This window comes from Sphaerisporangium album, from assembly GCF_003323745.1.
In the GTDB taxonomy this organism is placed as follows: Bacteria; Actinomycetota; Actinomycetes; order Streptosporangiales; family Streptosporangiaceae; genus Sphaerisporangium; species Sphaerisporangium album.
The window spans coordinates 328,767-384,454 of sequence record NZ_QOIL01000002.1; the positions used below are offsets into that span (position 1 = coordinate 328,767).

The window sequence follows — 55,688 nt, forward strand, 5'->3', positions numbered from 1 at the left end:
CGCGGATCACCTTGCCGCCGCCGAACACGACCTCGTCGCCCGCGCCCTCCGGGCTCCTGCTCAGGTCGTCGGTGACCTCGATCAGGATGTCGGTGTCGGCGAGACGGATCCTGTCGCCGGTGGTCGGGCCGTAGAGCGCGGCGTAGCGCGAGCGCTCGATCGAGGGACCGCTCATGCCGGCTCCCGGGCGTCCGCGCCGCGCTCGTCGAGCGCGCCCGCGTATTCGAGCCGCAGGCCGGGGACGACCCGCAGCCCGGCGATCGGGACGAGCCGGACGTCCCGCTCGACCCCGGGCTCGAAGCGCACGGCGGTGCCCGCGGGGACGTCCAGGCGCAGGCCCCACGCCGCGTCCCTGTCGAAGTCCAGCCCCGGGTTGGCGGCGGCGAAGTGGTAGTGCGACCCCACCTGGATGGGCCGGTCGGCGGTGTTGACGACGCGCAGGGTGACCCGCTCGCGCCCCGGATTGAGAGGAATGGGCGCCTCGCCGTGGAGGATCTCGCCTGGCGTCACGTGGACCCCCGTCAACTGATCGGCCGGTGGACGGTCACGAGCTTGGTGCCGTCGGGGAAGGTCGCCTCGATCTGCACGGATTCGAGCATCTCGGGGATGCCCTCCATGACGTCCTCCCGGCGCAGCACCTTGCGTCCCGCGTCCATGAGCTCGGCGACGGTCTGGCCGTCCCTGGCGCCCTCCAGCAGGAAGGACGCGATGACCGCGGTGGCCTCGGGATGGTTGAGGCGCAGCCCCCGCGCCTGGCGTTCTCGGGCGACACCCGCCGCGACATGGATGAGCAGACGTTCCTGTTCGTGTGGGGTGAGCCGCATGGCCGGACACTAGGCAACGGTCGTTTCCGTGGTGTGACGGCGCCATTTCCGGATCGTGTCGGACGCGGTGAGGCGGCGATATCGCGTTCCAAACCCGCCACGGCCCGAATGGCGGGGGGCGGCGGCCGGGCGGAGCGGCCCGGGCAAAGGTCGAAGGCCGCCCCTAAGAACACCTTATATGGACCTGCGGCAAGGGCCGGACGTGTTGTTGCGGTGAAGAGCCGGTAAAGCGCAATTAACGAACGCGACCACGCCGGGAAACCTCGCTCGATCACCTTGGCGGCAGACAGGTCGGTGCGGGGGCCGTATCGGCAAGGAGGAATAATTGCGCAATTCGGCGTGGCGTATCGGGGCCGCGGTCGCGCTCCTCGCGACCGGGCTCGCCGCCTGCGGTGGCCAGTCGTCCACGAGCTCCTCCGGCGGCACCGCCGCGGGGGGAGACTCCGGCATCAAGGTCGGAATCCTGCACTCGCTGAGCGGCACGATGGCGATCAGCGAGGTCACGGTCCGGGACGCCGAGCTGCTCGCGATCGAGGAGATCAACGCGGCCGGCGGCGTGCTCGGCAAGAAGCTCGTCCCCGTCGTCGAGGACGGCGCGTCCGACTGGCCCACCTTCGCCGAGAAGGCGACCAAGCTCATCGCCCAGGACAAGGTGGCGACCGTGTTCGGCGGGTGGACCTCCGCCAGCCGCAAGGCCATGCTGCCGGTCTTCGAGAAGCGTAAGGCCCTGCTGTGGTACCCGGTGCAGTACGAGGGGCTCGAAAGCTCGCCGTACATCTTCTACACCGGCGCGACCACCAACCAGCAGATCGTCCCCGGGCTCGACTATCTCAAGGAAAAGGGAAAGAAGAAGATCTTCCTGGTCGGCAGCGACTACGTTTTCCCGCGCACGGCCAACAAAATCATCAAGGCGTACGCGGCGGCGAACGGAATGCAGGTGCTCGGCGAGGAATACACCCCGCTCGGCCACACCGAATACAGCACGCTCGTGAACAAGGTCGTCCAGGCGAAACCCGACGCGGTCTTCAACACGCTGAACGGCGACAGCAACGTCGCCTTCTTCAAGCAGCTCAAGAGCGCCGGGGTCACGGCCGAGGCCATGCCCGTGATGTCCGTCAGCGTCGCCGAGGAAGAGGTCAAGGGCATCGGCGTCGACAACATCGCCGGCCACCTGGTGGCGTGGAACTACTACCAGACCACCGAGAACCCGGCCAACACGAAGTTCGTCGAGGCGTTCAAGGCCAAGTACGGGGCCGACCGCGTCACCTCCGACCCGATGGAGGCCGGCTACAACGCCGTCTACCTCTGGGCCGAGGCCGCGAAGAAGGCCGGCTCGACCGACGTCGAGGCCGTCAAGAAGGCCGCCGGGGGCATCTCGCTGGACCGCCCCGAGGGCAAGGTGACCATCGACGGCGAGAACCAGCACATGTACAAGACGGCCAGGATCGGCGTCATCGAACCGGACGGTCAGATCAAGGAGGTCTGGAACTCCGGCTCGCCGATCAAGCCCGACCCCTACCTCAAGACCTACCCCTGGGCCGGCGGACTCGCCTGACGGCCCCCGCGAACGTGGCCGGGTCGAGGGGGAGTCTCCGCCCGGCCACGCCAAGGGTCCTGGAACGCGGGCCGCGACCCGACCGCGGGGATCACCGCGGCGCGCGCGACGCGGCGCGGCCCGCGTTCCGGACCCCGACCACCCGCCGTACGTCACGACCGGCGGCGCCCCCGGCACCGGCGACCGCCCCCCGAACCAGCACAGATCGCGCGGATGCGAGAGGCCGAGATGCCGAGATACCGAGGAACACGAGACGGGGTGAGGACCGGATGGAGGCCATAGTCAACCAGCTGCCCATCGGGCTCTCGATCGGGGCGGTGCTACTGCTCATCGCGCTCGGCCTGACCTTCACGTTCGGCCAGATGGGCGTGATCAACATGGCGCACGGCGAGTTCATCATGGCCGGCGCCTACACCGCCTACCTGCTCCAGGACTGGGCGGGCCGCCAGGCGGTGATCGTCGCGCTGCCCGTCGCGTTCGGCGTGGCGGGACTGATGGGGCTGGTCCTGGAGCGGGCCGCGATCCGGCACTTCTACGGCCGCCCGCTCGACACGCTGCTGCTCACCTGGGGCGTCAGCCTGGTGCTCCAGCAGGCGGCCCGAGACCTGTTCGGCGCGCCGAACGTCCAGGTGCAGGCCCCGTCCTGGCTCCAGGGCGGCATCGGCATCCTGCCCTACAACCGGCTGTTCATCATGGCCCTCGCGATCGGCAGCGTCGTGGCCGTCTGGGCGTACATGTCCCGCACCTCGCAGGGCCGCCGCATGCGGGCCGTCATGCAGAACCGGCAGCTCGCCGCCGTCATGGGCATCAACACCGGACGGGTGGACCAGCGCACCTTCTTCATCGGCTCCGGCCTCGCCGGCATCGCCGGGGTGGCGCTCACCCTGATCGGCCCGGTCGGACCGGCGCTCGGCACCTACTACATCGTCGACGCCTTCCTCGTGGTCGTCGCCGGCGGCCTCGGGCAGCTGCGCGGCGCGGTCATCGCCGCCGTCGCGCTCGGGCTGCTCAACTCCTACGCCGAGTTCTGGACGAACGCCAGCCTGGCCAAGGTCATCGTCTTCGTGGCGATCATCGCGTTCCTCCAGGTCAGGCCGCAGGGCCTGTTCGTCCTCAGGTCGAGGGCGCTGACATGACGGCCACCGTGCGGGGCGAGCGCGACACGGTCGGCCTGGCGCCGCCGGGCCCCGGCAGGCCCTGGCACGCCCGCCTGCTCGGCCCGGCCGCCTTCACCGCGATCGCCGTCCTCGCCCTGGTGGTGGCGCCGCTCGCGCTGGAGCCCTTCCGCCTGGGGCTGCTGGCCAAGTACCTCTGCTACGCCATCGTGGCGCTCGGCATCGGCCTGGCGTGGGGCCAGGGCGGCATGCTCACCCTCGGCCAGGGCGTGTTCTTCGGGCTCGGCGGCTACGCGATGGGCATGTACCTCAAGCTGCACGACGCCGGGGGACACCTGCCCGACTTCATGGTGTGGAGCGGCGTCGAGAAGCTGCCGCCGCTGTGGGTGCCGTTCGGGAACCCCGTCTTCGCCATCGCCTTCGCCGTGGCGGGGCCGGTCCTGCTCGCCCTGCTGCTCGGCACGCTGGTCTTCCGGCAGCGCGTGCGCGGCGCCTACTTCGCGATCCTCACCCAGGCGCTGGCCGCCGCCACCGTGATCCTGCTGGTGGGACAGCAGGGGCTCACCGGCGGCACCAACGGCCTGACCAACTTCTTCGACCTGTTCGGACAGGACCTGGCCGCCGACGAGACCCAGCGCGGGCTGTACCTCGTCGTGGCGGCCGTGCTCGGGCTGCTCTACCTGGTGGCCCGGCAGCTCGTGCGCAGCCGGTTCGGCCGCCTGCTCGTCGCGATCAGGGACGGCGAGGACCGCGTGCGGTTCCTCGGCTACGACCCCGCGACCGTCAAGACCGTCACCTTCGCCGTGTCGGCGGGCATGGCCGGCCTCGCGGGGGCGCTGTTCGTGCCCGTCGTCGGCATCATCTCCCCGGCGCTGCTGGGCGTGGTCCCCTCGCTGGAGCTGGTGGTCGCCGTCGCGGTCGGCGGCCGGTTCTCGCTGGCCGGGGCCGTCCTCGGCGCCGTGGTCATGGGGTACGCCAAGACGTCCTTCAGCGAGCAGTTCGCCGACGGCTGGCTGTACCTGCAAGGGGCGCTGTTCATCCTCGTCATGACGCTCGCGCCCAAGGGCCTGCTTGGCCTGGCCGCCCGCGCCCGCGACCTGCTGCCGTCGAGGAGGCGCGCGTGAACGGAGCACTGCTGGAGGTGCGGGGCCTGCGGGTCGAGTTCGACGGGTTCCGCGCCATCGACGGCGTCGACCTCACCGTCGAGCAGGGGGAGCTGCGCTTCCTCATCGGCCCGAACGGCGCGGGCAAGACCACGCTGATCGACGTCATCACCGGCCTCACCCGCCCGGCCGCGGGCTCGGTGCGGTTCGAGGGGTGGGACCTGGTCGGGCGTAGGGAGCACGAGATCGTCCGCATGGGCGTCGGGCGCACGTTCCAGACGTCGGTCGTGTTCGAGCAGCTCACCGTCACCGAGAACCTCGACCTGGCCGCGTCGTTCCGCAGGCCGCTGTGGGCCCTGGCCCGGCGGCGGCGCGGGGTGTCGGAGGCCGTCGACGCGGCGATGCGCACCACCGGGCTCACCGAGCTGGCCGGCCGTCCCGCCGGGGTGCTCTCCCACGGCCAGCGGCAGTGGCTGGAGATCGGCATGCTCATCGCCCAGCGTCCCCGGCTGCTGCTCCTGGACGAGCCGGTGGCCGGCATGTCGGGGGAGGAACGGGTCCGCACCGGCGAGCTGCTCACCGAGATCGCCAAGGACCACACGGTGATCGTGATCGAGCACGACATGGACTTCCTGCGGCGCTACGCGTCCCAGGTGACGGTCCTGCACGAGGGCAAGGTCCTCGTGGAGGGCTCGGTGGAGCAGGTGAGAGCGGATCCGCGCGTCCAGGAGGTCTACCTTGGCCGCCGCGCGGAACCCGGGACGGACGCCGGCGCCGGCCCCGGTCCGGCCGGTGGCCCGGCGGAGGCCCCGGACGCCGGCCCGGTCGTCGGCACGTCCGTCGGAGAGGGAATGTGATGCTGTCGGTCAGAAGTCTGGAAGCCGGCTACGGCAGGGCGCGCGTGCTGTTCGGCGTGTCGTTCGACGTCGAGCCGGGTCGGCTCGTCTGCGTCATGGGACGCAACGGCGTGGGAAAGACCACGCTGCTCAACACCGTCATGGGCGTGCTGCCGGCCACGGCGGGCACGGTCACGTTCGAGGGAAGGGACGTGACGCGGCTGCGCCCGCACGAGCGGGTGCGGCTCGGCCTGGGGTACGTCCCCCAGGGACACGAGACGTTCCCGCAGCTCAGCGTGATGGGCAACCTGCTCGTCACGCTGGAGGCGTCCCCGCACAAGGATCCCGGCGCGCTGGACGAGGCACTGGAGGTCTTCCCCCGGCTGAAACCGCTGCTGAAAAGGCGCGCGGGCTTCCTGTCCGGCGGCCAGCAGCAGCAGCTCGCCATGGCCCGAGCCCTGGTCACCCGGCCCAAGCTGCTCATTCTGGACGAGCCGACCGAGGGCATCCAGCCGTCCATCGTCCAGGAGATCGAGGAGGCCATCGAGCGGCTGCACGCCTCCGGGCTCGCGGTGCTGCTCGTCGAGCAGTACCTCGACCTCGCGCTGCGCCTGGCCGACCGGTTCTTCATCCTGGACGCCGGGCACGTCGTGCGCGCGGGCGGCGCCGAGGAGCTTCGCGGCGAGGAGGTGCACCGCCTGCTGGCCGTCTGACCGGGCTCATTCCCGGCGGCGCACCGTCTCCACTCCGGTGATCGGCAGCAGCGAGTAGTGGTAGTCGAACGCCGGGCGCTCGGAGCGGATCGGCGGGATGTAGGTGAAGTTGTGCCGCGGCGGCGGGCAGGACGTGGCCCACTCCAGCGAGTTGCCGAAGCCCCACGGGTCGTCCACCTCCACCTTGGGGGCGTATCGCCACGTCTTCCATATGTTGAACAGGAACGGCAGCGTCGAGGCGCCGAGCAGGAACGCCCCCGCCGAGGAGATCATGTTGCCGGTCGTGAAGCCGTCCGTCGGCCCGTAGTCGGCGTACCGTCGGGGCATGCCCTGTGTACCCAGCCAGTGCTGCACCAGGAACGTGGCGTGGAAGCCGACGAAGAGCGTCCAGAAGTGCCACTTGCCGAGCCTGTCGTCCAGCATCTTCCCGGTGAGCTTCGGCCACCAGAAGTAGAAACCGGCGAACATCGCGAACACCACGGTGCCGAAGACCACGTAGTGGAAGTGCGCGACGACGAAGTACGTGTCGCTGACCTGGAAGTCCAGTGGGGGCGAGGCCAGGATCACTCCGGTGAGCCCGCCCAGCAGGAACGTGACGAGGAACCCTACGGCGAAGAGCATCGGGGAGGGGAAGACGAGATGCCCCCGCCACATCGTGCCGACCCAGTTGAAGAACTTCACCCCTGTGGGAACGGCGATGAGGAACGACATGAACGAGAAGAACGGCAGCAGCACGTGACCGGTCACGAACATGTGGTGCGCCCACACCGTCATCGACAGGCCCGTGATCGCGATGGTCGCGCCGACCAGCCCGATGTAGCCGAACAGCGGCTTGCGGCTGAAGACCGGGAGCACCTCGGTGATGATGCCGAAGAACGGCAGCGCGATGATGTACACCTCGGGGTGCCCGAAGAACCAGAACAGGTGCTGCCACAGCAGCGCGCCGCCGTTCCGGGCCTCGAAGACCTGCGCGCCGAGCTTCCTGTCGATCTCCAGTACCAGCAGCGCGGCGGCCAGCACCGGGAACGCCATCAGCACGAGCACGCTGGTGAACAGGACGTTCCACGTGAAGATCGGCATCCGGAACATCGTCAAGCCGGGGGCGCGCATGCAGATGATCGTCGTGATGAAGTTCACCGAGCCGAGGATCGTCCCGAGCCCCGACAGCACCAGACCCATGATCCACAGGTCCGGCCCGAGCCCTGGCGTGTAGGTGCCGCTCGACAGCGGGGCGTAGGCGGTCCACCCGAAGTCCGCCGCCCCGCCGGCCGTGACGAACCCGGACACCACCATCAGCCCGCCGGCCAGGAACAGCCAGTAGCTCAACATGTTGAGCCGAGGGAACGCGACGTCCGGCGCGCCGATCTGCAACGGCATGATGGCATTGGCGAACCCGGCGAACAGCGGGGTGGCGAACAGCAGCAGCATCAGCGCGCCATGGTTGGTGAACAACTCGTTGTACTTCTTCTGCGACACGAACTGCAGGCCGGGCTCCAGCAACTCGGCGCGGATCATCATCGCCATGATGCCGGCGATCAGGAAGAAGCCGAACGAGGTGACCAGGTAGAGGTTGCCGACCACCTTGTGGTCGGTCGTGCTCGCCCACCTGAGGAGGAGCCGGCCCTTCTTGGCCAGCTTGGTCGTCGGGGCCGGGGGCTCCTGGGTGTAGATCACGGGCCGTCCCCAACCGTACGGCCGGCCGGCCATCGGGTGGCGCCGGCCGTACGGCCCGCCCGCCACGGTACAGCGCGGGATGTCGCGCCGTTTTCACCGGTTTCAGTGGGGCCGGTACCCGTTTCAGTGGGGCCGGTGCCCGGCCGGGCCGCGTGGGTCGTCCGCACGCCGCACCCCCCGCCGTCGTCCGCTCGCCGAGCCGCTGCTCGTCGTACCTTCGATTACAGCGGGCCGACCGGACGAAACGACGAAACGCCCGGCAAAGACACAAAAGGGGACGGCCAGGCTTTCTTTCCGAAAACCTGGCCGTCGCCGCCGTGTGAGAGCCGCCGCCGCTTGAGAGCCGCCGTGTGAGGGCCGCCGCGGCGCGGCACTACTGCTGGTAGTCCTCGACCTCGTTGACCGGACGCGGGCTGGCGAAGTCCGGATCCTCGCCGAACTCCCGGCGGGCCTTGCGCTGCCGCAGAAGGTCCCAGCACTGGTCGAGCGCGTCTTCCAGCTCCTTGATGCGCGCCCTCTCGTCCTGTGCGCCGACCTCGCCCGTGCCGGCCGCCCGGTCGCGCAGGTCGTGCTCCTCCGCGATGAGGTCCTTGATCTTCGCGAGGATCTCGCCGTCCTGCATGTCCTACCTCCTCGATGTTCATTGGGAGCTTACGGCGTGGAGGGTGGCAGGATGGGGCGAGGGCCGCGTTCCCCCTCTTCCACCTGCGGCGTTCACGGACGGTGATCCGGAGTTCGTGATCTCGCCGGGGGCCGCCGGGCGGGCGTAGGGGTGGCTGGGGGCGCCACCCCAGGTTCGGGCGGCCCGGTCACGGCGGGATCCTGGCGTCTGGTACGGTCTGGTCTATGCTGCGCGGGCTGCTTCTTAGCCGCCGCGGCGAGGGCCTGTAAGAGGCCGGCTCCCTCGCCGCGGTGCGAGTCATGCGCGTCGGCCGTCCGAGGACGAACTCCGGGTGGCGACCCCAATCCCCGTGATCTTCAGCGATCCGCGGGTGATCACATGTCAGGTTCATCGCCTTGACGCGCGCCGCCCCCGGTCCCGACACCGATCAGGAGCACGCCATGTATCCCCGGCAACAGCCCAGCCCCATGCCCTTCCAGCGCTACCAACCCTTCGCCCCCGTACGCCTGGACGACCGCACCTGGCCCGGCAAGGTCATCGACCGCGCCCCGCAGTGGTGCGCGGTCGATCTGCGCGACGGCAACCAGGCGCTGATCGACCCGATGGACTCCCACCGCAAGCTCCAGATGTTCGAGCTGCTGGTCCGCATGGGCTTCAAGGAGATCGAGGTCGGCTTCCCCGCCGCCTCCCAGACCGACTTCGACTTCGTCCGGCAGATCATCGACGAGGGCCGCGTCCCCGACGACGTCGTCATCCAGGTGCTGACCCAGGCCCGCCCGGAGCTGATCGAGCGCACCTTCGAGTCGCTGCGCGGCGCCAGGCAGGCCATCGTGCACCTGTACAACTCGACCTCGACCCTGCAGCGCCGCGTCGTCTTCGGGCAGGACAAGGACGGCATCACCGCGATCGCGGTCGAGGGCGCCAAGCTGTGCAAGAAGCTCGCCGGCCAGATGACCGGCACCGAGATCTACTTCCAGTACTCCCCGGAGTCGTTCACCGGCACCGAGCTGCAGTACGCCGTCGAGGTCTGTGACGCCGTCACCGACGTGTGGCAGCCCACCCCGGACCGCAAGGTCATCATCAACCTGCCGGCCACGGTCGAGATGGCCACCCCCAACGTCTACGCCGACCAGATCGAGTGGATGAGCCGCAACCTGGCCCGCCGCGAGTCGATCGTCCTGTCCCTGCACCCCCACAACGACCGCGGCACCGCCGTCGCCGCCGCCGAGCTCGGCTACCAGGCCGGCGCCGACCGCATCGAGGGCTGCCTGTTCGGCAACGGCGAGCGCACCGGCAACGTCTGCCTGGTCACGCTGGGCATGAACCTCTTCTCCCAGGGCATCGACCCGCAGGTCGACTTCGGCGACATCGACGAGATCCGCCGCGTCGTCGAGTACTGCAACCAGCTCCCCGTGCACCCCCGCCACCCCTACGGCGGCGAGCTGGTCTACACCGCCTTCTCCGGCTCCCACCAGGACGCCATCAAGAAGGGCCTGGAGGCCCTGGAGCGCGACGCCGTGGCGGCGGGCGTCCCCGTCGACGCCTACCCGTGGGCCGTGCCGTACCTGCCCATCGACCCCAAGGACGTCGGGCGCACCTACGAGGCCGTCATCCGCGTCAACAGCCAGTCCGGCAAGGGCGGCGTCGCCTACATCATGAAGGCCGAGTACGGCTTCGACCTGCCGCGACGGCTGCAGATCGAGTTCTCCGGCGTCATCCAGGCCCGCACCGACGCCCAGGGCGGCGAGGTCACCCCCGCCGAGATGTGGGAGGTCTTCAACGACGAGTTCCTCCCCAACCCGGTCAAGCCGTGGGGCCGCTTCGCGCTCCTCGCCCACCGCAACGTCTCGCAGGTCGACGAGAAGGACGCGATCAGCGCCGACATCCGCGTCGACGGCGAGATCCGCGAGGTCGAGGGCGTCGGCAACGGCCCCATCTCGGCCTTCGTGGACGCCCTCGGCAGCGTCGGCGTCGAGGTCCGCGTCCTGGACTACACCGAGCACGCCATGAGCGCCGGCACCGACGCCCGCGCCGCCGCGTACGTCGAGTGCCAGGTGGGCGACCGCGTCCTGTGGGGCATCGGCGTGGACGGCAACACCGTCACCGCGTCCCTGAAGGCCATCCTCTCCGCCGTGAACCGCGCCTCCCGCGCCTGACCCGGCTTCTGGCCACCGGCGGTCGTCGGACCGCCGGTGACCACGTCAGCGCATGGCGACCAGGGCGAGGACGAACATGAGCACGATGCCGCCGGCCGTGCAGACCAGGAGCGCGATCAGGCAGCCGGCGAAGGTCGATCCGGCGCCGGAGGCGCTCCTGCCGTACGGCCGGGGCGGGTGCGCCGGCATGCCCGGCGGGCGGTACGGCGCCGCGTGGCCGGACGGGGGCCCGTACGGGCCGGGCATCGGCGCGACGGTGCCGTGCGCCGGGCCGCCGTGGGGCGGCATGCCGTCGGGCGTGAGATAGGACGGCCAGGTGGCCGACGGCGGGTACCCCATGCCGACCGCCCCGGTGGCCGGAGGGCGGAAGGCACCCGTGGCACCGGGCGGCGGCCCACCCGGATACGGGAACGCACCGCCCGCGCGCGGAGGCGTACCCGGAGGCGGGACGCCGACGTCTCTCAGCCGGGCGGCCGGCTCGCCCGGGCGCACGCCCCTGTGCGGTGGCGGGCCTGTGCGCGACGCGGGACCGCCCGGCATCGCCCCGCCCCCCAGTGGTCCAGGCCCCGGCATGGGCGGGACGGGCCTTGTCGGAGGTCCGGGGTGCGGTGCCTGGCCGTTGCCGGGGACCGGGCCGGGGAGGCCGGGAGCGGGGTCCGGAAGGCCGGTGGCGGGGTTCGGGAGCACGCGGCCCTCGTCGCACACCATGCACCGCGCCCGTTGCGCGTCGTTGAAGGTGTCGCAGGCCGCGCACTGCCATGTAGCACCCGCCATGGCACCCCCTACCCGATATGTCCCGAGCCGGTTCGGCGCGTCCGCCCCCCCGGCGTGACCGTCCTGACCGCCCGCTCCGGCGCGGCTCGGGACGCGCTTCGCCTGGCCGTCCCTCACGCTACGTCGTCCGTGACGGGCGCGGGGAGCGGCTCTCAGAGGCTGTGGACGATTGTGTTGATAATTTCATCCATTTCGACGTCCTGGAGCCCTTCGCCCGCCTTGGAGGGGAACTGCATGGTCAGGCTCCACTCGTCAGTGATGCTGGTCCACGGTTCGACGTCCGGGGCGAACAGCACGAGGCGCTTGGCGGAGTGCTCCATGACGGCCGTCGCGCTGCTCGCGTACCCCCACTCCTCGAACAACTCGTCCATGGTGCGCGGCAGGTGCATGGGGTAGGTGTGCGCGGCCATCGCCTCGGGCATGCCGATCGGGTGCGCGGGGGCGTCGGTGAACAGCACGATGACGTGACGCCGCCGGTCCAGGCCCTTCTCCCAGGGCGCGTTGATGGCCAGCGCCAGCGCCTCCAGCCCCGACTCGGGGAAGTCGCCGCCGCCGGTCGCCTCCAGGCGGCGCATGAACCGCTCGAACTCGCCCGCCTGGCCGGGGAACAGGAAGAAGTCGCTCTCCTCGATGGCGTCCTCGGCCCGGTCGGCGAAGTCGCGGAACCCGATGACCTTCAGCCTGAGCTGGCTGATCGCCTTGCCCGCCCGCGTCATGACCGCTTCGAGGCGTTCGTGGAACGACAGGGCGCTCTCTTTCACGGTGTCCAGCACCGGGCTCATGCTCTCGGTCACGTCGATGCACAGCACGATGTCGACCGCGTACCGCAGGTTCCCGGTGTGCTGCTGGCCGGTTGTCATTGCCGGTTCGTCCCTTCCGATGTGGTCGCGGGCCCGCCACGGGGACGGGCCAGGGGTCAGCGACGGCCGTCGCCGAGGTTGATGCGCACGCGCGACCCCGGCCGCGGCGCCGGGGGAGGCACGGCGTCCGTACGCCCCTCGGGGGGACGCGCGTGCAGGACGCACGCCTCCGGATCGCCCAGCGTAGCCAGGAACGCGGCGATCGGCGGCCGGGCGGCGGGATCGAGGGACGTCATCGCCTCCAGCAGCCCCCGCACGCGCGGCGCGAGCCGTTCGTCCACGCGCAGGCGCTCGCCCGCCATCACCGCGTCGGCGGGCGAGTCGTACCGGTCGTCGAAGCCGGGGATCGTGCCGGTCAGGTAGCGGTGCGCCATCAGTCCGAGGGCGAACACGTCCACCGACGTGGTCAGGTGCCCGGGCCGCGCGTCCGGGTCGCCCTGGACGTACCGCCGCCATTCGGGCGCCCCGTACACCGAGTCGCCAGTGATCATCTCGGGTCCCGGGGGATGGCCGGAAACATACGAGTCGTCGAAGTCGATGAGCTTGGCCGTATGGAACGCGTGTGGGCCCTTCTGCTGGATCAGCACGTTCGACGGCTTCAGGTCGCCGTGGACGACCCCGATGCCGTGCAGCAGGCCGACGCTCAGGCCGAGCGTCTTCAGCAGCACCGACTTGTCACGCGGGGGAAGCGCGTGCGGCGCGTTCAGAGGGGAGGGGGTGATGCGCTCGGTCACCTTGTAGTACGTCGTGCCCTCGTGGAAGAAGTCCACCGCCAGGACGAGGTTGCCCGCCCCGGTCACGTCGTGCGCAAGGCGGCTCATGATGTCCCGCTGCCGCCGCTCGAACTCGGCGCACTCGCGCAGCCGCGCCGCCTTGCTCGCCGCCGACGCGGTCGACCCCTCCTTGGGGCGCTTCGGCTCCAGGAAGCGCTTGATGAAGTAGTGACGCCCCCCTCGCACCGCGAAGGCCCACACGCACTTACCGCCGCCGTCGTTGGTCGGCTCGGACACGATGTGGTAGCCCCTGATCACCGCGCCGAGCTTCATCGTCCCTCCTCCAGCGACGGCATGAGCAGTTCGTAACCCTCCCGGTAGTCCCGCCAGGCCCGCTCGCGCCACCGTCGGCGCGCGGCGGGGTCGTCGTCCTCCGCCCCGGCGGCGTACCGTCCCTCCAGCTCGCGCAGACGGTCGCCGAAGCGTTCCCGCAGCTCGCCGAGGCCGGAGAACCCGAAGGCGGCCAGGCACAGCGACGCGTCGTCGCCCGTGTACCCCGACACGCGCGCGGCAAGCCGCGCGGCCCAGTCGCCTTCGTCCTCGGACTCCATGAGCGTGCCGAGCAGGTGACGCTCGAAGTCGGACGGCGTGTCGACGTACCCGAAGCAGCCGTCAGTGGCGCAGACGAGCACGCAGGGCCCGTCCAGCGAGACGGCGTGGGACTCGACGGTGAAGTCCCGGTCCGCGCACAGCATGTTCGTCAGCGGCGGGTCCTGCACGAGCTGTTCCAGCGCGTCGGTCTCCACGGTGTGGTCCCGGGTGAGCGCCTGAAGTCCTCCGCCGGGCGTCAGCGCGTACGCCCGCGAGTCGCCCGCCCACAGCGCCTCGCACTCCACCCGCCCGTCCTCGACCCGGTAGCGGACGGCGGCCATGGTGGAGGGCAGCATCCGGCGCATCGACCCGAGGATCCTGCTGGGCACGCGCGGACGCGCGCGCGCGAGCTCGGCGGCCAGGCTGCTGCGCAGCGACTCGACCTCGAACGGCTTGCGGTCCTCAAGGCGCTCCAGGAACCACCCCTCGACGCACCGCCGCGCCGTCCGCGACCCGACCCAGGCGCCGGTACGCGGAACGCCCGTCCGTGAGACGGCCACGATCGACGCCCCCGCGCCGCCCGCGCCGTCGAAGACCCCGACGACGCCCTCCCGCGTCGGCCCGTGGTGCACCAGCAACGGCTCGGCATCCTCCCCGAGGCCCACTCGCCGCTCACTCCACATCCCGAGCGCCATCCACCCCCGCCCCATGTGATGCCACACGACCGCCCCACCCGGCACCGCCGTCCGCGGCACCTCCGCACGCGGGGCGTCGCGTGCCACGTCCATGTCCCGGTCCTTGTCCGCGTCCTTGTCCGCGTCCGGGTCCTTGTCCGCGTCCTGGACGTTCTTCGCGTCCGGGGTGGTGTCCGTGTCTCGGGCGTTCTTCGCGTCCGGGGCGGTGTGCGCGTCGAGGGCATTCTCCGCGTCCGGGGCCCTGTCCGCGTTCTCGGCCGCGGCGTCGCTCATAGCCCTCCTCCGTTCCGCGGTAACGCATCCCGTGGGGCCCGCGCCAGGCCCGCCCCGCGAGGGCCGTCCGCGAACCCGGAAACGCGTCACGCGAGCCGGTTGCCCGCATTTCTCCCCGTGAGCGCATCGTATGGGGTGACGGCAACGGAGCGGCGGCATGTGGCCATATCGCCATATCGGAGCCGCGCGACCACCGCCGGAAGGCGCGCCGCCTACCGAGGGGCGGGGGTGAGGCCGAGCAGGTGAGCCTGCGCCAGCGCGTTGTAGTCGAAGGTCGCGGCCCGGTCTTCGATGACGTTCTTGTACATGCCGAACAGCTCAAAGCTGATCGTCCCGTAGACGGACGTCCACGCCATCAGCGCCTGAAGGATCACATCATGCGAAAGCGGGGCGAACAGCGTCTCGCGCAGCCGCTCCGCGTCCTGCGCGAAGGAGGGCGGGACGGGCGGGAGGCCGGCGGTGCGCGGGGTGAGCTTCCCGGCCCCCTCGGCGTCCCGCAAGATGGCCGCCATCACGAACGCGTCACGGGCGGCGGGCGCGACCGTGTCCTGCGGGGCGACGTAGCCCGGCACGGGCGAGCCGTGGATCAGCGCGTACTCGTGCGGATTCGCCAGCGCCCACGCCCGGATCGCCCGGCAGATCGCCATCCACCGATCGAGGTACCGGTCTCGTGGACAGGCCGCGTCGGCAGCCTCGGCGGCCTCGCCCACGGCGTTGAACGCCTCGATGATCAGCGCGGTGAGCAGCTCGTCGCGGCTCGGGAAGTAGCGGTAGATCGCCGAGGACACCATGCCCAGCTCGCGCGCGACGGCCCGCAGCGACAACCCCGTGGCCCCGTCGACGGCGAGCTGCCGCCGCGCCACGTCCTTGATCTCGCCGATGAGCTCGGCCCGAACCCGCTCCCGCGCAGTACGACTGGCGTTCATCTTCCCGACCATACCAGAGCACCGACCCCAACAAAGAGCACTGCTCTAACAGCCGATCCGCCGCACTTTGAGCCCGCCGACGAACGCCCGCCACTCAGCCGCCGGAAAAACCAGAACAGGCTGCGCGACCTGCTTACTGTCACGAACCCCGCGTCGCCCACCGCCCAGCTCCGCCACTTCAACGCAGTTGCCGCCATCGGGACCCGACCAACTGGACTTGCGCCACTCGGCCGTTTCCCGATCACAGGTCAGCTTTTCCATCGCCGTACGGCCTCCTTGATCAGCTCCAAGGATTCGCGTTGAGGGAGTGCCTCAGAGCGAATCCCGTCATATCTGAATCTTAGGGTTCTGATGTCTTCCGCTCGCTCCGTCACGCGGCCGAGAATTCCCGCCGACTCCACGTACGCCGTATCGGCGACGCCGTCCGCCTGCGCGATGACGAACCCGCCCGCGAGTCCGGTGGTGGAAAAGGCTTTGTAGGGCAGGACCTGGATCGTGACGCTTGAGGACTTGGCGGCCTCCAGTAGGTGATCGAGCTGCGCCGCCATCACGGCGACGGTGCCGACCGGACGGTGGAGAACGGCTTCGTCGAGCACGAACCAGAGAAGAGGAGGCTTGGGGCGTCTGAGAATCGACTGGCGTTCCATTCGGGCCACCACTTGTTCTTCGACCTGCTCTGTGGTGACTCCCACGTCGCCGCTCAGTATCGCCCTGGCGTAGTCCTCCGTCTGGAGCAGGCCAGGAATCATCAACGGCTCCCACGTGCTGAGTGCCTCTGCGGTGGCTTCGACGTCTAGCCAAGGGCGGAACCAGAGGGGAGCGGACGAGCGGTTGACCATCGGCCAGAGGCGCATCAAGGCGCCGCCCGCCTCGAGTGCTTCGTCGCAGTGGCGGGCGAACGCTTCCGACGGTGAGCGCTTGGCTGTTTCGATCATGCTTATCGTGCCGACCGAGTAAGGCACCGCTCGTGCCAGCCGCAGCTGGGACCAGCGTCGCTCCTTCCGGAGTTTGCGCAGCTCAAAGCCGAATAGGGCCGTCGGGGACTCGGAGGGGTAGAGCTCGCTTTCCTTTGGCATGCCAGGCTCCAGGGGTTCTTCCTCAGCTTTTCACCGGGGGGTTTCAGCTGAAGCGTTGATGACTCGTTGAAGTCGATCAGCAACAGAATGTAGCCGAAGTTCGAGATGGTTGGAAGGCGGTCGAGAACTAATCCTGGGAGCGGGTGAAAAGTTGAAGCGGGCAAGCGCGCAGTCGAGGGTCCTTGGAACGACGGGTCTGGCCGGCGTCCGAGAGTCCGTCTCACACGCACGAACCGAGGTACGCCGATGGCTAGGCGAGTCGCATCCTGCGGTTGACGATGCGGTGCTGGCCACGTCCGAACTCGTGACCAACGCGATCATCCACTCCGGGTGCGGGGCGGACGGCTACATCGGGCTGACGGTCATCGAGCAGGACGGAGCCATCCGTATAGAAGTGAACGATCCGGGTTCGACTGTATCGGCGCCTGAGGTCCGCAAAGACCCCGACGCCGAGAGCGGGCGCGGCCTACTGATCGTCCGTGAACTTTCCCACGACTGGGGCAGTTGCGACGATGGCCCCGGACTGGGCCGGACGGTCTGGTGTGCCATCCGCTTCACCCCGTCCAGCGCCTCGGGCTCGCTGTCGCCGTGACGAGGCGCGTCTCAGGCTTGCTTGTCGGTGCCTCTCCCGGCGGTGCGCCCCTTGAGGTTCGGCGGGTGCTTCCGCAGATAGTAGGGGGCAAAACGAGGGATTTTCCCTATTTCCACTGGGTGCGGGGGGATATCCGTGAGAAGCTGTTCCGCCTCTACTATCACCGGAGCACCCCGAAGCTCCGGTCGGAACCTTCCCCTATGCTCCGGCCGGCCCGCCCCCGATGAGACTAACCCCCAGCCTCATCGGGGGCCCTCCGTCTCGCCGAGGCTCAGACGGGTTGTCATAGGGAGCTCCGTGTCTTGAACAAGGCTGAGCGAAGCCTCGGCTGCCGCAACGAATGGCACTAGTGGCTTTGCCCGGCACCCGGCGATCTTCGACCTCACTGACCTTCGTGCGAGAGCGAGAGCGAGATCGACCACACATCGCCGTATCCTGGGCGCTCTCCCGTGCGATCGGCCTCTTCGTCCGCGACTACGACTATCTCGGTCCCCGTCTGGTCGACCTGGAGGACCCGAAAGCCCGCGTGCGGATCTTCCCAATCGATGTGGGTGGTGTAGCCCTGGGCGGCCAGTGCGGGGGCCAGGCTCTCGTAGCGCACAAATGGGGCGAACGAGCCGTACTTCTCGCGCAGGGCGGCGGGCACCGTGTCGTCCCCCTGGCAGGCGAGCCGATGGACCTGGATACTGATCACCCGGCACGTCCATCCGTGGTCGTGCTCGAAGCCGAACTCCACCAGTCCGTAGTCCCGCCGCAGGGTGCCCCGGCCGGGGTCGTCCAGGAAATCCGGGCCGAGGATGCGTTCCACGTCCTCGACCCGCGAACCGATCCCCAGGCCCAGCACGGTGCCGGTCGTGAGCGCCGTCGCATAGAACGCCGACTCGGTCACTTCATCTTCTCCAGTCTTGATCAGAAAGTGCATTTCGGCGGCGCGATTCTTGTTCATGCCCATCTGGCCGCTGTTCATCACCGTCGAGGAACTCGGTAAGGTATCCCGCACCGTCCCAGGCAGACACGATCACGGTTTCGATCCGTGCGCGCAAGCCGTCATCGACAGCCTCCACGGCGAAAACGACCTCGAACTCATCGGTCCGCGACCAGTCGAAGAACCAGATAGAGACCGCTGGCGACCCCGACCAAGAAACGATGTCACTACTCACCAACAAAGCCACACCCGGGCGAGGGAGGCGGCCCACACGTGTGCCTTTCCAGTGACCGGTACTGGTCGGTGCGGCAGGTCAGCACGACGGCGGCCTTGCTGCGGCCGTCTTGGTAGGCGTTCAGCGCGCGCAGCGGCCGCCCGGCCCGGGAGTCATAGCCCAGCGCGTCTTGGGGATCCATCTCGTCCACCCCGTCGATGACCGGGATCACCAGACGCGCCTGCACCAGAGCCTGCGCGGTGATGTCCGTGCACCCTCACCAGGTGGCGCATCAGTCAGACCTCCACCGCACCGGCGGTGGGCAGCTCGGTGTCCAGCGTGGCCGCGGAGATGCGTACCGGCACCGTCTGGACCTCGGCATGGTCGTGGGCGCGGCGTCGGGCGCCGTCTTGGATGGTGTCCCGGGCGCGGTCCTCGAGCAGGCCGAGGATCAGCTCGACCGCCAGCACGGTCTTACCGGCGCCGGGAGCTCCGGTGATGACCAGGCGACGCGGAGACAATTGCTGGTAGTAGTCGACCACCTGGCCGAGCTGGCCTTGGCGCGCGCCCCGGCCACCCCGCGTCCCGACCCGGCCGGGTGCCCGGGTCGGCTGGAGGGTGAAGGACACATCGATGACGGTATCGTCATCGCCGAGCAGCCGGCCCCGACGCCCGCTGGATAACCGGCCAGAACATCCACGCAACGGGCGGCCTAGCCTGATCCCCGCCTCAGTACCGTGAGCCTTTTCATCCTGCTTGGGCTTCTCGGTTGTGAAGGACATGGATGGCTTTGGCGAGATGGCCGGCCCGGCTGGGGCTGCAGCGTAGTTTCCGGAGGATTCGCCAGGTCTTGAGCTGGGCATTCGCTCGTTCGCCAGGTCCTCTCAGCGCGGCGTGGGATCGGTTCGCGATCTTCCGGGACTCCGGCTTGCCCTTGCCTTTGTAGGGGGTCGGCACATGGTCACCGGCGCCTTGGTAGCCCTTATCGGCCAAGACGGTGAGCCCCGCCTTGGCCGAAGCTCGCACGATGCCCTGCAGGCGGGCTGCGGTGAGGTCGTGAGCGGATCCGGGCGTCGGTCCCGATACCCATAAGATCGTGCCGTCCGGGCTGGAGATGAGCTGCAGGTTCATCCCGTGGATCTTGTGTTTCCCCGAGTAGTACGGCCGGTCGGCCTTGACGCGGTCGATCGCGATGAGGGTGCCGTCCAGCACCACGTACGGCTCGGTGTTCTTGGCCTTCTTCAGAGCCTGGCCGAGCTTGGGGGATCGCGCGGACGGGAGTTTCACGGTCTCCTCGATGTAGCGCCACGCAGTCGTGGTCGACACCGCGAACCCGGCCGCGATCTCGGCGAAGGTGTCGCCTTTGCGCAGGTGGACCAGCACGAGCAGGGCTTGGCGGCCTGGGTTGAGGAGTCGCCATGTCGATCCGATGCTCTTGCGGTGCCGGCGGATCACCCCGGCGACGTAGTTCAGCGCGACAAAGCGACCGCAGCACGGTAGAAAAGCTTCTGAAGCCCTTGGTGGGGATGGTTGTTCTTGGTCTTTCAACTCATCTACCAGGGGCTTCGCTACGTCCGGAGCCAGACGCTCAACCTGCGATCATGCTGTGACCAGCCAGCTCTCAGACCGGGATGAAAAAGGCTCCGTGGAACCGTCAGGGGCTTTCGACCAGCACTTTCTGCCTGACCAGGGGCCCATAGCTATGACCGAAAGTATCGACCCGCCTCCTCAACTCCTTCAAGAACATCATCTCGAAACTCTCGTCCACGATCTCGGAGCCCATCGCGAGAATCCGCTCGAAGGCCTGCATCAGTTTCCGCAGGATCGGCAGGTCTCCGGCCTCCAGGGCGGGAAGGAAAAGAGCCTCCCAAATATGGAGAAAGTACATGTAAGGGTTGTCCTGCGGCACAGGAACGGGCGACCCGCCTGGCTCAACCCCTTCGAGCGCGTTGATGGCGGCGCGTGCCTCCGGGACCTCCTCCCACAGGATGTCCCGGACACCCAGTGAGTAGTCATAGGCGGGATCCGGCTTCCACTTCCTTGCGAGATCGACCAGTGAGGGAGCCCGCCTACGTTTCCAGATCATGAACTGATCTTACACCACCTGCGGATTATGGTCTCCCAAAGGCTCGCCACACTCGTCCTGGAAAGCACATCTCCAGAAGTCGATCCACGGTCCGAGTTCACCCAGGAAGCTGAACAACTTGCCCATGCCGCCCAGCACTCGTAGAAAACCGCTGGCGCGGGAGCCGCCGCTCGACACATGACGCGGCTTGCTGAACTTGTTCTTGGCCTCAAACTTCTCTCCAGTGATATCCCTGACCGCGTACCCGTTCTTCCCGATCGCGTTCCTTAACGCGTCGAACAGCTGGTTCCATCTTCCCGGGCTGGCCTTCAGGTACGCTATCACTTTTCCAGTGACATCCGGGGTGTTCAGCGCGTCCCAGATCTCCTTGAACTCTTGTCTCGCTATTTCGCGGTCGGCGGCGGACAGAGTTATCTTGCCATCGGCATCTTCCTGCAACAAATTGGCCAGGCCCGCCAGGGAATCCGCCGCCTTGTTCACATGGTACTTACCTCCAACGGGGTCGCCGGTGGCCAGTTCCTCCTTGAGAGCGTCCGCCACCTTTCCGTCGCCGACGACCGCCCTCTTGGGATTATCCGTCTCGTAGATGCCGTCAAGTAGACCCTTCAGCCGGGGGTTGCTCACCTTCGGCGGGGCCTTGGGTTTGTTCGCAAGCCAGTTCTTCCCGTCGTAATGATGCGTCGCCCTGAACCTTCTACACTCACTCGGACTCATCTGCTGGCAGGGGTCCGGAGCCAGCCCGGTGGGGTCGGAAAGCCCAATGGGATTGTCGGCGGCATAACTGTACGCGTTGGCCGCCTGCGGGTCGGTGTCGTTCAGCAGTGGATCCGTGGAGATGAATCGCCCGATCGACGGGTCGTAATACCTTGCCGACAGTTGGACGAGCCCGGTCGAGGCGTCCTCGGTCTTCCCGAGAAAGCCGCGATCCGTGAAGGCAAGGTCGTCGGCTCCCCTTCGCCCACCGAAGGGAAGGTAACGTTCCCGGGCCGCATGACCGGTGACGTCGTTGACCGCCAATTGCTCCGATCCATGCAGGCCGGACGCGAGCCACGTGACGCCGCCTTCACCGACCCGGATGGCGACGACGGCGCCGTCCGGAGCCGAGTAGTAGCGCTTGCCGAGAAGCTGGCCTTCCGCCAACTCGAGCTCCATGGAGCCGAGGTACAACGTCGTCCTGCCGTTCGGCTCATGGCGGATGAGGCGTTCGCCGTCGGCGTCGTACACCATCGTGGTGTCCTTGCCGTCGACGCTGGCCTTGGTCAGCTCGCCGAGTTCGTTCCAGTCAAAGGTGGCGGCCTTGCCCGCTACCGTGCGCGCGGTGAGCCGACCGACGTTGTCGTAGGCATAGGTGTCGATGCCGGCAGGCCGGTCGATGGAGGTGACCGCGCTCGGCCGGACAGACGCGGCGCCGGGGGCCGGATAGTGATAGGTGGCGGTCTGGTCCTTGTCGATCAGAGTCGTGATGTTGCCGACGGCGTCATAGCCGTACTGCTGCTTGTACGGGTCGACGCCCAGCCCGTCAGCGCCGGACACGCCGGATGCGCAGGTGGAAGCCGTGGTGGTCCAGGCCGACGCGAGCCTGCGCAGCCCGTCGTACGTGAAACATTCCGACTGGCCGGGCGTGCCGCCCGGGATCGCGGACGCCGCGTCCAGGATCCGGGTGATCTGACCGGAGGCGTCGTAGGAGTACCGATCGTCCTGCTCAAGGCGCGGGGTGGCCGTGTCGGCCTTGGACGTGGTCGTGATCTGCGAGAGCCACCCCGTGGTGCGCCATGACGGTGTCCGCGGTCGTCCGCCGCCTCACGGGCCGGGGCGGTACGGCTGCCGCCGCAGCGGCCGGGCGGTGCCCCGTCCTGCGGGGGGCGGAGATGGGTCAGGACGGCGTGGCGGGACGGGCCAGGACGTGTGGCGGCGGGAAGGCGCGGTGGAGTGGTCAGGAGGTCGTGGGGGAGGGGATGGTGGTGGAGAGGAAGTCCAGTAGGACGTGGTTGACCTCGGCCGGGTGGGTTAGGGCCGGGGTGTGGGCGGCGCCGGGGATGACGGTGACCGGGGTGGCAGCGGGCAGGCGGGCCGCGAGCAGGTCCATGCGGTCTCTCGGGAGGGAGCGGTCCTCGGAGCCCCAGATCAGCAGGGCGGGGCAGGTGATCTCCGCCAGGCGGCCGCTGACGTCGTCGCGTTCGAGCAGGCACTCGGCGGCGGCTCCGAGCGGCAGCGGGCCCTGCTTCCACCGCTCGCGCCACTCGGCGGCGCGCGGGTCGTCGCCGATGATCTGCTGGGAGAGCGGGCCGGTCAGGTCGTCGATCGGGCCGTGCTCGGCGAGGGCGGCGAACATCTGGCCGTAGCCGATCTTGTCCCCGGGGTCGCACGGGGTGGCCTCGGTGTCGCTCAGGACGAGCGCGTCCACCCGCTCGGGCGCCAGCAGCGCGACGCGCAGGGCGGTGAACCCGCCCTGGGAGATGCCGCCGACCGTGGCGCTCGCCAGCCCGAGGTGGTCCATCAGCGCGAGGACGTCGCGCGCCTGGTCCCAGTACGTGTAGGGCTCGACGTCGTCGGGGGTGCCGCCGTGGCCCCGGGCGTCCCAGCGGATCACCCTCCAGTGGGGGAGCAGCGCCTCGGCCTGGGCGTCGAAGACGGAGTGGTCGGTGAAGAAGCCGTGGCCGAGGATGACGGGACGCCCGTCGCCGCCTGCGTCGGCGTAGTTGAGGTGCCGGCCGTTAACGAACGCGGTGGCCAAGATGACTCCTTGTGAAGGTGGTGATCCAACGCCTCCCGCGGCGCAGATGGTCGGCGTGGGGTGGGACTTCGGCGGTACTGGGATGCCAACCTTCGGGTGTACGGGCGCGCGTGGAGGACCGCCGCACACCAGGTCAGTAGATGGAGGTAGAAGTCAGGGACGATGGGCGAATCAGCAGCGACCGGGCGGCTCAGGAGAAGTGACTCAGGAGGAGCCGGGTGCCCCACGAGAGGTGACTCAGTAGAAGTAGGGGTACGGCTCCCAGTTCGGCGGGCGCTTCTGCAGGAACGCGTCCCTGCCCTCGACCGCCTCGTCCGTCATGTACGCCAGGCGCGTGGCCTCGCCGGCGAACACCTGCTGGCCCATCAGCCCGTCGTCGACCAGGTTGAAGGCGTACTTGAGCATCCGCTGCGCCTGCGGGGACTTGCCGATGATCTTCCAGCCCCATTCGAGGGCGGTCGCCTCCAGTTCGGCGTGCGGCACGACGCGGTTGACCGCGCCCATCGCGTGCATCTCGGCCGCCGTGAAGTCCTCGCCGAGGAAGAAGATCTCTCGCGCGAACTTCTGGCCGACCATGCGGGCGAGGTAGGCGGAGCCGTAGCCGGCGTCGAACGAGCCGACGTCGGCGTCCGTCTGCTTGAAGCGGGCGTGCTCGGCCGAGGCCAGCGTCAGATCGCACACGACGTGCAGCGAGTGCCCGCCGCCCGCGGCCCACCCGGGCACCACGGCGATCACGACCTTCGGCATGGTGCGGATCAGCCGCTGCACCTCCAGGATGTGCAGCCGACCGGCCCGCGCCGGGTCGATGGTGTCGGAGGTCTCACCGCTCGCGTACTGGTAGCCGGACCGCCCGCGGATGCGCTGGTCGCCGCCGGAGCAGAACGCCCAGCCGCCGTCCTTGGGGGAGGGGCCGTTGCCGGTGATGAGCACGCACCCCACGTCGGAGCTCATCCGCGCGTGGTCGAGCGCCCGGTACAGCTCGTCGACGGTGTGCGGCCTGAAGGCGTTGCGGACCTCCGGCCGGTCGAAGGCGATGCGCGCGACGCGCTTGCCGGAGCGGGTCTCGGTCGACCGGTGGTAGGTGATATCAGTGAAGTCGAAGCCCTTCACCTCGCCCCAGGCGGTGGAGTCGAACAGCTCGGAAACGTTGACGTCTGACACATTGGCAGAATAGTCATTTCTGATCTGGCCGACCAAATCGCGTCTTCAACGCTATCGGCGGGACGCCGTGACTTAATCCGTGTCCTCGTGACGCGACCCGATGTAGAGCTGTATGCCGCACGTCGGGTCGGGGTGACGGTAGACGTTCGCGAGAAGCGTCAGCTCCCGGCCGGTGTCGAGGTCGCGCACGCGCATGTACGGTGTGTGCCTGCCCATGAGGATCTCCTGCCGCCGCCACATCGTGACGAAATCCGGATACTCGGACAGTTCCTCCAGCAGGTTCAGGAACGACGGGTCCTCGGCGCGCTGCACCATGTGGGTGCGTAACCAGGCGACGGTCAGCCGGGCCTCGACCTCCCACTCGATCATGATTTTTCGGGACTCGGGGATCGCGAAGAACCAGATCAGGACATTGCCGACCTCGTCCAGCCGCCGGTAGAGGCGGTTGTACTCGCCGTTGCCGTGCAGCACCCACCACGCGTCGTCGACCCAGCCCGCGAGGTTCGGGTACAGCGCGTCGATGTGCTTGCGCTCCTCGGGGGTGACCTCGGGGCGGGGCGGCGGCGGGGACGGCGGGGAGTGGGACGGCTTGGCCTGGGCGTAGGCGACCAGGTCGTGCATGTGCTTGCGGACGACGCCGTTGACCTCCAGCGCGGTGGCCAGCTGGTCCACCACTTCGGGGGAGGGGCGGATATTGCGTTCCTGTTCCAGTTTGGTCAGGTAGCTCTGGCTGATGCCCGTGGCGACGGCCAGCTTTTCGCGGCTGAGCGGCTTTCGGGCGGCCGGTGGCCCGGGCGAGAACCCGGGGGCGGTGGTGGACGACCTCAGGTGCCGGACGTATTCGCCAAAAGAAGGGGGGTGAACTGTGCTCATGCCGACATATCGTATATATGGATGCTTGCGGGTGCGAAACGTGATAAACGCCGCCATGGCGGCGTCCGGCCGCGACGCCGTCCGTTCCGCTTACGCGACACGCCCGGCTTCCGATGGCATTGGATTATCCCAAGCCGAACGGTATTCGATAACGCGGAGTAATCGCGCTTGTCGTGAGACCCCGCCGACCTTATGAGTCGTCCATCACGGTGCGCAGTCACTTCCCATGTCAGGGGTAGCCCTGCCAAGGGTAGCACCGAGCTTCCTACTTGTCGGGGCAATCAACGACTGGTGAAGATGCGAGTATTGCCGGAGATTTGTGAGCCCGCCGCGTTCGGACTCCTGAACGCCGCTGCCCGGCGGGCGCATGGCGCCTCGGCGTGAGACTCGTTTGCGGCGTCTCGCGGGCTTCGGTTCGCGAACGCCAATTCACCGACCTTCAACCCTGGCTTTATTCCAGCCAAGGGACATCCGTAACCGCAGAGCGCGAGGGAGGGCCGTCACAGGTGACCGATACGGACCATGCGGGGCCGCCATGATCGACCGGTACCTGACCGCCTCCCGATTCCTGCCGTCGTCACGGCAGGAGGAGCTCGACGCCGTGAAGGCGAACGCCGACCGGCCGTCCATCGCGAGGATCCATAACTGTCTGCTCGGCGGAAAGGACAATTACTCCGGCGACAGGGACGCCGCCGAGCGGATCCTGAAGGCGCTTCCCGGCGCCGGCAGGCTGATGAAGGACAATCGGGCCTTCGTCCTGCGCGCCGCCCGCTTCTGCGCGTCCGCGGTGGACCAGATCGTCGACCTGGCCCCGGGCATGCCGGGGGAGCAGAACGTGGACGAGGTGGCCCGCGAGGTCAACCCGGCCATCACGGTGGTGGGCGTCGACGACGACCCGGTGGTGCTGGCCCACAGCCGGGCGCGGCGGCCGGGCGCGGACTTCCTCTGGGGGGACGTACGCGCGCCCGAGCGGGTGATCCACGACCTGGAGCCGTTCGTCGACTTCGACCGGCCGGTCGCGCTGATGGCGACGACACTGCTGCAGTTCGTCACCGGGGACCCGCGGCCCATCCTGCGCGCCTTCCGCGAACGGATGGCCCCCGGCAGCCTTCTGGTCATCTCCCACGGCACCGGGGACGGGGTGACTCCCGATGCCTTGGAGGAGTTCCTGGCGGTATACGCGGAGGTGTCCTCTCCGGCCGTGTTGCGCACGGTCGCGGAGATATCGGCCCTGTTCGAGGGGCTGAAGCTTCTGTACCCGGGGGTCGTGGACGTCCAGGAATGGTGGCCGGACGGCATCGCCGAGCCGGTGCCCGGCGGTCGCATGCTCGGCGGGGTGGGCAGAGTGCCCAGCATGTGAGGCCGGCGGGCCCGTGCTCCGTACGGGCCCGCCGGCGTGGGGGACTCGGGTCCGCCGGCTCCTGGCGCGGGGGCCGGGAGCCGGCGGCGTCGAGCGACGAGCCGCGTCGTGAGCGCTTCTGTGACGGCGGGCCCGGGCGCGCCCCGCGCATCCTCGCCGGTGTCGGCGGCCCGGTGCCGTGCGGGCGGCAGCACACCCCGAGCGCACATCATGGCGGAACGGGCACGGCTCGTCCGGTGAGATCATGCTCGGCGGGAACGCCCGGCGCGCGCGGTGAACTATGCGGGCGGCGGCGGCGTCCAAAACAGAGCACGCACCAATGGACGGAGATCCCTGTGAAACTTCGCGCACCGGCCACCGCGCTCCTCGCGGGCGTGGTGACCTGGGCCCTGACCTTCCCTGCCGCCGCCGCCACGAACGGCGTCACCACGCGGGTCGCCGACGCGTCCACGAGGGGAACCGTCCTCGCGCGCCCGCTCACCGGCGCGGCGGTCTACTACGAATACAACCGCGGCGTGCGCATCGACCGCTACCAGCCCGGCAAGGGCTTCGCCCGCATCGGCGCCCCGTCGGACAACTTGCAGTTCTCCGCCTCCCCGGACGGCAAGAAGGTGGCGTGGATCACCACGCGCGGCGAGCTGAAGGTGGGCTGGGGCAGCAAGGTGACCACGGTCGCCAAGGGCCTCCCCGCCGGGATCCCCTGCCTCACTCCGACGTGGTCGCCCGACTCGCGGCAGGTCGCCTACGTGGGCGGGAGCAGGACGGACCTGTCACCCGTGGGCGTCGTCAACCTCGACGGCACCGGCAGGCGCGCGGCGGGCAGGACCGTCGGCGTCTGCCACCTCGCCTGGTCGGGCGACGGGCGCTACCTCGCGGGCTACGCGGGCACGGCCGACGCCGTCTACAAGCTGGACGTCAAGACCGGCAAGTCGGTCAAGGCCAAGGGCGTCACCTTCCCGACCCACGTGCAGAGCCTGTCGCCCGACGGGCGCAACGTGATCGTGAACATGGTCCGCAAGGGCGAGCCCACGGGGGACGGCGGCTGGCCAAGCCTGTTCACGCCGACCATCGTGGACACGGTGACGGGCAAGAAGGTGCCGATCCCGGTCAAGGGGCGGCTCGTGGGCGCGTTCTACCTCGCCGACGGGCGTCTGGTCGTCCGCGTCGCCGGGGCCGCGTACAACAGCCTGGTCGTGCTGGACGGCACCGGCCGCAGGCTCCAGACCATCGCCGAGCCCGCCAAGGCCAGGCAGCTCGGCCTGCTGCAGATCATCCCCTGACCCGGGCGCACCGGCCTCGCCGGCGCGGCCGTGAGGAGCCGCGCCGGGGCGGTGCCGTACGGCGGCGGACGTTCGCGAGTCCTCGGGGCCGTGCCGGACGGCCGCCAGGTGGCGTGGGCCCGGGTCGCGTGGGGACGCGGCCCGGCTGACCTCCTCGCCACGGGCGAGCATCACGACGCCGCACGCCATCGCCGTGATGGCGGTCAGGGGAAGGACGAGCGCCCCGAAACGGACCCCCTCGCCGAGTACGGTCAGCCCGATCGAGATCGCGGCCATCGGGTTGGCCATGGTCTGGACCGCCAGGGGCAGCGCCAGGCCGAAGCCCCGATAGGACGCCTGGGACAGCGCCATCCCCGCCAGCGCGAAGCAGCCGACCAGCCCGCCCACCAGCGGAATCGTCCAGCCACTGACCGCGAACACCGCGGGGACCAGCGCGGACGCGGTGCCGAAGGTGATGCCCGCGCCGGCGGCCAGGGACAGCGATCGGACGCCGGGGGCGCGCGCGGCGGCGACGGCGAGAAGCGCGGCGGTCGCGGCCCCGCTTCCCATGCCGATCAGCACCACCTGGTCGGCTCCGATGGCGGGAGGGCCGTCGGCCGGGAGCATCAGCGACACCAGCCCGGCCAGCGCGACCACGATGACAGCGGCCCCGGCCCATTCGGAACGGGAGGTCGCCTCCCGCCGCATCGGCAGCGCGAAGACCAGCGTCAGCGCGCCCAGCGGCTGGACGATCGTCACCGGGCCGAACCTCAGCGCGGCGACGTGCAGGGCCGCTCCGGCGAGGTTCAGCCCCACCGCCCCCGACCACCCGAGCGGGCCCGCCGTGGGCGCGAGGGCGATGCGCCGCTGCGCGACCGCCCCGAGCGCGTAGCACACCGACGATGCCGCGCACAGAGCCAGGGCGAGCACCGTGTCGTTCATGGTTCAAGATTCACCGATGTCACCCGCCGTGACGTCCCCCCTGGGGATGGTCCTCGCCTACCACGGGTGCAGCAGGGGTCCGGCCCCGCTACCGCCCCCGCCTCGTTGACCTGGCCGGAACGGGCGAGGGCCCCGGCCGTAGTCTCTCGGGCATGAGAACGACGCGGGTGGCGATGATCGGGCTTGGGGACATCGCGCGGAAGGCGTATCTACCGGTGCTGGCGGCGACGCCGGGGCTGGACGTGCTGCTCTGCACGCGGGACCGCGAGACGCTGGACCGGCTGGGGGACGCCTACCGGATCGCGGCGCGGTGCGCCTCGGTGGCGGAGGTCGTCGCGGCCGGGGTGGAGGCGGCGTTCGTGCACGCGGCCACCGAGGCGCACGTCCAGATCGTGGAGTCGCTGCTGCGCGCCGGGGTGCACGTGTACGTCGACAAGCCGCTCGCCGACAACCTGCCCGAGGCCGAGAGGCTCGTCCGGCTGGCGGGGGAGTGCGGGCGGTCGCTGATGGTGGGGTTCAACCGCAGGTACGCGCCGGGGTACGCCGCGCTGCGCGCGCTGCCGCGCGACCTGGTCGTCATGCAGAAGAACCGCGCCGGCCTGCCGGACACGCCCCGGCGGGTCGTCTTCGACGACTTCATTCACGTGGTGGACACACTGCTGTTTCTCGCGCCGGGCGATATTTCGGATGTGACGGTGGACGTCCGTGTCCGGGAGGGGGACGGGCTGCTGGAGCACGTGGTGCTGCGCCTCTCCGGGCACCGGCCCCCGGCCGAGCCTTCCGGAGCGGGGTCCTTGGGGGCGGCGGCATCGGCCCCGGGGCCCTTGGGAGCGGCGGCTTCGGGCGCGGGGACTTCCGGAGCGTGGGCCTCCGGAGGCGGGGCGGGGGCGTTCACGGCGATCGGGATCATGAGCAGGGTCAGCGGCGGCACCGAGGAGACCTGCGAGGTGATCGGGGGCGGCGTCAAGCGCCGGGTCGTCAACCTCGGCGACGTGGTGGACCACGCGGAGGGCGAGACGGTCACCCGGCGCGGCGACTGGGTGCCGGTCGCGCGGCAGCGGGGCATCGAGCAACTCTGCGACGCGTTCCTCGCGTCCGTGCGCGGCGGGCGCGTCATCTCGGCGGAGGACGCCCTGCCGACCCACGCCCTGTGCGAGCGGATCGTCGCCGCGGCCGGCTGAGGCGCGGTGAGACGTACGCGTGCCCCTGGGCGGGCTGGCCGAACGGCGAAGGAGGTCGCACGGACCGGGGACGCGCGGGCGGGGAAGGACGTCGCACGGACCGGGACGCGCGGGAGTGGATGAGCGGCGCGTCCCCGGCCGGGTCTTGGCGGCGCGGGGACGCTCCCGTGCCGGCCGGGTCCACGGGACTCAGGGATCCGCGTGGACTCAGGGATCCGGCCGGGTGAGGAGCGTCCCCGGGCCGCGTCCTTCGGTGGGGGGCCGGGGGTGGTGCGAAGGTTTACGAGGGGATCGGCGCGAGGACCGGCGAGGGTCAGCGGGAGGACAGGTACTCGCCGCCCAAGGCGCGGAGGCGTGAGTGGGCCGACTCGTACACCTCCGGGGTGCTGAGGTAGGCCTTGGGGAGCTTTGCGACCATCGTGTAGTTCGTGTCGCACACGTTGCCGACCGGCGCCTCGCCGCCCTGGCTGACGAGCTGGTAGGCGTCCAGCAGGTCGAGCCCGGTGAGCGACGAGGTCCAGGTGACCAGGTCGTGCTGGCTGATCCGGTAGGCGTCCTCCAGGGGCCGCGCGGAGCCGGTGGACATCAGGTGCGCGTCGTCCTCCAGCCGGGGCCACGGCGTCCCGACGCCCTTGATCAGCTCGACGGCGACGACCGTGTTCATGGCCGCCTCGACCGCCGTGCCGCAGACTTCGCCGTGGCCCTGGCGGCAGTGCCCGTCTCCGATGGAGAACAGGCCTCCCGCGACGTTGACGCCCAGGTAGACGGTCACTCCGGCACGCAGTTCCGGGGTGTCCATGTTGCCGCCGTGGGCGTCGGGGGTGATGGTCATCCGCGCCTCGGAGGCGGCCGGCGCGACGCCGACGGTGCCGTGCATGGGGTCGAGGGGCATCTCGACGCTGAAGTCGCCGCGCCTGGCCTGGTAGCGCACGACCCGCCTCTCCCGGTCGACCTCGTACATCCACACGACCTCGTCCAGCGGCGCGTGGAGCATCGCGGTGGTGTGGGTGGCGGTCAGCGCTCCGAAGTGCGGGAACGTGGTGGAGACCGCCCAGTCGCGCGCGGGTTCGATCGAGACGAAGTGCAGCGCGAGCGTGTCGCCGGGCTCGGCGCCCTCGACGTGGAACGGGCCGGTGACCGGGTTGAGGAACGGGAACTCGCACACCGCGGAGGGCAGGTCGTCCACGCCACGCACGCGCCCGCCGAAGCAGTCCTCGGTGAACAGCTCCACGATGGTCCCGGGCTTGATCGTCCCGACGGCGGGCCGTCCGCCGAAGGTGTACGACAGCTCGTCGGCACCGGGCTGGTAGGAGACGACGTTCACTCGGAGACCTCCGTGTTGATGGCGGACAGCGTGGGGCGGCGGCCCAGGGCGTAGGAGCCGACGAGGATGATCGCGCCGATGGCCAGCCAGACGATGCCGAGCACCTGGGCGGCGATCTTGGCGTTGACGACGACGTAGAGCAGGATCAGGAAGCCGGCGGCCGGGGCGATGAGGTGGCTCCACCAGTTGCGGCTGCGGCCCCGCACCACGTAGTGGACGACGACCGAGACGTGCAGGGCGAGGAAGGCCGTCATCGCGCCGAAGTTGACGAGGGCGCTGAGCAGCGTGATCCCGTCCTCCCTGGTGCTCATGTAGACGCCGAGCACCAGGGACACCGCGGCGACGAGGAAGGTCGCGTTGACGGGCACCTTGTGCCGGGGGTGCACCTTGCCGAGGAAGCGCGGGAGCTGCTTGTCGCGGGCCATGGCGAACAGCAGGCGCGAGGTGGCGGCCTGCGCGACCAGGGAGTTGGCGAAGCCCCAGGCCACGGCGGTGGCGACGGCCGTCAGGACGCTCAGCCAGTGGCCGCCCGCGTACTCGGCGGTGTCGTAGAAGGAACTGCCCGCGGGGTCGCCGTTCGCCAGCAGCTCCGCGCGGTTCGGGACCAGCAGCGCGGCCACCCACGTCTGCACGATGAACAGCGCGCCCGCCACCACCAGGGCGAAGACCATCGACCGGCCGAGCCTGCGCGTGCTCTCGCGGCTCTCCTCGGCGAGCATCGAGATGCCGTCGAAGCCGAGGAACGACAGCACGGCCACCGACACCGCGCCGAACACCAGCGGCCAGGAGAACGTCGAGGAGTCGAACAGCGGCGTGAACGCGCCGCCGTGCCCCTTCCCCTGCGCGAGGGCGACGAGCCCGATGACGATGAAGACGGCGAGGACGATCAGCTCGGCGACGAGCATGATGCGGTTCATCCGCGCGGTCATCTCGATGCCGAAGTAGTTGACCGCCGTGTTGAGCACGATGAAGCCGATGACCCAGGCCCAGATGGGGATGGCCGGGACGAACGACGCCATGGCGGCGCCGGCGACGAGGTACAGCAGCGCCGGGACGAGCACGTAGTCGAGCAGGATGACCCAGCCCGCCAAGAAGCCCACCGGCGCGGCGATCCCCCGGCCCGCGTAGGTGTAGACCGAGCCGGCCATCGGGAAGGCGCGCGCCATCTGCGCGTACGAGAGCGCGGTGAACGCCATCGCCACCATGCCGATGGCGTAGGCGAGCGCGACCATGCCGCCCGACCCCTGGAAGACGGTCCCGAAGATGCCGAAGGGGGCGATCGGCACCATGAAGATGAGGCCGTAGATGAGCAGGTCGGCGAAGCTCAGCGAGCGCTGGAGTTCCTGCTTGTAGCCGAAGCGCTCGACACCGGTGCCGTCGGCAGGGGGTGACGACGCGGACGAGGTCGGCGTCTCGTAGGGGGAGGACATGGACGGCTCCTTCGAACACGGGCAGAGCCGTACCATAGGACGAAACCCTTGAAAGCGAAAAGGTTTCGCGAGAAACTTTTACGCAAGGGACACACAGGTCCTCCGGCCAGGCGGACGGCGGGCGCGTCGTCGCTGTGGCCTGCGGTTTCTCAGTCGGAGGTCACCACATCGAAGTCCAGCCCGTCGGCCCGCCCGACGTACACGCGCTGGCGCACCTGGCGGCCCGAGAGGGTGAGGGCACCCCGGCCGCTGACGACGGTCGCGCCGTCGGCCGCAGCCTCGATCGCGGGCACCGCCGCCGAGCCCGCGCGCCGCACCAGGGCCGCCAGCATCATCACGCCCTCGTAGCAGCCGTGCCCGTGCCCGTTGAGCAGCGGCGCCGCCGGCCCGAACCGCCGGATGTAACGCTCGGCCAGGCCGAGGTTGGCGTCGGTCGACAGGCTGCCGAAGTACCCCATCGCGGCGTACAGCTCGCCGGTGGTGTCGCCGCCGATGGCGAGCAGCCCGTGCTCCTCCAGCGCCCCGCACAGGCGGGCGCAGCCGAGCCCGCTCGCGGCGAACGCCCGGTTGAACGCCACCAGGTCGCTGCCGATGAGGTTGACCAGCACCGCGTCCGGCCGCACGGAGGCGAGCCTCTCGATGATGGGGCCGGTGTCGATGCTGCCGGAGGGGACGAACCGCTCGCCGACGACCGTCGCACCCCGGGCGCGCAGGTGGGCGCGCGCCGAGGCGTGCACCAGGCGCGGCCAGACGTAGTCGTTGCCGAGCAGGAACCACCGTCGCGCCCGCCGGTTGTCGACGAGCCAGTCGAGCCCGGGGCCGACCTGCCGGGACGCGGGCTCGCCGAGGAAGTACACGCCCGGCCGGCGCGCGCCGCCCTCGTACGGAGGGGTGTAGACGAACGGCACCGTGCCCGCCGTGACCCGCTCGATGGCGACCCGGACGTCGCTCGTGTGGGTGCCCACGAGGGCCTGGACGGCTCCGGCGCGGGTCAGCCCGGCGACCTCCCGCGCGACCTCGGCCGGGGCGGCTCCGGCGTCGACGAGGACCAGCTCGACCTGCCTGCCGAGCAGCCCGCCCCGCGCGTTGACCTCGGAGGCGGCCAGCATGGCGCAGTTGATCGCGCACGGCCCGAGCAGGCCGAGCACCCCGGAGACGGGGACCACCAGGCCGACGCGCAGCGTGTCGGCCTTGAGCAGGTGAGCTTCGAGGGGGTCGATGACCACCGTGACGGGATCGGTCACGCGTAAGAGTATCCTCCTCGGGCACCCGCGGACGAAGGGAGTTCGGCGATGACGGCGGCACCTGGCGTCCCTCCCCGGCGGGAGGCGCCGGCGGCGACGGGGCTCGGCTCCTCGCTCGCCTATCTGCTGACCCGTGCCGAGCGCGGCGTCAACCGCGGCCTCGCGTCCGCGCTGGCCGCCGAGGACGTCTCGGTCGAGCAGTGGCGCATCCTCCAGGCGCTGGCGGACGGCCGCGGGCATTCGATGGGCGACCTCGCCGAGGCCGCGCTCATGCCCCACCCCACGCTCACCAAGGCGGTCGACCGGCTCGTGGACCGCGCGGTGGTGTATCGCGGACACGATCCTGCAGATCGGCGCAAAGTAGCGGTTTTCCTGGCAAATCGGGGCAGTGAGCTTCTGGGCCGACTGGAGGCGGGGATCGCCGAGCACCATCGGGCGATCCTGGCCACCTACGGCGCGGCCCGTACGGAGGAGCTGATGCGCGAGCTGGAGGGCCTGGTCGAGGCCTTGGAGGGCTGACCCGGGACGAGTTCGCGCATATGGTTCATATCGCTTGCTCTTGAGGGGAGGCCACGTGCCCGATCTGCTCGTTGGCCCGTTGCTGAGGTACGTCGACGAGGCCGGCGCCTCGATATGGGTGGAAACCAGTGAGCCCTGCGAGGTGACGGTCGAGGTCGGGGGGCTTCGCGCGGCCGAGCGCACGTTCACCGTCCACGGCCACCACTACGCGATCGTCGACGTCGAGGCGACGGGCCCGTACACCGTCGAACTGGACGGCCGGGCGGTGTGGCCGCTAGACGGCTTCCCGCCGAGCCGCATCTGCCCGGTCGAGGAGCTCGGGCGGGTCGTGTTCGGCTCCTGCCGCACGAGCGTCCCGCACGACGACGAGCACGTCAGGACGCACGGCGTCGACATCCTGCACGCCTACGGCCGCCGCCTCATGGAGGGCGAGGACCTGCCGAGCCTCATGATCTTCCTCGGCGACCAGGTCTACGCCGACGAGCCGTCCCAGCAGATGCTCGACTTCATCCGCTCCCGCCGCCAGGACGGCCCGGACGAGATCGTCGGCTTCGAGGAGTACGCCGAGCTGTACCGGCAGGCGTGGACCGACCCGGTCGTGCGCTGGGTGCTGTCGACCGTCCCCACCGCGATGATCTTCGACGACCACGACGTGCGCGACGACTGGAACACCTCCGAGACGTGGCGCCGGCAGATGGCCGAGGTGCCGTGGTGGCCGGCCCGCGTCATCTCGGCGCTCGGCGCGTACTGGGTGTACCAGCACCTGGGGAACCTCTCGCCGTCCGAGCGCAAGGCCGACCCCGTCTACGCGGCGATCCGCGCGGGCGGCGACGCCGACGGCGGCGCGATGCTCGACGCGTTCGCCGAGCGCGCCGACCAGGACCCCGCCTCCACGCGGTGGAGCTACTCCCGCGACATCGGCAGGACACGCCTGGTCATGCTGGACACCCGCAGCGCCAGGAAGCTGGACCGCGGCGACCGCCGCATGCTGGACGAGGACGAGTGGTCCTGGTTCGACGAGCTGGCCACCGGCGGCGTCGACCACCTGCTCATCGGGTCCTCGGTGCCGGTCTTCCTGCCGAGCGGAATCTTCGACGTCGAGAGCTGGAACGAGGCCGTCGCCGACGGCGCGTGGGGACCCCGGGCGTCGCGGGTGGCCGAGAAGATCCGCCAGGCGCTCGACCTCGAACACTGGGGCGCGTTCCGCAAGTCGTTCGAGGAGTTCGGCCGCGTCCTGGTCGACGTCGCCGCCGGCCGCAGGGGACGGGCGCCCGCGACGATCGTCCTGATGTCGGGGGACGTGCACTACTCCTACCTCGCCGCGGCCGGGCCGGTCTCCGCCGACCTGGACTCCGCGCGCATCTACCAGGCGGTCTGCTCGCCGATCCGCAACCCCCTGAGCCGCACGCTGCGCCTGGCGAACGTGATCGGCTCGTTCGGCGTGGCGAGCCTGGCCGGCGTCCTGCTGGTCCGCACGGCGAAGCTGCCCCGCCGCAGGTTCCGGTGGAAGATCACCAACGGCCCGTGGTTCCCCAACGCCCTCGCGTCCCTGGAACTGGACGGCCGCTCGGCCGTGGTCCGCTGGCACACCGCCCGCCCCGACTTCGAGGAACTGACCCGCATCTCCCTCACCTCCTGAGGACGCCTTCCCCTGAGGACGCCTTCCCCTGAGGACGTCTTCCCCTGAGGACGTCTCGCCTGGGGACGCGCGGCCTCGGGGACGCCGCCCTCGCCGTCGAGGAATGGCTGCGCGCCGCCGCCCGGCGGGCGGCGGCGCGCAGTTCGTGGTCCGGGCCCGCGGTTCCTAGCTTCTGCCCGCGTCCCTGGCCAGCTCGTCGAGTGCCTCGGCCAGGCGGTCGACGGCCCAGTTCAGGTCCTCCTCCGACACCACCAGCGGCGGTGCGAGGCGGATCGTCGAGCCGTGGGTGTCCTTGGCGAGCACGCCGCGGCGCATCAGCGCCTCGCAGACCTGGCGGCCGGTGCCGAGCCGCGGGTCGATGTCCACGCCCGCCCACAGGCCCCGCCCGCGGACCGCGACCACGCCGTGGCCGCCCTCGCCCGTCGGACCGACCAGGGCGCCCAGCCGCTCGTGCAGGACGGCGCCCAGCTCGCGGGCCCTGGCCTGGAACTCGCCGGTCCCGAGCAGCTTCACGACCGCCTCGCCGACGGCGCAGGCCAGCGGGTTGCCGCCGAACGTCGAGCCGTGCTGTCCCGGCCTGATGACGCCGAGGACGTTCTCGTCGGCCGCCACCGCCGACACGGGGACGACGCCGCCGCCGAGCGCCTTGCCCAGCACGTACATGTCCGGGACGACGCCCTCGTGGTCGCACGCGAAGGTGTCGCCGGTGCGGCCGAGGCCCGACTGGATCTCGTCGGCGACGAACAGCACGTTGTTCTCGTCGCAGATCTCCCTGACCTGAGTGAGGTAGCCCGCCGGGGGCACGAGCACGCCGGCCTCGCCCTGGATCGGCTCCAGCAGCACCGCGACGGTGTTCGCGTCGATCGCGTCCCTGATCGCCTCGGCGGAGCCGTACTTGACGATCTTGAAGCCGGGCGTCGCCGGGCCGAAGCCGTCCCGGGCGTCCGGGTCGGTGGAGAAGCTCACGATCGTGGTGGTACGGCCGTGGAAGTTGTCCTCCATGACCACGATGTTCGCCTGGTCCGGCGCGACGCCCTTGACCTCGTAGCCCCACTTTCGGGCCACCTTGATCGCGGTCTCGACGGCCTCGGCGCCGGTGTTCATCGGCAGGATCATGTCCTTGCCGCACAGCTCCGCCAGCCCCTGGCAGAACGCCGCGAACCGGTCGTGGAAGAACGCCCGGCTGGTGAGCGTGAGCCGCTGGAGCTGGTCCTGGGCGGCCTGGAGGATCGCGGGGTTGCCGTGGCCGAAGTTCAGCGACGAGTAGCCCGCCAGGCAGTCGAGGTAGCGGCGGCCCTCGACGTCGGTGACCCACGCGCCGCGCGCCTCGCGGACGACGACCGGCAGCGGGTGGTAGTTGTGCGCGCTGTGCCGCTCGCTCAGCCCGATCAGTTCCTGCGTGCTCTGCGGTGTGCTCATACGCGGATCTCCAGAGTGCAGCACTTCGGCCCGCCGCCGGCCTTGCGCAGCTCGCTCAGGTCGACCGGGATGACGTTCAGGCCCCGGCGCTTCAGCTCCAGGGACAGGTCGGCGGCCTCGGCGTTGACCACGACGTTGTGGCCGTCGCTGACCGCGTTGAGCCCGAGCACGGCGGCGTCCTCGGCGGAGGCGAGCACCGCGTCGGGGAACATGCGCCGCAGAACCTCCTGGCTGCCACGCGAGAAGGCGCCGGGGTAGTAGGCGACGTTCGAGCCGTCGATCGGGAACAGCGCGGTGTCAAGGTGATAGTAACGCGGGTCGACGAGCTGGAGCGTCACGACCGGGCGGCCGAGGAACTCCTGGGCCTCCTTGTGCGCGGTGATCGCCGTGCGGAAGCCGGTTCCGGCGAGGATCACGTCGTCCAGCGTGAGGAAGTCGCCCTCGCCCTCGTTCGTCTGCGTCGGCTCCATCAGGGGGCCGTAGCCGTTCTCCTGGAACCAGCGCAGGTAGGCGGGGCCTTCGGCGGCGCGCTCGGCGCTCGCGAAGCGGGCGCCGTACACCCGGCCGCCGACGACCAGGGCGCCGTTGGCGGCGAAGACCATGTCCGGCAGGCCCGGGATCGGATCGATCAGGCTGACGGTGTGACCCAGTTCCTCGTAGGCGTCCTTGAGCCGCTCCCACTGGTGGACGGCGGTGGCCGCGTCGGCGCCCGCGCTGGGGTCCATCCACGGGTTGATCGCGTACTCGACAGCGAAATGGTCGGGACGGCACATGAGGTAATGCCGGGTGTGGGCCATCTATCACTCCGTCGGAAAACGGCTGGTCGGGGATGCAATCAGCCTAGAAACGGGTAATGGTCCGGGCCAGCTGCGGACCTTGCGCGCCAACGTGGATCGGTTGCGTCGTAAAGGGCATTTTCGGCGATTCGTTGCGTTCGCCCGCGATGCGGTTTATGGAGTGACGCCGTTGCGGGTGTGCGGGATGTCGATGAGGCGCGAGAGCACGATCACGCTCTTGGTGCGCACGACGAACGGCTCCGCGGCCACCCGCTCGATGACCTGCTCGACGTGCCGGACGTCGGTGGCGCGGATGTGCAGCAGCGCGTCGGCCTCGCCGGTGATCGTGCACGCCGAGATGACCTCGGGATGGCGCGCCACCGCCGTGCCGATCTCGGCGGGCGAGGTCTTGCCCCGGCAGAACAGCTCGACGTACGCCTCGGTGGTCCAGCCGAGCGCCGAGGGGTCGACGCGGGCGGTGAAGCCGGTGATCGCGCCCGTGCTGAGCAGGCGGTCGACCCTGCGCTTGACCGCCGGGGCGGACAGCCCGATCCGCTGCCCGATCTCGGCGTACGTCGAACGGGCGTCCTCGACGAGGGCGCCGACGATCGCACGATCAAGCGCATCCAGCTCCACGGGCACCTGTATACAGCGCGTTCGGCCCTCACACACAGTCAGGGGTCGCCATAGGCGAGTACATCTCGGCCACGGCCCTGGCCGGCACCGCCGTGACCCTCGTCTTCGCCCGGCTCGGCCTCGCCGCGGGCACCCGCGGCTTCCAGCGTGAGAACGCCTGACGCGACGGGTGCAACGGTCAAGCGGAAGCGTCGTTCCCCGTCTCCCGGCGGCCCTCGACGTTGATCATCGCCTGGGCGTCGCGTACACCGGCCAGCCTGGCGAAACCCACGGCGTAGGCGTTCATGTTGCGCTGGAGGAGACGAAGGTCGGCCCGGCACTCGTCGTTGTCCGGCCAGTCCGCCTCCCGGCCTCCGGGATGGTCCTGCTCGTAGTCGCGCAGGCGCGGGTGCCAGCGGCTGAGGAACGGCCTCAGCTCCGCGTTGAGCATGTGGATCGCCAGGTGCTCGACGCTCTGCCCGCCCGGTACGTGCTGGGAGGGCCGGCTGGCCTTCAGGGTCTCACGGGTGTTCTGGAAGAGCGCGTACAGAGAGTTCATGGCCTCGCGGACCAGGCCCTCGTCGTCGTGCAGAGGCTGGGTGGAGATCCGTGAGACCGTCTCCACGAAGAACTTCCAGGCCGTCTGCCTGCTGTCGTCGTTGACCAGGAAGGTCAGCTCGCTCACCTGGGGGACGGTGATCTTGACCTCGGTGAGCCGTCCGCTGCGCCGGTACATGCGCATGACCACCGCGGTCGCCACACCGGCGACGCCGCCCGTGATGATGAAGAGGTTCCTGCCGTTCACCAAGGTCACTCCATGAACCAGCAGGCCGGTCACCGCCCCCACACCGGCTGAAGCGATCAGGCGGACGGGGCCGCTCAGCCTCGTCCACCATTCGATGCGGCTCACCCTGTATAACGGCACGCTGCTCCCGGCCTGTCGTCCCCGCTCGAAAGTGCTACAGATCGGACTGTAACGGGTCGGGGAGGTTCACGGCAGGCGACGGCGTCGCTAGGCCTTGTCGGCCTCGCCCGTGGCCTGTTCCATGGCCTCTTCGGGGGAGGCCTCCAGGTCGTCGGAGGCCTGGGCGGGGGAGGCCTGCTTGTCCAGGCGGACCCAGCTCGTGACGCTCTCGACGGCGAACAGGACGCCGAGGTAGACGCACATCACGGCCACCACCCAGTCCAGCACGCCGAGCGCGGCGCCCGCGCCGAGCAGCAGCAGGCGGACCTCCCAGCCGAGGCCGGCCTGGAACACCCAGGGCGCGGGCCAGATGCTCTGCCGCGTGCGGTACACCGTGTCGTAGGTGTGGTAGCCGATCACGTAGATCAGCACGAACAGCAGCCACTTGGGCGTGTCCGCGGCCAGGCCGAGCAGGATGATCGTCAGGAACTCGGTGCCCCGGATCAGCGGCGGGACCAGCCAGTCGAACCGGCCGAGATGGTCGCGCGGCGCGGTCGGGACGACCAGGACGACCATCGCGAGCACGGGCAGCAGCGCCGCGGGCCCGGAGCCGTCCCCGAGGACGCCGGTCACGCCGACGGCCACGACGGCGAGCAGCGCGGCCAGGGCGGCCGGAACCGGGGGCAGGCCCGGGCCCATCCTGCCGCGCAGCACCGCTACGAGCGGGCCGTCGTCGCGGTAGGCGAGCAGGCGGGCCGTCTGGACGCGGCGGCGTTCCTCGTCCGGGTCGGGGACGGCGGGGGCGGCCTGCGGGTGGGTGATCATGCGAGCGACCTCATGAGACGTCCGGTCAGAGTGTAGGCGGCGGCGATGCCGCCCCAGATCACGAGCGTCAGGAACGTGACCCGGGGCTCGAACACGGCCGCGGTGACGGCGATGGCGGCGAACCGCTCGCCGATCGGGAAGACGATCATCTTGCGTGCCCAGTGGACGGCGCGGAACCGCCCGGCGCGCGTCCACAGCTTGAGCAGGCCGCGCACGCCGCCGGTGCGGGTGGTGCGGCGCTGCTCCAGCGCGTCGCGCAGCGGGCGGTCGTCGGCGGCGGTCAGCTCCAGCGTCGGCAGCGGGAGGGGCGGCCTGCGCCGGTTGGCCACGCCGAAGGAGAAGTCCAGCAGGTGGCGCACCGACTGCACCGACAGCGCCACCAGCGCGAGCGTCCACACGTCGCCCTGGCCCGCCACGATCGAGCCGACGGCGAGGCCCGCGAACACCACGTACTCTTTGGCGCGGTCGAACGTCGCGTCCAGCCACGCCCCCAGCACGCCGAACTTGCGGGCGTACCGGGCGACCTGGCCGTCCACGCAGTCGAACACGAACGCGAAGTAGATGAGCAGGCCGCCGGCGATCGCGCCCGGGCGCGTGCCGGTGGCGAAGGCCAGCGCCGACAGCACGCCGAGCGCGATGGAGATCATCGTCACCTGGTTCGGGGTGAGACCGCGCCGGGCCGCCCAGCGGGCGATGAAGCGCGAGTAGGTGCTCACGAAGAACGTGGTGAAGAAGCCGTCGGCGCCCTTGACCGCGTTGTTCAGCCGCGCGCGGTCCTCGTCGTAGCCCGCCATGGCGGCCACGGCGGCGTCGGCCTCGGCCTGCGAGGCGGTGCGGGCGTAGAACAGGTCTCTGCGGCCGCGGATGCCGACCGACACGCCCCTGCGGACCAGGCCCAGGACCAGGAGCTGGACGATGTCGTCCTCGGGACCGAACAGGTGGGCCATGCCGGCGAGCTCGCGGGCAGCCTCGGCGAGGGTGGCGGCGTGACGCGCCTGGACGTGCAGCGGGCCGAGGAGGATCGCGTTCGGCCGGGTGACCGCGTGGTAGGCCGAGCCGACCGACACGACGCGCGTGCGGCTCACCCGCGCCCGGACCGCCAGGCCCTCCAGGACGCGATCGCCGATCTCGGGCCGGGCCTCCTCGATGGGGACGTCCGGCTGGATCGGCTCGCCGTTCTCGTCCTCCTCGCGCGGCTCCCGGGCGACCAGGGCCAGCGCGCCGCGCTTGGCCTTGGTGATCTGGTAGATCAGCTCGTCGTGGATCACGGCGCCCGCGGGGATCAGGAACAGGTTGTCGCCCGCCCCCTCGGCGGCGTCGGCCAGGGCGCGCAGGTCACCGGCGAGATCGGCGGACTCCACGACCTGCCCTGGACGCCGCCGGTAGCCGTCGGCGTCGCCTGGGCGGGCGATGGCGAGCGGCTCGGGGTCCACGGAGGCGACCTGGCCGTACAGCCGGTCGAGGACGGTGGGGGAGCCGGGAAGCGACGTCAGCGCCAGCCGGGCGGGCGGGACGGGCGGCTCGGGGGAACCGATCGGGCCGGGCGAGGAGCCCAGCAGGACCACGCGGGTCATGTCACCCTTTCAGGCAGCGTGCGGGGAGCGGCGGCGGACGTGAAGGGGCGTCGCCAGGGGGAAAAGTTTAGTGACTGTTCGCCTGGAGGATGCCATCCATGGTTGACCCGAGATCGATTCGTCGCTTGGCGGTGTCAGATCACGTTTAACCCATAGTCAGGGGTTTTACGTAATTTGTCCATATTTCTTATAACCGGCGAGCCATGATCCCCCGGCGGCCGGACGGGGGCGAGGTCGCCCCGCGGTGCCCGCACCTCTCTAGACTGGGCGGGTGAACCTCTACCGCGACGAGGGCATCGTGCTGCGCACCCAGAAGCTGGGCGAGGCCGACCGCATCGTCACGGTCCTCACCAAGCGCACCGGCAAGGTCCGCGGGGTCGCCAAGGGTGTCCGGCGCACCATGTCCCGGTTCGGCGCGCGGCTGGAGCCCTTCACCCACGTCGACGTCCAGTTCCACACCGGGCGCTCGCTCGACGTGGTCACCCAGGTCGAGACGCTCAGGCCGTACGGCGAGGCGCTGGTCTCCGACTACCCGCGCTACACCGCGGGCACCGCCATGCTGGAGACCGCCGACCGGCTGGTCATGGGCGAGAAGGAACCCGCGCTGCGGCAGTTCCTGCTGCTGGTCGGCGGGCTGCGCACCCTGGCCGACCGGGGCCACGAGGCCAGGCTCGTCCTCGACGCCTACTTCCTGCGCTCCCTCGCGGTCGCCGGATACGCCCCGGCGCTCGACTCCTGCGCCCGCTGCTCGACCCCCGCGATCAGGGCCTTCGCCATCGCCGCCGGCGGCGTGGTCTGCGGCGGGTGCCGTCCGCCCGGCGCCGCAGTCCCCGCCGCCGAGACGATCGGCCTCATGATCGCCCTCACGCGCGGCGACTGGGCCTCCGCCGACGCCTCCGAGCAGCGCCACCGCGCCGAATGCAGCGGCCTGGTCGCGGCTTACCTGCAATGGCACCTCGAACACGGAATACGCTCGCTACGACACGTCGAGCGCGTCTGACGCCTGGTCGTCGGCGGCACTCCCGACACCTACAGGAGAAGCAGATCGTGAACGTCCGCCCGCCCTCCCCCCATCCCTCGGGAGCCGTGCCCCCGAACATCCCGCGCGACCTGATCCCCCGCCACGTCGCCATCGTCATGGACGGCAACGGGCGCTGGGCCAAGGCTCGGGGGCTGCCGCGCACGGAAGGGCACCGGGCGGGGGAGGCGTCGCTGTTCGACGTGATCGAGGGGGCTATCGAGCTCGGCATCCCCAACCTGTCCGCCTACGCCTTCTCTACCGAGAACTGGCGGCGCTCGCCCGACGAGGTGCGGTTCCTCATGGGCTTCAACCGCGAGGTGATCCGCAGACGCAGGGACGAGCTGAACGCCATGGGCGTGCGGGTGCGCTGGGCCGGGCGGCCCGGGCGGCTGTGGAAGAGCGTCATCGGCGAGCTCCAGGAGGCCGAGCGGATGACGCGGGGCAACAGCACGCTGACCCTGCAGTTCTGCGTGAACTACGGCGGCAGGGCCGAGATCGTCGACGCCGCCGTCCGCCTCGCCGAGGACATCGCCGCCGGGCGCGTCAAGGCATCCAAGGTCACCGAGCGCACGTTCGCCCGCTACCTCGACGAGCCGGAGATCCCCGACGTCGACCTCTTCGTGCGTTCCTCGGGCGAGCAGCGCACGTCCAACTTCCTGCTCTGGCAGTCCGCGTACGCCGAGATGGTCTTCCTGAACCAGCTCTGGCCCGACTTCGACCGCCGCGACCTGTGGCAGGCCTGCGAGATCTACGCCAAGCGCGACCGGAGGTACGGCGGCGCCGTCCCCAACCCCGTCTGAGCCTCAGGCGCGTCTGCGGGCCCTGTAGGCGGCGACGTGCATGCGGTTGCCGCAGGTGCGGCTGTCGCAGTAGACGCGGGAGCGGTTGCGGGACTCGTCCATGAAGACCTTGTCGCAGTCCGGGGCGGCGCAGGTGCGCAGGCGCTCCCATTCGCCCTCGACGAGCAGGTGGGCGAGCGCGACCCCGAAGTCGGCCGCCAGGTGGTCGGCCACCGAGGACCCCGGCGCGAAGTAGTGCACGTGCAGGGGGAAGTCGTCGTGCTCGGTGAGGTGGGCGGTGATCGGCGTGCGGTCCAGCAGGACGTTCAGCCGCCGGACGGCCGTGGCGGCGTCGGGCGAGGCGAACAGCTCGTGGAAGGTGGCCCGCAGGGCGCGTACCTGCGTGAGGTCGGCCGCCGCGACGGTCTCGATGCCGCTCACCCGGTGACGCGTGAGGTAGGCCTCCAGCCCGGCGACGTCGGTGAGCCAGTCGGGGCCGCCGGTCTCGGGCGCGGAGTTGATCAGGTCGGCGACGGCCGTGAGCGAGAGCAGCATGTCATGGCTTAACGGCATGTGCTTCCCCTCGGACGGGGCGCGGACCGGCCGCGCGCGAGGCTGTGGGGCGAGGAACGGCCGGGCCGTCCTCCGGTTCCCCTTCCCGGAAGGGTATCCCGTCCCCCGGCGGCGATCAGCCCGCCGAGGCGACCGACGCGCAGGACCCGCAGGTCCCGAAGACCTCGACGGTGTGCGTGATCGACGTGAAGCCGTGCTCGGCGCCCACGGCCTCCGCCCACCGCTCGACGGCGGGCCCGGCGACCTCGACCGTGTGCCCGCAGCGGCGGCAGACCAGGTGATGGTGGTGGGTGCCGGTGGCGCAGGCCCGGTAGACCGACTCGCCGTCGTCGGTGCGCAGCACGTCCACCTGCCCCGCGTCGGCCAGCGACTGGAGCGCGCGGTACACGGTGGTGAGGCCGATCTTGGCCCCGCCGGCGCGCAGCTCGGCGTAGATGTCCTGCGCGCTGCGGAACCCCTCGCTCTGGACGAGGACGTCCCGTACGGCTTCACGGCGGCTCGTCAAGGGCTGCGCTCCTTCGCACGGCGTAGGCGCGGTCACGGGCCCGCCTCACGTGCGCGGCCCCGCCGTACGAATCTACCCACGCCCAGGGTGAGGACGAACCCGCCGAGCGCCAGAAGAACGATCGCCGCCCCAGGCGCCACACCCGCGTAGAACGCGGACGTCAGCCCGCCGACCGTCGCCGCCACGCCGAGGCTCATCGCCAGCAGCATGGTGGTCACGAAGCCGCGGGTGACCTGCTGGCTGGTCGCCACCGGCACCACCATCAGGGCGCTGACGAGCAGCAGCCCGACCACCCGCATGGCGATCACGACGGTGAGCGCGGCGGTGACCGCGATCAGCAGGCTGAGGAAACGCACCGGCAGCCCGTTGACCCGGGCGACCTCCTCGTCCTGGCACAGCACGAACAGCTCGCGGCCGAAGACCGCCACCACGCCGAGCACGAAGACGGCCAGCACCGCGATCACCCACACGTCCTGCGTGCTCACGCTGCTGATCGAGCCGAACAGGTAGGAGGTGAGGGTGGAGTTGCTGCCCCCGGGGGCGAGCCCGATGAGCAGCACGCCGCCCGCGATGCCGCCGTAGAACAGCAGCGCCAGCGCCACGTCCCCCGTCGTGCGGCCCCGCGCGCGGACCAGCTCGATCGCGACGGCCCCGAGGACCGCCACCACGACGGCGGTGAGCACCGGGGCGGTGCCGGTGAGGAAGCCGAGGGCCACGCCGGTGAGGGCGACGTGGCCGATGCCGTCCCCCAGCAGGGCCAGGCGCCGCTGGACGATGAAGGTGCCCACGGCGGGCGCGGACAGGCCCACCAGCAGCGCGGCGGCCAGCGCCCGCCACATGAAGTCGTACTGCAGCATCTCGATCATTGGCGGGACCCCGGCCACGGCTCGTAGGCGTGGCCGTCGCCGTCCGGGGGCGCGCCGTCGTGGACGACCACCCCGTCGCGCAGGACCACCGCCCGCGTGACCAGCGGTGCGATCGGGCCGAGCTCGTGCGCCACCAGCAGCACGGTCTTCCCCCGTTCGACCAGGGCGGCGAGGGTGTCGGCGAGGTGGCGCTGGCTCTCGGCGTCGACGCCCGCCGTCGGCTCGTCCATGACGAAGGTGTCCGGATCGCCGGCGAGCGCGCGGGCGATCAGCACCCGCTGCTGCTGGCCGCCCGAGAGCCACCCGACCGGGTCGCCCGCGCGGGACGTGAGGCCCACCGCCTCCAGGGCCATGGCGACGGCGGCGCGGTCGGCGGCCCCGGCGCGGCGCAGGCGGCTCTGGCGGGCGATCCGCCCGGAGGCGACGACCTCGCGGACGGTCGCGGGCACGCCGCCGCCGACCGAGAGGCGCTGCGGGACGTAGCCGATGCGCCACCAGTCGCGGAACCGGGCCGGCGGAACGCCGTACAGCTCGGTGGAGCCGCCCGACAGCGGGGCCAGGCCGAGCAGGGCGCGGATCAGCGTGGACTTGCCCGAGCCGTTGGCCCCGAGCACCGCGACGACCTCGCCGGTGGTCACGCGAAGGTCGATGCCCCGCAGCACGGGACGGCCGTCGAGCGCGACCCGGCCCTCGGTCATCGCGAACGCGGCCGAGGTGGCCGCCTGCCGCGGCGCCACGCCGGTCGCCTGTGCTGATCGGGTCATGGGCATCCAAGTGCGGTACGGAGCGCGGAGAGGTTGGCGCGCGCGGCGGACAGGTAGTCGCCCCCGGAGGGACGGCTCTCGATCGGGTCGAGCACCGCCGTCCTGGCCCCGACCTCCCCGGCGAGGACCTCGGCGACCTTGGGGCTGACGAGCTCCTCGGTGAAGATGGTGGTCACCCCTTCCCTGCGGGCGGTGCCGGCCACCTCGGCGAGGCGGGCGGGGGAGGGCTCGGCGTCCGGGTCGATGCCGCTGATGCCGACCTGCTTGAGCTTGTAGCGGTCCGCGAGGTAGCCGAACGCGGTGTGGCTGGTCACCAGTGTGCGGTTGCGGCACCCCGCGAGCGACCGCTGGAACTCGGCGTCCAGCGCGGTCAGCTCGCCGGCCGCCGACGTGGCCCGGGAGGCGTACGCCGCGGCGTGCGCGCCGTCGGCGCGGCCGAGCCGCTCGCCGAGCTTGGTGACGGCGGTGGCGAGACGCGCGGGGTCGAGCCAGACGTGCGGGTCGTAGTCGTGCGGCTCCCCGGACTGCTCGGCGCGCTGCTCGGCGGTGGCCGGGATCGTGGCGACCATGGACGCGACGTCGAACGCCTTGTCCGCGGCGTGCTCCTGGACGGCCTCGTCCACCGCGGGCTGGACTCCCTTGATGTAGACGATCAGGTCGGCGTCCTCGATGCCGGCGATCTGGCGCGGAGTCAGCTCAAGATCGTGCGGCTCGACGCCGGGCTGGGTGAGACCGGTGACCCGCGCGTCGGGCCCGCCGACCTTGCTGGAGATCCATTCCAGCGGATAGAACGCGGCGAGGACCGTGGGCCTGCCCCCCGACTCCTCCGCCGAGGCGGTCACGCCCCTGGAGCACGCCGCCGTGGCGAGGAGCGCGCCGACGCCCGCGAGGGCGGCGGCGACCCGGTGGAGGCGCGTGGGACCTAGGGGTCGGCGGTATTCGGACGAAAAGGACGACACACTGACGAGTATGCGGCAGAATGAAAACCGTTGTCAAAACCGCCCGCCGTCGCCCCAAATAACCCATAAGGGATTAAAAGATCAGGCCGAAACGCTCCGCGGCCAGCAGGATCAGAAAGGTCGCCAGCGCCACCCGCAGGAATCGGGCCCACGGCCCGAGCGACGGCCACGACATGTACGCCAGCCAGCCCACGAAGCCGAGCACCGGCAGCGCGGCGATCCCGCCCCGCCAGTCGGGCAGGGCGAGGGCCACCAGCAACAGCACGACGAGGACGACGGGGAGGATCCAGCGCGGCAGCCCGTACAGGTAGACGAGCGGGGTCGCGCTCTTGACCTCGACCGCGCGGCGCACCCCCGTGGCGCCCGGCGTGACGAAGTGCTCTCCGCGGGGCAGCGGTCTCTGCGCGCCCGGACGGCCCGCGCCGCCCTTCGCGCCCCCGGCCGGACGCCGGGCGAGCGGATGCGCGGGAACGGAGCGCCGCGGCGAGCCTGGGGAGGACCCTGAGGAGTCGGCGGGTTCGTGCTTGTCGGCCACTGTTCGAGCCTAACGGGGCCGGACCCCGCCACGGCACCCGGTGTGTGCTGGCATGCTGAACGGCATGTTCGCGGTCATCAGGTACTCGGTCCCGGAGGCGCGCGCCGAGGAGTTCGCGCTCAGCGCCAGGCTCATTTTGGACGTCCTGGCCGCGCAGGCCGGCTATCGGAGCGGGCACATCGGCAGGTCGGTGGACGAGCCGAACCTCTGGGCGGTCGTCACCGAGTGGGACGGCGCCGGCTTCTACCGGCGCGCCCTGTCGGCGGCCCGCATGCAGATGTACCCCACGATGAGCCTGATGATCAACGAGCCCAGCGCCTTCGAAATACTGGTCAGCAACCCCTGACCCAGTCCGCGCACCGGCTCAAAGGCCCCGCAACCGTGGAAGAACGCCGACTCATAGGCGCCCCGAACCGCCGCGCCGGAGGCGGCCATAGGAACTGTGGGCGGGTCGCGTCGTGGGTTCCCCTAAGCTTGGTGCTGATCGAGCAGGTGACGCGCCCTGTGATCGTCTCGACCCAACCCCGACCGCCAGCCGGATGGAGATTCTTGATGGCCCGCCGTACCGACATCATGGACACGATCGTCAGCCTCGCCAAACGCCGGGGCCTCGTGTACCCGTCGAGCGAGATCTACGGAGGTCTGCGCGCGTCCTGGGACTACGGTCCGCTCGGCGTCGAGCTCAAGAACAACGTCAAGCGCGAGTGGTGGAAGTCCATGGTCCAGGGCCGCGACGACGTCGTCGGCCTCGACTCCTCGGTGATCCTCGCCCGCGAGGTGTGGGAGGCGAGCGGCCACGTCAAGGAGTTCGTCGACCCGCTGACCGAGTGCCAGTCCTGCCACAAGCGCTTCCGCGCCGACCACCTCGAAGAGGCCTACGCCGAGAAGCACGGCGGCAAGGCCCCCGAGAACGGCCTGGCCGACCTGACGTGCCCCAACTGCGGCACCAAGGGCGCCTTCACCGCGCCGCGCATGTTCAACGGCCTGCTCAAGACCTACCTCGGCGCGGTCGAGGACGAGTCGGGCCTGGCCTACCTGCGGCCCGAGACGGCGCAGGGCATCTTCATCAACTACCTCAACGTCCAGCAGTCCTCGCGCAAGAAGATCCCGTTCGGCATCGGCCAGATCGGCAAGTCCTTCCGCAACGAGATCACGCCGGGCAACTTCATCTTCCGCACCCGCGAGTTCGAGCAGATGGAGATGGAGTTCTTCGTCAAGCCGGGCTCGGACGAGGAGTGGCACCAGTACTGGATCGACGAGCGCTACCAGTGGTACGTCGGCCTCGGCATCGACCGCGACAACCTGCGGCTGTACGAGCACCCGAAGGACAAGCTGTCGCACTACTCCAAGCGCACCGTCGACATCGAGTACCGCTTCAACTTCACCGGTTCCGAGTGGGGTGAGCTCGAAGGCGTGGCCAACCGCACCGACTTCGACCTCAGCACCCACGCCGCGGCCTCCGGCACCGACCTGTCGTTCTTCGAGCAGGACTCCGGCGAGCGCTACGTGCCGTACGTCATCGAGCCGGCAGCCGGCGTCGACCGCTGCGCGCTGACCTTCATGATCGACGCGTACACGGTGGACGAGGCCCCGAACGCCAAGGGCGTCATGGAGCAGCGCACGGTGATGCGCCTCGACCACCGCCTCGCGCCGGTCAAGGCCGCCGTCCTGCCGCTGTCGCGCAACGCCGACCTCTCGCCGAAGGCCCGTGACCTCGCCGCCCAGCTGCGCCGCCGCTGGAACGTCGAGTTCGACGACGCCGGGGCCATCGGCCGCCGCTACCGCCGGCAGGACGAGATCGGCACGCCGTTCTGCATCACGATCGACTTCGACACCCTCGAAGACCAGGCCGTGACGATCCGCGAGCGCGACTCGATGGCCCAGAAGCGCATCGCCCTGGACCAGGTCGACTCCTACCTCCGCCAGCACCTCAACGACTGACGGCCACGGCGCCCCGGCGTCCCGCCTCAGGCGGGACGCCGGCGCGCGGTGGCGGGGGATGCGGCATTACTCCGTTATTTACGCCGACGTGAATTGACCCGTTTCGCGCCTTATGTTGGTGCTTTCGCGCGGTTCAGAGGACAGCACGGCGGCGACATCACGCCGTCACGGTGATTCCATGGCCCCGTCATGGCCCGGCCACCGGTGGAGCCGAAAATTGTCGGTCGGCTCGGCCGGTACTCGGCCGGCTCACTCCGGACAGCCGGGAGATCACGTGAGCGGTGTCACCTTGGACGAATACGACTGGTTCTCCACCAGCGACCTCGGCTTCTGCTTCACCTTCGTGCGCGGTCTCACGCCCGAGGAGGCCTTCCAGCGCATCGGCGTCGAGCTGCTGACCGACGAGAACGAGGAGGACGAGGACGTCCTCGGGGGAGTGCTCCGCGCGGAGCCCGCCGACGGGGGCGCCCTGCTGATCGAGGAGAACGGGTACGCGGGCACGATGGACGAGCTGCTGCGCCCGCTGTCGGCGGGGACCGCCGTGGCCAGCGTCTTCCGCAACGGCGACTTCGACCAGACCTTCGTGTACTACGAGGACGGCAGGGAGATCCTGGGCTTCGACCCCCAGTTCCCCGGCGACTCGCGCTCCGGCGCCGAGCCCGACCGGCACCTCGCCGACATGCGCGACCTGGGGCTGATCGCCGAGGACGGCGAGGACGGGCCGGACGCGGGCGTCGAGGCCGCCCTGGCGCTGGCCGAGCGCCTCACGGGCGTCCGGGCCACGCCGGACGAGCACGAGGGACCGGAGGGGCCCGGCGGCCCCGGGAATCACGGGGGCAGCATCGGGCTGAAGGGCATCCTGCCCGACTACTGATCACCGCAGGTCACCCGGGACCCCCTGATCACCCCCCGGTCAGGCCCGGCCGGTGCGACCCCTTCACCGCCGAGGGCAGCAGGTCCACGTCGTCGGCCATGACGTACGCCACGCGGTGCCCGAGCTGGATCTGGTAATACACCGTGCGGCCCCGGACGACGGTGTGCGTGGCCGAGTCGAACGTCACCGCGTAGTAGTACTCCCCGCGCACGGCCAGCCCCACCGAGTAGCGCTGCCCCTCGGGGATCACGTACTGCAGCGGTACGATCCGCTGCACCGGGACGTTCGGCGGGTAGGCCTCCGCCTCCGGGTACGCCCGGCCGTAGACCGGCGCGGCGGACAGTCCCCGCCTCGGCGTGACCACCAGCCCGGACGCGTTCACCGCCGTCGGCCGGTGGTGCGGGTTGCGGAACCACGCGAGCTGGCCGAGGTACCAGATGGCCGTCCAGTCGCCGCGCCGCCCCGCCAGGGCGAACTGCTGGCCGGTCGTCGCCCGCGCCCCGTGGTCGTACACGTCGTACGTCGACTCGCCCGGCTTGCGCCCGATGTCCCGCACCAGCGGCGCGTCCTCGCTGGGCTCGATGTGCAGGCGCACCGACGCCGAGCCGTGCGGCGGGCAGTCCACGCCCGGTTTGTCGCAGCCGGTGTAGCGCAGGCGGTAGGAGGCGTAGTCGGTGCTGATCGTCACGAGCCCGCCGCGCGCGCCCGCCGTGGGGTGGAACGGGCGGCCCAGCAGCTCGAAATAGTGGCCCCAGTCCCAGTACGGCCCCGGGTCCACGTGCATGCCCGCGACCGTCGCAGGCGTGGTGCCCGGCACGTTGTCGTGGCCGAGGATGTGCGCCCTGTCCAGCGGGATGTCGTACCTTTTCGCGAGAAAGCGCACCAGCCGGGCCGAGCTGCGGTACATCGCCTCGGTGTACCAGGCACCGGCCTTCGCCAGGAACCCCTCGTGCTCGATGCCGATCGACTTGGCGTTGACGTACCAGTTGCCGGCGTGCCAGGCGACGTCACGGGCGCGGACATGCTGCGCGATGTGCCCGTCGGCCGAGCGGATCGTGTAGTGCCAGCTCACGTACGCCGGGTCGGCCACCAGCCGCAGCGTCCGGTCGTAGGTCTCCTCGGTGTCGTGGACGACGATGTACTCGATCTTCTGGTTGCGCGGCCGGTCCGACAGGTCGTGGTTGCCGTACGAGCCGGGAGCGCCAGGAAGGAGCTGGTAGGGCGCGGGGAGCCACTCGCAGGCGAGCCGCTTCGGGCACTCGACGTTCTTGGCCTCGGCCGCGCGCAACCCCAGGCGCTCCACTTGCTCCATACGCGGGGCGATCTCCGGCGAGGCCGGCAGCGAAACCTCGAAACCGTCGTCGGTGACCCGGCTCGCCCCCTCCTTGAGCAGGGAGAACACCTCGTCGGCGAACTGGCGGGCGGTCAGGTCGTCCTCGGCGCCCGAGTAGCGCGCCACGGCGCCGTACCAGTCGGCGGGGTCGGCGCTCGGCGGGGCCTGGAGGTCCTTCTGGTACTGGGCGAGCAGGGCGGCGCCGCCGAGCACGTTCGCGGCCGGGTCCTGGGTCAGCTGCGCCACGGGGATGCCGGTGAGCCGGGCGGCCTCCTCGGCGGTCCGCGACCGGGGGTCCTGCTCCGGGGCCGGGTCCGCCGACGGGAGCGGGGGCCCGGACGGACGGGAGTCGTCGCCGCGCGGATCTTCGGCGCCGTCGCCGTGGTGCGGGACGGCGCCGGAAAGGGCCGTGCGGGCGTCGGTGAGGTGCATCGGCCCGTATCCGGCGGTGACGCTGGGCAGGCCCTGGTTGGCGTCCCAGCGGGACTCCAGGTAGGAGACGCCCAGCAGGACGGTCACCGGCACGCCGTACCTGCCGGCCGCCGCCTCGAAGTCCCGCTGCCGGGAAGGCGGCCCCGGGGGACCGGCGGGCGTGCCCCCGCCCGGCGTCGTCTCGGTCTTCGTGGACTCGGCGCGCGCCGGCGCGATGGAGGCGGGCGTCAGGACGAGCGTCATGAGCGTGACGAGCGCGGTCGCGGCCGCGAAGCCCGCCGCCGACCCCGCCAGGCCCGCCCGGACCGGCCTTCCGCGCCTCAAGGACCCCTTCGACACGACGGTCAGAGTACGGGATCTTGAGCATGAATGACATTCTTGTCATCCGGCGTGTCAAGGAGTATCGGGGCGCGCCGGACCCCCGGCCGTCCCGAGGTCCGGCGCGCATGTCAGGCTGGGTTGAAGGGCTGATCGCGCCGTCCGCCGATCGCCGCCGGAGGCCGAAGGCGGATTCCCGGGAGCCGGTCGCCCTCGGCCCGCCGGTCAGGACGCGGGTCCGGTCAAGGCAGGGGTGATCGTCGCCTCCGGCCCCGCCACCCCTGCCGTCGGCATCTCCGCACGGGAGGTCACATGCTGGAAGTCATCGGAGCCGGCATGGGACGAACAGGTACGTACTCGCTCAAGACGGCCCTGGAGCGTCTCGGTCACGGTCCCTGCCACCACATGGCGTCGCTCGACGGCGACCTCGCCCGCATCGGCGCGTGGGAGGCGGCCGTGCGCGGCGCGCCGACGGCCTGGGAGGACGTCCTCGGCGGGTACCGCGCCACGGTCGACTGGCCGTCGTGCTACTTCTGGGAGGACCTGGTGTCCGCCTACCCCGAGGCGCGGGTCGTCCTCACCGTGCGCGACCCGCACCGGTGGTACGCGAGCGTGCACGAGACGATCTACCGGTCCAGCCACCGCCAGCCGGGATGGGCGGGCCTCGCCATGCGGCTGGAGGACCGTGCCAGCGCCGCGCTGCGCCACCGGCGCCGGCTGTGCGAGCGGGTGATCTGGCAGGGCACCTTCGGCGGCCGCTTCGACGACGAGGCGTACGCCGTCGACGTGTTCGACTGGCACATCGCCCACGTGATGGCGGAGGTCCCGCCCGACCGCCTGCTGGTGTACAACGTGTGCCAGGGCTGGGGCCCGCTCTGCGACTTCCTCGGCGACCCCGTCCCCGGGGAGCCCTTTCCCCGCCTCAACGACACCGCGTCCTTCCAGCGCATGGCCAGCCGCCGCCGCCACCGCGTGCTGACCCTGCGTCCGATCCGCGCCGACGACCACACGGCGGTCCGATGACGCGGCGAGGGCGAGGAGGCCGGCATGCGGGAGTTGATCGCGGCGCTGAAGCCGCCGATGGGGGAGCGAGCCGAGAAGTACTACGCGGAAGGCTGGTGGCGCGGGGAGACCTTCGCCGACGACCTGCGGGCCGCGGCGGCGGAGTCGCCGGAGAAGACGGCGTTCGTCACCTGGCGCCACGCGGAGCGGAGGGAGGTCAGCCTCACCTACGGCGCGCTCGCCGGGTACGTGACCCGGCTCTCGGAGGGGCTGCGCGGCCTCGGGGTCGAGCCGGGGGACGCGGTCGCGTTCCAGCTCCCCAACTGGTGGGAGACCGCGGCGCTGAACCTCGCGTGCCTGAACGTGGGCGCGATCTCCGTGCCGCTGATGATGACGCTCGGCGCGCGCGAGATGGAGCTGATCCTGTCCGGCACCGAGGCCCGCGTCTGCGTGGCCGTCGCGGAATGGGACGGACGACGCCCCGCCGAGCGCCTGGCCGCGACGGCCGGCCGCCTGCCGGGCCTGCGCCACCGCGTGACCATAGGCGCGGACGGACCCGCCGGGACCGTCCCCTTCGGCGACCTGCTCGGCGGCGACGCGCCCGCGGACGCCGGCTGTCTCGGGGACCACCGGGGCGAGGGGAGGAATCCGGACGAGGTGTCCGTGGTGCTCTTCACGTCGGGGACCACCGGAGAGGTCAAGGGCGTCCTGCACACCCCGAACACGCAGTACGCCTCCGCCCGGCCCCGGCAGCGGGGGCTCCGCGACGTCCCCGACCCGCGGGTCGCCACGCCCGCCAACCTGACCCACTCGGTGGGGATGCGGACCGACGTGCTGCTGCCCCTGGTGACGCGGACCACCTCCGTGTTCGCCGACACCCGCGACCCGGACGTCTGGCTCGACCTGATGTCCCGCCATCGCGTCACCCACTTCCTCGCGGCGCCGGAGATGCTGAGGCACCTGGTCGCCGCGCAGCGCGGACGCCGCCGTCCGCTGCCGTGCCTGCGCGTGGTGACCAGCTCTGCCGCGCCGCTGCACCCCTCTCTGGTCGCGCCGGTCCGGGAATTGCTGTGTCCCGGGCTCGTCAACGGCTTCGGCATGACCGAGACCGGAGGCGTGACCATCACCGCGCCCGGCGACCCGCCGGACTGGCCGGGGCACAGCATCGGCCGTCCCGCGCCCGGCCGCGAGGTCCGCCTGCTGCCGGGCCCCGGAGGTGAGGCGTCCCGCCTCCAGGTGCGCGGCCCGTCGGTGTGCGTGGGCACCTTCGCGCTGCGCGACCTGCGCACGACCTGGACCCCGGACGACACCGACGGCTGGTTCGACACCGGCGACCTGGTCCGCGAGGACGGGCGCGGCGGCCTGACGTACCTGTCCCGCGCGGCCGACCGCGTCGGAAGCCCGCACCCGATCCCGGTGCTGGAGGTCGAGGACGAGCTGCTGCGCCACCCCGCCGTCGCCGACGTGGCCGTCATCGGCTGCGGCGAGCACGGGACCGGGGCGGAGACCGTGTGCGCCGTCGTCGTGCCCGACGGCCCCGCCCCCGACCTCGGCGCGCTCCGGGAGCACCTCGCCCGGACGGGCATGACCGAGTGGTATCTGCCGACCCGCCTGGAATGCGTGGACGTGCTCCCCCGCAACGAGCTCGGCAAGGTGCGCAAGAACGAGCTCCGCGCTCGCTTCG

At 70.7% G+C, this 55,688-nt stretch carries 58 protein-coding genes and 1 pseudogene (2 of these 59 cut by a window edge); 21 read left to right on the forward strand and 38 right to left on the reverse strand.

The features are described 5' to 3' along the window. The 3 genes in view from DQ384_RS03985 to DQ384_RS03995 are tightly spaced (at most 11 nt apart) and all read right to left on the reverse strand, a layout consistent with a single transcriptional unit that may run on beyond the window. Window positions 1-175 carry the 5' portion of an urease subunit alpha gene (locus tag DQ384_RS03985; RefSeq protein ID WP_114027293.1) on the reverse strand. The gene continues 1,550 nt to the left of window position 1, outside the view, so only the first 175 of its 1,725 coding nucleotides appear in the window; its start codon is at window positions 173-175; its stop codon lies off the left edge, out of view. Further along, a complete protein-coding gene (locus DQ384_RS03990) occupies window positions 172-510 on the reverse strand; it encodes an urease subunit beta (protein ID WP_114027294.1) in 339 nt (112 codons plus the stop codon). Before DQ384_RS03990 ends, DQ384_RS03985 begins: the two co-directional genes overlap by 4 nt. Before the next feature lie 11 nt (window positions 511-521). After that, entirely contained in the window at window positions 522-824 is a 303-nt protein-coding gene (locus DQ384_RS03995) for an urease subunit gamma (protein ID WP_114027295.1), read from the reverse strand. Window positions 825-1,149: 325 nt separating this feature from the next. Between DQ384_RS03995 and urtA the strand changes: the two genes are divergently transcribed. The 5 genes from urtA to urtE all read left to right on the forward strand — a co-directional run bounded on the left by urtA (window position 1,150) and on the right by urtE (window position 6,146). After that, window positions 1,150-2,379 (forward strand): urea ABC transporter substrate-binding protein, encoded by a 1,230-nt coding sequence (urtA, locus tag DQ384_RS04000; RefSeq protein ID WP_114027296.1) that lies wholly within the window; start codon window positions 1,150-1,152, stop codon window positions 2,377-2,379. A 269-nt stretch (window positions 2,380-2,648) separates the two neighbouring features. After that, on the forward strand, window positions 2,649-3,515 hold the full coding sequence (urtB, locus tag DQ384_RS04005) for an urea ABC transporter permease subunit UrtB (protein WP_114027297.1): 867 nt from the start codon (window positions 2,649-2,651) through the stop codon (window positions 3,513-3,515). Beyond that, window positions 3,512-4,618: an urea ABC transporter permease subunit UrtC gene (gene urtC / locus DQ384_RS04010; RefSeq protein ID WP_114027298.1), complete on the forward strand. Its 1,107-nt coding sequence runs from the start codon at window positions 3,512-3,514 to the stop codon at window positions 4,616-4,618. The genes urtB and urtC overlap by 4 nt, the downstream gene beginning before the upstream one ends. After that, window positions 4,615-5,454: an urea ABC transporter ATP-binding protein UrtD gene (urtD, locus tag DQ384_RS04015; RefSeq protein ID WP_114027299.1), complete on the forward strand. Its 840-nt coding sequence runs from the start codon at window positions 4,615-4,617 to the stop codon at window positions 5,452-5,454. Before urtC ends, urtD begins: the two co-directional genes overlap by 4 nt. Next, a complete protein-coding gene (urtE, locus tag DQ384_RS04020; RefSeq protein ID WP_114027499.1) occupies window positions 5,454-6,146 on the forward strand; it encodes an urea ABC transporter ATP-binding subunit UrtE in 693 nt (230 codons plus the stop codon). The genes urtD and urtE overlap by 1 nt, the downstream gene beginning before the upstream one ends. 6 nt (window positions 6,147-6,152) lie before the next feature. Here urtE and ctaD read toward each other — a convergent pair whose 3' ends face one another. Then, window positions 6,153-7,781, reverse strand: coding sequence for an aa3-type cytochrome oxidase subunit I (ctaD, locus tag DQ384_RS04025; protein ID WP_425451414.1), 1,629 nt, complete (start codon window positions 7,779-7,781; stop codon window positions 6,153-6,155). A 412-nt stretch (window positions 7,782-8,193) separates the two neighbouring features. Further along, the gene (locus DQ384_RS04030; RefSeq protein WP_114027300.1) at window positions 8,194-8,442 is read right to left on the reverse strand and encodes a DUF2630 family protein; all 249 of its coding nucleotides are present in this window, start codon (window positions 8,440-8,442) and stop codon (window positions 8,194-8,196) included. A 440-nt stretch (window positions 8,443-8,882) separates the two neighbouring features. Between DQ384_RS04030 and leuA the strand changes: the two genes are divergently transcribed. Then, the gene (leuA, locus tag DQ384_RS04035) at window positions 8,883-10,598 is read left to right on the forward strand and encodes a 2-isopropylmalate synthase (RefSeq protein WP_114027501.1); all 1,716 of its coding nucleotides are present in this window, start codon (window positions 8,883-8,885) and stop codon (window positions 10,596-10,598) included. 45 nt (window positions 10,599-10,643) lie between these two features. Here the strand turns inward: leuA and DQ384_RS04040 are convergent, their stop codons facing one another. The 7 genes from DQ384_RS04040 to DQ384_RS04070 all read right to left on the reverse strand — a co-directional run bounded on the left by DQ384_RS04040 (window position 10,644) and on the right by DQ384_RS04070 (window position 16,506). Further along, the gene (locus tag DQ384_RS04040) at window positions 10,644-10,937 is read right to left on the reverse strand and encodes a hypothetical protein (RefSeq protein ID WP_114027301.1); all 294 of its coding nucleotides are present in this window, start codon (window positions 10,935-10,937) and stop codon (window positions 10,644-10,646) included. 587 nt (window positions 10,938-11,524) lie between these two features. Continuing rightward, a complete protein-coding gene (locus tag DQ384_RS04045) occupies window positions 11,525-12,232 on the reverse strand; it encodes a vWA domain-containing protein (RefSeq protein ID WP_114027302.1) in 708 nt (235 codons plus the stop codon). A 56-nt stretch (window positions 12,233-12,288) separates the two neighbouring features. Next, a complete protein-coding gene (locus tag DQ384_RS04050) occupies window positions 12,289-13,278 on the reverse strand; it encodes a protein kinase domain-containing protein (protein ID WP_114027303.1) in 990 nt (329 codons plus the stop codon). Beyond that, entirely contained in the window at window positions 13,275-14,504 is a 1,230-nt protein-coding gene (locus DQ384_RS04055; protein ID WP_220182763.1) for a protein phosphatase 2C domain-containing protein, read from the reverse strand. Before DQ384_RS04055 ends, DQ384_RS04050 begins: the two co-directional genes overlap by 4 nt. A 212-nt stretch (window positions 14,505-14,716) precedes the next feature. Next, window positions 14,717-15,430: a TetR/AcrR family transcriptional regulator gene (locus DQ384_RS04060; protein WP_114027503.1), complete on the reverse strand. Its 714-nt coding sequence runs from the start codon at window positions 15,428-15,430 to the stop codon at window positions 14,717-14,719. 45 nt (window positions 15,431-15,475) lie between these two features. After that, window positions 15,476-15,691: a DUF397 domain-containing protein gene (locus DQ384_RS04065; protein WP_114027304.1), complete on the reverse strand. Its 216-nt coding sequence runs from the start codon at window positions 15,689-15,691 to the stop codon at window positions 15,476-15,478. Next, window positions 15,679-16,506, reverse strand: coding sequence for a helix-turn-helix domain-containing protein (locus DQ384_RS04070; RefSeq protein WP_114027305.1), 828 nt, complete (start codon window positions 16,504-16,506; stop codon window positions 15,679-15,681). The genes DQ384_RS04065 and DQ384_RS04070 overlap by 13 nt, the downstream gene beginning before the upstream one ends. Before the next feature lie 151 nt (window positions 16,507-16,657). On the opposite strand from DQ384_RS04070, the gene DQ384_RS04075 reads away from it, so the two are divergent. Then, on the forward strand, window positions 16,658-17,098 hold the full coding sequence (locus tag DQ384_RS04075) for an ATP-binding protein (protein WP_181871012.1): 441 nt from the start codon (window positions 16,658-16,660) through the stop codon (window positions 17,096-17,098). Between the two features lie 382 nt (window positions 17,099-17,480). On the opposite strand, the gene DQ384_RS04080 is transcribed toward DQ384_RS04075, so the two are convergent. The 7 genes and pseudogenes from DQ384_RS04080 to DQ384_RS04105 all read right to left on the reverse strand — a co-directional run bounded on the left by DQ384_RS04080 (window position 17,481) and on the right by DQ384_RS04105 (window position 21,856). Further along, window positions 17,481-18,050 (reverse strand): hypothetical protein, encoded by a 570-nt coding sequence (locus tag DQ384_RS04080; RefSeq protein ID WP_181871013.1) that lies wholly within the window; start codon window positions 18,048-18,050, stop codon window positions 17,481-17,483. Beyond that, the gene (locus DQ384_RS40950; protein WP_181871014.1) at window positions 17,989-18,258 is read right to left on the reverse strand and encodes a hypothetical protein; all 270 of its coding nucleotides are present in this window, start codon (window positions 18,256-18,258) and stop codon (window positions 17,989-17,991) included. The genes DQ384_RS04080 and DQ384_RS40950 overlap by 62 nt, the downstream gene beginning before the upstream one ends. Next, complete coding sequence (locus tag DQ384_RS04085; protein ID WP_114027308.1) at window positions 18,251-18,484, reverse strand: hypothetical protein; 234 nt, start codon at window positions 18,482-18,484, stop codon at window positions 18,251-18,253. Before DQ384_RS04085 ends, DQ384_RS40950 begins: the two co-directional genes overlap by 8 nt. Before the next feature lie 49 nt (window positions 18,485-18,533). Next, complete coding sequence (locus DQ384_RS40250; protein ID WP_181871015.1) at window positions 18,534-18,866, reverse strand: hypothetical protein; 333 nt, start codon at window positions 18,864-18,866, stop codon at window positions 18,534-18,536. 118 nt (window positions 18,867-18,984) lie between these two features. Beyond that, window positions 18,985-19,718 (reverse strand): annotated as a pseudogene (locus DQ384_RS04095) (transposase family protein). Between the two features lie 173 nt (window positions 19,719-19,891). Beyond that, a complete protein-coding gene (locus DQ384_RS04100) occupies window positions 19,892-20,323 on the reverse strand; it encodes a hypothetical protein (protein ID WP_114027309.1) in 432 nt (143 codons plus the stop codon). 9 nt (window positions 20,324-20,332) lie between these two features. Beyond that, the gene (locus tag DQ384_RS04105) at window positions 20,333-21,856 is read right to left on the reverse strand and encodes an RHS repeat domain-containing protein (protein ID WP_114027310.1); all 1,524 of its coding nucleotides are present in this window, start codon (window positions 21,854-21,856) and stop codon (window positions 20,333-20,335) included. Between the two features lie 13 nt (window positions 21,857-21,869). Between DQ384_RS04105 and DQ384_RS43530 the strand changes: the two genes are divergently transcribed. Next, window positions 21,870-21,992 carry a hypothetical protein gene (locus DQ384_RS43530; RefSeq protein WP_281273999.1) on the forward strand — a complete coding sequence of 41 codons (123 nt, stop codon included), beginning with the start codon at window positions 21,870-21,872 and terminating at the stop codon, window positions 21,990-21,992. A 264-nt stretch (window positions 21,993-22,256) separates the two neighbouring features. Here the strand turns inward: DQ384_RS43530 and DQ384_RS04110 are convergent, their stop codons facing one another. The 3 genes from DQ384_RS04110 to DQ384_RS04120 form a co-directional block, all read right to left on the reverse strand. Further along, entirely contained in the window at window positions 22,257-23,057 is an 801-nt protein-coding gene (locus tag DQ384_RS04110) for an alpha/beta fold hydrolase (RefSeq protein ID WP_114027311.1), read from the reverse strand. A 237-nt stretch (window positions 23,058-23,294) separates the two neighbouring features. Beyond that, window positions 23,295-24,194 (reverse strand): 1,4-dihydroxy-2-naphthoyl-CoA synthase, encoded by a 900-nt coding sequence (locus tag DQ384_RS04115; protein WP_425451415.1) that lies wholly within the window; start codon window positions 24,192-24,194, stop codon window positions 23,295-23,297. A gap of 96 nt (window positions 24,195-24,290) precedes the next feature. Further along, window positions 24,291-25,091 (reverse strand): helix-turn-helix transcriptional regulator, encoded by an 801-nt coding sequence (locus DQ384_RS04120; protein WP_114027313.1) that lies wholly within the window; start codon window positions 25,089-25,091, stop codon window positions 24,291-24,293. Between the two features lie 535 nt (window positions 25,092-25,626). Between DQ384_RS04120 and DQ384_RS04125 the strand changes: the two genes are divergently transcribed. The 4 genes from DQ384_RS04125 to DQ384_RS42065 all read left to right on the forward strand — a co-directional run bounded on the left by DQ384_RS04125 (window position 25,627) and on the right by DQ384_RS42065 (window position 29,833). Further along, window positions 25,627-26,451, forward strand: coding sequence for an SAM-dependent methyltransferase (locus tag DQ384_RS04125; RefSeq protein WP_181871016.1), 825 nt, complete (start codon window positions 25,627-25,629; stop codon window positions 26,449-26,451). A 335-nt stretch (window positions 26,452-26,786) separates the two neighbouring features. Then, window positions 26,787-27,731 carry a TolB family protein gene (locus tag DQ384_RS04130; RefSeq protein WP_181871017.1) on the forward strand — a complete coding sequence of 315 codons (945 nt, stop codon included), beginning with the start codon at window positions 26,787-26,789 and terminating at the stop codon, window positions 27,729-27,731. A gap of 454 nt (window positions 27,732-28,185) precedes the next feature. Continuing rightward, window positions 28,186-28,602 carry a hypothetical protein gene (locus DQ384_RS04135; RefSeq protein ID WP_114027316.1) on the forward strand — a complete coding sequence of 139 codons (417 nt, stop codon included), beginning with the start codon at window positions 28,186-28,188 and terminating at the stop codon, window positions 28,600-28,602. A 202-nt stretch (window positions 28,603-28,804) separates the two neighbouring features. After that, entirely contained in the window at window positions 28,805-29,833 is a 1,029-nt protein-coding gene (locus DQ384_RS42065; RefSeq protein ID WP_245966236.1) for a Gfo/Idh/MocA family protein, read from the forward strand. Between the two features lie 313 nt (window positions 29,834-30,146). Here DQ384_RS42065 and DQ384_RS04150 read toward each other — a convergent pair whose 3' ends face one another. The 3 genes from DQ384_RS04150 to DQ384_RS04160 form a co-directional block, all read right to left on the reverse strand. Beyond that, window positions 30,147-31,157: an acetamidase/formamidase family protein gene (locus DQ384_RS04150; protein WP_114027317.1), complete on the reverse strand. Its 1,011-nt coding sequence runs from the start codon at window positions 31,155-31,157 to the stop codon at window positions 30,147-30,149. After that, window positions 31,154-32,587: an APC family permease gene (locus tag DQ384_RS04155; RefSeq protein WP_114027318.1), complete on the reverse strand. Its 1,434-nt coding sequence runs from the start codon at window positions 32,585-32,587 to the stop codon at window positions 31,154-31,156. Before DQ384_RS04155 ends, DQ384_RS04150 begins: the two co-directional genes overlap by 4 nt. 149 nt (window positions 32,588-32,736) lie before the next feature. After that, complete coding sequence (locus tag DQ384_RS04160; RefSeq protein WP_114027319.1) at window positions 32,737-33,831, reverse strand: substrate-binding domain-containing protein; 1,095 nt, start codon at window positions 33,829-33,831, stop codon at window positions 32,737-32,739. 48 nt (window positions 33,832-33,879) lie between these two features. Here DQ384_RS04160 and DQ384_RS04165 point away from each other — a divergent pair, with 48 nt between their 5' ends. Both DQ384_RS04165 and DQ384_RS04170 read left to right on the forward strand, forming a co-directional pair. Beyond that, window positions 33,880-34,350: a MarR family winged helix-turn-helix transcriptional regulator gene (locus DQ384_RS04165; protein ID WP_114027320.1), complete on the forward strand. Its 471-nt coding sequence runs from the start codon at window positions 33,880-33,882 to the stop codon at window positions 34,348-34,350. 55 nt (window positions 34,351-34,405) lie between these two features. Further along, a complete protein-coding gene (locus tag DQ384_RS04170) occupies window positions 34,406-35,989 on the forward strand; it encodes an alkaline phosphatase D family protein (protein WP_114027321.1) in 1,584 nt (527 codons plus the stop codon). A 165-nt stretch (window positions 35,990-36,154) separates the two neighbouring features. Here DQ384_RS04170 and rocD read toward each other — a convergent pair whose 3' ends face one another. From rocD to DQ384_RS43540, 6 genes are all read right to left on the reverse strand, one after another. After that, the gene (gene rocD / locus DQ384_RS04175) at window positions 36,155-37,408 is read right to left on the reverse strand and encodes an ornithine--oxo-acid transaminase (protein ID WP_114027322.1); all 1,254 of its coding nucleotides are present in this window, start codon (window positions 37,406-37,408) and stop codon (window positions 36,155-36,157) included. Further along, window positions 37,405-38,205 carry a dimethylargininase gene (gene ddaH / locus DQ384_RS04180; RefSeq protein WP_114027323.1) on the reverse strand — a complete coding sequence of 267 codons (801 nt, stop codon included), beginning with the start codon at window positions 38,203-38,205 and terminating at the stop codon, window positions 37,405-37,407. Before ddaH ends, rocD begins: the two co-directional genes overlap by 4 nt. 153 nt (window positions 38,206-38,358) lie before the next feature. Further along, window positions 38,359-38,820, reverse strand: coding sequence for an Lrp/AsnC family transcriptional regulator (locus tag DQ384_RS04185; protein WP_114027505.1), 462 nt, complete (start codon window positions 38,818-38,820; stop codon window positions 38,359-38,361). A 178-nt stretch (window positions 38,821-38,998) separates the two neighbouring features. Continuing rightward, on the reverse strand, window positions 38,999-39,709 hold the full coding sequence (locus tag DQ384_RS04190) for a hypothetical protein (RefSeq protein ID WP_220182764.1): 711 nt from the start codon (window positions 39,707-39,709) through the stop codon (window positions 38,999-39,001). 102 nt (window positions 39,710-39,811) lie between these two features. Then, the gene (locus tag DQ384_RS43535; protein ID WP_114027325.1) at window positions 39,812-40,528 is read right to left on the reverse strand and encodes a DUF5941 domain-containing protein; all 717 of its coding nucleotides are present in this window, start codon (window positions 40,526-40,528) and stop codon (window positions 39,812-39,814) included. After that, window positions 40,525-42,102 (reverse strand): CDP-alcohol phosphatidyltransferase family protein, encoded by a 1,578-nt coding sequence (locus DQ384_RS43540; RefSeq protein WP_114027326.1) that lies wholly within the window; start codon window positions 42,100-42,102, stop codon window positions 40,525-40,527. The genes DQ384_RS43535 and DQ384_RS43540 overlap by 4 nt, the downstream gene beginning before the upstream one ends. Before the next feature lie 271 nt (window positions 42,103-42,373). Here DQ384_RS43540 and recO point away from each other — a divergent pair, with 271 nt between their 5' ends. After that, window positions 42,374-43,102 (forward strand): DNA repair protein RecO, encoded by a 729-nt coding sequence (gene recO / locus DQ384_RS04205; protein WP_114027327.1) that lies wholly within the window; start codon window positions 42,374-42,376, stop codon window positions 43,100-43,102. A 47-nt stretch (window positions 43,103-43,149) separates the two neighbouring features. Continuing rightward, complete coding sequence (locus tag DQ384_RS04210) at window positions 43,150-43,923, forward strand: isoprenyl transferase (protein ID WP_245966237.1); 774 nt, start codon at window positions 43,150-43,152, stop codon at window positions 43,921-43,923. A 3-nt stretch (window positions 43,924-43,926) separates the two neighbouring features. Here the strand turns inward: DQ384_RS04210 and DQ384_RS04215 are convergent, their stop codons facing one another. The 6 genes from DQ384_RS04215 to DQ384_RS04240 all read right to left on the reverse strand — a co-directional run bounded on the left by DQ384_RS04215 (window position 43,927) and on the right by DQ384_RS04240 (window position 48,104). Beyond that, window positions 43,927-44,475, reverse strand: coding sequence for a CGNR zinc finger domain-containing protein (locus tag DQ384_RS04215; RefSeq protein WP_114027329.1), 549 nt, complete (start codon window positions 44,473-44,475; stop codon window positions 43,927-43,929). A 115-nt stretch (window positions 44,476-44,590) separates the two neighbouring features. Next, on the reverse strand, window positions 44,591-44,980 hold the full coding sequence (locus tag DQ384_RS04220; protein ID WP_114027330.1) for a Fur family transcriptional regulator: 390 nt from the start codon (window positions 44,978-44,980) through the stop codon (window positions 44,591-44,593). A gap of 32 nt (window positions 44,981-45,012) precedes the next feature. Continuing rightward, complete coding sequence (locus DQ384_RS04225) at window positions 45,013-45,846, reverse strand: metal ABC transporter permease (RefSeq protein ID WP_114027331.1); 834 nt, start codon at window positions 45,844-45,846, stop codon at window positions 45,013-45,015. Next, window positions 45,843-46,610: a metal ABC transporter ATP-binding protein gene (locus DQ384_RS04230; RefSeq protein ID WP_114027332.1), complete on the reverse strand. Its 768-nt coding sequence runs from the start codon at window positions 46,608-46,610 to the stop codon at window positions 45,843-45,845. The genes DQ384_RS04225 and DQ384_RS04230 overlap by 4 nt, the downstream gene beginning before the upstream one ends. Further along, a complete protein-coding gene (locus DQ384_RS04235) occupies window positions 46,607-47,569 on the reverse strand; it encodes a metal ABC transporter substrate-binding protein (protein WP_114027333.1) in 963 nt (320 codons plus the stop codon). The genes DQ384_RS04230 and DQ384_RS04235 overlap by 4 nt, the downstream gene beginning before the upstream one ends. Window positions 47,570-47,642: 73 nt before the next feature. Further along, window positions 47,643-48,104, reverse strand: coding sequence for a DUF6703 family protein (locus DQ384_RS04240; RefSeq protein ID WP_245966238.1), 462 nt, complete (start codon window positions 48,102-48,104; stop codon window positions 47,643-47,645). 64 nt (window positions 48,105-48,168) lie between these two features. On the opposite strand from DQ384_RS04240, the gene DQ384_RS04245 reads away from it, so the two are divergent. From DQ384_RS04245 to DQ384_RS04255, 3 genes are all read left to right on the forward strand, one after another. After that, window positions 48,169-48,450, forward strand: a complete 282-nt coding sequence (locus DQ384_RS04245; RefSeq protein ID WP_114027507.1) for an antibiotic biosynthesis monooxygenase family protein — start codon at window positions 48,169-48,171, stop codon at window positions 48,448-48,450. Window positions 48,451-48,656: 206 nt separating this feature from the next. Continuing rightward, the gene (locus tag DQ384_RS04250; protein WP_181871018.1) at window positions 48,657-50,045 is read left to right on the forward strand and encodes a glycine--tRNA ligase; all 1,389 of its coding nucleotides are present in this window, start codon (window positions 48,657-48,659) and stop codon (window positions 50,043-50,045) included. Window positions 50,046-50,319: 274 nt separating this feature from the next. After that, window positions 50,320-50,919 carry a DUF6461 domain-containing protein gene (locus tag DQ384_RS04255; RefSeq protein ID WP_114027334.1) on the forward strand — a complete coding sequence of 200 codons (600 nt, stop codon included), beginning with the start codon at window positions 50,320-50,322 and terminating at the stop codon, window positions 50,917-50,919. 28 nt (window positions 50,920-50,947) lie between these two features. On the opposite strand, the gene DQ384_RS04260 is transcribed toward DQ384_RS04255, so the two are convergent. Then, window positions 50,948-53,023: an N-acetylmuramoyl-L-alanine amidase gene (locus DQ384_RS04260; RefSeq protein WP_245966239.1), complete on the reverse strand. Its 2,076-nt coding sequence runs from the start codon at window positions 53,021-53,023 to the stop codon at window positions 50,948-50,950. Between the two features lie 291 nt (window positions 53,024-53,314). Here DQ384_RS04260 and DQ384_RS04265 point away from each other — a divergent pair, with 291 nt between their 5' ends. Together DQ384_RS04265 and DQ384_RS04270 are read left to right on the forward strand one after the other, a co-directional pair. Next, the gene (locus DQ384_RS04265) at window positions 53,315-54,025 is read left to right on the forward strand and encodes a sulfotransferase family protein (RefSeq protein WP_114027335.1); all 711 of its coding nucleotides are present in this window, start codon (window positions 53,315-53,317) and stop codon (window positions 54,023-54,025) included. A 24-nt stretch (window positions 54,026-54,049) separates the two neighbouring features. Then, on the forward strand, window positions 54,050-55,688 hold the 5' portion of the coding sequence (locus DQ384_RS04270) for an AMP-binding protein (protein ID WP_114027336.1). Its footprint extends 17 nt past the window's final position; 1,639 of the gene's 1,656 nt are visible here — the first part of the coding sequence; it begins with the start codon at window positions 54,050-54,052; its stop codon lies off the right edge, out of view.

Bases quoted from the DNA above. Each gene is read 5' to 3' on its own strand.
- DQ384_RS03995 (WP_114027295.1), bottom strand. From the start codon at position 824: ATGCGGCTCACCCCACACGAACAGGAACGTCTGCTCATCCATGTCGCG.
- urtB (WP_114027297.1), top strand. From the start codon at position 2,649: ATGGAGGCCATAGTCAACCAGCTGCCCATCGGGCTCTCGATCGGGGCG.
- urtC (WP_114027298.1), top strand. From the start codon at position 3,512: ATGACGGCCACCGTGCGGGGCGAGCGCGACACGGTCGGCCTGGCGCCG.
- urtE (WP_114027499.1), top strand. From the start codon at position 5,454: ATGCTGTCGGTCAGAAGTCTGGAAGCCGGCTACGGCAGGGCGCGCGTG.
- DQ384_RS04030 (WP_114027300.1), bottom strand. From the start codon at position 8,442: ATGCAGGACGGCGAGATCCTCGCGAAGATCAAGGACCTCATCGCGGAG.
- leuA (WP_114027501.1), top strand. From the start codon at position 8,883: ATGTATCCCCGGCAACAGCCCAGCCCCATGCCCTTCCAGCGCTACCAA.
- DQ384_RS04040 (WP_114027301.1), bottom strand. From the start codon at position 10,937: ATGGGGTACCCGCCGTCGGCCACCTGGCCGTCCTATCTCACGCCCGAC.
- DQ384_RS04045 (WP_114027302.1), bottom strand. From the start codon at position 12,232: ATGACAACCGGCCAGCAGCACACCGGGAACCTGCGGTACGCGGTCGAC.
- DQ384_RS04050 (WP_114027303.1), bottom strand. From the start codon at position 13,278: ATGAAGCTCGGCGCGGTGATCAGGGGCTACCACATCGTGTCCGAGCCG.
- DQ384_RS04055 (WP_220182763.1), bottom strand. From the start codon at position 14,504: ATGAGCGACGCCGCGGCCGAGAACGCGGACAGGGCCCCGGACGCGGAG.
- DQ384_RS04060 (WP_114027503.1), bottom strand. From the start codon at position 15,430: ATGAACGCCAGTCGTACTGCGCGGGAGCGGGTTCGGGCCGAGCTCATC.
- DQ384_RS04065 (WP_114027304.1), bottom strand. From the start codon at position 15,691: ATGGAAAAGCTGACCTGTGATCGGGAAACGGCCGAGTGGCGCAAGTCC.
- DQ384_RS04070 (WP_114027305.1), bottom strand. From the start codon at position 16,506: ATGCCAAAGGAAAGCGAGCTCTACCCCTCCGAGTCCCCGACGGCCCTA.
- DQ384_RS04080 (WP_181871013.1), bottom strand. From the start codon at position 18,050: ATGGGCATGAACAAGAATCGCGCCGCCGAAATGCACTTTCTGATCAAG.
- DQ384_RS04100 (WP_114027309.1), bottom strand. From the start codon at position 20,323: ATGATCTGGAAACGTAGGCGGGCTCCCTCACTGGTCGATCTCGCAAGG.
- DQ384_RS04120 (WP_114027313.1), bottom strand. From the start codon at position 25,091: ATGAGCACAGTTCACCCCCCTTCTTTTGGCGAATACGTCCGGCACCTG.
- DQ384_RS04125 (WP_181871016.1), top strand. From the start codon at position 25,627: ATGATCGACCGGTACCTGACCGCCTCCCGATTCCTGCCGTCGTCACGG.
- DQ384_RS04135 (WP_114027316.1), top strand. From the start codon at position 28,186: ATGCCCGCGCCGGCGGCCAGGGACAGCGATCGGACGCCGGGGGCGCGC.
- DQ384_RS42065 (WP_245966236.1), top strand. From the start codon at position 28,805: ATGAGAACGACGCGGGTGGCGATGATCGGGCTTGGGGACATCGCGCGG.
- DQ384_RS04155 (WP_114027318.1), bottom strand. From the start codon at position 32,587: ATGTCCTCCCCCTACGAGACGCCGACCTCGTCCGCGTCGTCACCCCCT.
- DQ384_RS04165 (WP_114027320.1), top strand. From the start codon at position 33,880: ATGACGGCGGCACCTGGCGTCCCTCCCCGGCGGGAGGCGCCGGCGGCG.
- rocD (WP_114027322.1), bottom strand. From the start codon at position 37,408: ATGAGCACACCGCAGAGCACGCAGGAACTGATCGGGCTGAGCGAGCGG.
- ddaH (WP_114027323.1), bottom strand. From the start codon at position 38,205: ATGGCCCACACCCGGCATTACCTCATGTGCCGTCCCGACCATTTCGCT.
- DQ384_RS43535 (WP_114027325.1), bottom strand. From the start codon at position 40,528: ATGATCACCCACCCGCAGGCCGCCCCCGCCGTCCCCGACCCGGACGAG.
- DQ384_RS43540 (WP_114027326.1), bottom strand. From the start codon at position 42,102: ATGACCCGCGTGGTCCTGCTGGGCTCCTCGCCCGGCCCGATCGGTTCC.
- DQ384_RS04215 (WP_114027329.1), bottom strand. From the start codon at position 44,475: ATGCCGTTAAGCCATGACATGCTGCTCTCGCTCACGGCCGTCGCCGAC.
- DQ384_RS04225 (WP_114027331.1), bottom strand. From the start codon at position 45,846: ATGATCGAGATGCTGCAGTACGACTTCATGTGGCGGGCGCTGGCCGCC.
- DQ384_RS04230 (WP_114027332.1), bottom strand. From the start codon at position 46,610: ATGACCCGATCAGCACAGGCGACCGGCGTGGCGCCGCGGCAGGCGGCC.
- DQ384_RS04245 (WP_114027507.1), top strand. From the start codon at position 48,169: ATGTTCGCGGTCATCAGGTACTCGGTCCCGGAGGCGCGCGCCGAGGAG.
- DQ384_RS04250 (WP_181871018.1), top strand. From the start codon at position 48,657: ATGGCCCGCCGTACCGACATCATGGACACGATCGTCAGCCTCGCCAAA.
- DQ384_RS04265 (WP_114027335.1), top strand. From the start codon at position 53,315: ATGCTGGAAGTCATCGGAGCCGGCATGGGACGAACAGGTACGTACTCG.